53 protein-coding genes and 3 pseudogenes (1 of these 56 running past the window's edge) are annotated in these 57,671 nt (G+C 49.9%); 13 read left to right on the top strand and 43 right to left on the bottom strand.

Annotated elements, in window-relative coordinates:
• A pseudogene (mgrA, locus tag ACFQNG_RS01240) lies at positions 1-897 on the bottom strand (L-glyceraldehyde 3-phosphate reductase); it reaches 63 nt to the left of the window's first position.
• A gap of 405 nt (positions 898-1,302) precedes the next feature.
• Here mgrA and ACFQNG_RS01235 point away from each other — a divergent pair.
• Entirely contained in the window at positions 1,303-2,505 is a 1,203-nt protein-coding gene (locus ACFQNG_RS01235; RefSeq protein ID WP_379862974.1) for an aminotransferase-like domain-containing protein, read from the top strand.
• A gap of 70 nt (positions 2,506-2,575) precedes the next feature.
• On the opposite strand, the gene ACFQNG_RS01230 is transcribed toward ACFQNG_RS01235, so the two are convergent.
• Together ACFQNG_RS01230 and ACFQNG_RS01225 are read right to left on the bottom strand one after the other, a co-directional pair.
• Complete coding sequence (locus tag ACFQNG_RS01230; RefSeq protein WP_379862973.1) at positions 2,576-3,274, bottom strand: response regulator transcription factor; 699 nt, start codon at positions 3,272-3,274, stop codon at positions 2,576-2,578.
• Positions 3,243-4,736 carry a sensor histidine kinase gene (locus ACFQNG_RS01225; RefSeq protein ID WP_379862972.1) on the bottom strand — a complete coding sequence of 498 codons (1,494 nt, stop codon included), beginning with the start codon at positions 4,734-4,736 and terminating at the stop codon, positions 3,243-3,245. The genes ACFQNG_RS01230 and ACFQNG_RS01225 overlap by 32 nt, the downstream gene beginning before the upstream one ends.
• A gap of 159 nt (positions 4,737-4,895) precedes the next feature.
• On the opposite strand from ACFQNG_RS01225, the gene ACFQNG_RS01220 reads away from it, so the two are divergent.
• Positions 4,896-5,423 carry a DUF420 domain-containing protein gene (locus ACFQNG_RS01220; RefSeq protein ID WP_379862971.1) on the top strand — a complete coding sequence of 176 codons (528 nt, stop codon included), beginning with the start codon at positions 4,896-4,898 and terminating at the stop codon, positions 5,421-5,423.
• 96 nt (positions 5,424-5,519) lie between these two features.
• Here ACFQNG_RS01220 and ACFQNG_RS01215 read toward each other — a convergent pair whose 3' ends face one another.
• A complete protein-coding gene (locus ACFQNG_RS01215) occupies positions 5,520-6,002 on the bottom strand; it encodes a hypothetical protein (protein ID WP_379862970.1) in 483 nt (160 codons plus the stop codon).
• 126 nt (positions 6,003-6,128) lie between these two features.
• On the bottom strand, positions 6,129-7,211 hold the full coding sequence (locus tag ACFQNG_RS01210; RefSeq protein ID WP_379862969.1) for a substrate-binding domain-containing protein: 1,083 nt from the start codon (positions 7,209-7,211) through the stop codon (positions 6,129-6,131).
• A 203-nt stretch (positions 7,212-7,414) separates the two neighbouring features.
• Here ACFQNG_RS01210 and modA point away from each other — a divergent pair, with 203 nt between their 5' ends.
• A complete protein-coding gene (gene modA / locus ACFQNG_RS01205) occupies positions 7,415-8,200 on the top strand; it encodes a molybdate ABC transporter substrate-binding protein (protein ID WP_379862968.1) in 786 nt (261 codons plus the stop codon).
• Complete coding sequence (modB, locus tag ACFQNG_RS01200) at positions 8,197-8,868, top strand: molybdate ABC transporter permease subunit (protein ID WP_379862967.1); 672 nt, start codon at positions 8,197-8,199, stop codon at positions 8,866-8,868. The genes modA and modB overlap by 4 nt, the downstream gene beginning before the upstream one ends.
• A gap of 180 nt (positions 8,869-9,048) precedes the next feature.
• On the opposite strand, the gene ACFQNG_RS01195 is transcribed toward modB, so the two are convergent.
• Positions 9,049-11,403, bottom strand: coding sequence for a PEP/pyruvate-binding domain-containing protein (locus ACFQNG_RS01195; protein WP_379862966.1), 2,355 nt, complete (start codon positions 11,401-11,403; stop codon positions 9,049-9,051).
• A gap of 420 nt (positions 11,404-11,823) precedes the next feature.
• Here ACFQNG_RS01195 and ACFQNG_RS01190 point away from each other — a divergent pair, with 420 nt between their 5' ends.
• The 3 genes from ACFQNG_RS01190 (at position 11,824) to ACFQNG_RS01180 (ending at position 13,401) form a co-directional block, all read left to right on the top strand.
• On the top strand, positions 11,824-12,426 hold the full coding sequence (locus ACFQNG_RS01190; RefSeq protein ID WP_379862965.1) for an ArsR/SmtB family transcription factor: 603 nt from the start codon (positions 11,824-11,826) through the stop codon (positions 12,424-12,426).
• Positions 12,419-12,673, top strand: coding sequence for a hypothetical protein (locus ACFQNG_RS01185; protein ID WP_379862964.1), 255 nt, complete (start codon positions 12,419-12,421; stop codon positions 12,671-12,673). The genes ACFQNG_RS01190 and ACFQNG_RS01185 overlap by 8 nt, the downstream gene beginning before the upstream one ends.
• A 131-nt stretch (positions 12,674-12,804) precedes the next feature.
• Positions 12,805-13,401, top strand: coding sequence for an ATP-dependent Clp protease proteolytic subunit (locus ACFQNG_RS01180; RefSeq protein ID WP_379862963.1), 597 nt, complete (start codon positions 12,805-12,807; stop codon positions 13,399-13,401).
• A gap of 156 nt (positions 13,402-13,557) precedes the next feature.
• On the opposite strand, the gene ACFQNG_RS01175 is transcribed toward ACFQNG_RS01180, so the two are convergent.
• The 16 genes from ACFQNG_RS01175 to ACFQNG_RS01100 form a co-directional block, all read right to left on the bottom strand.
• Positions 13,558-14,427 (bottom strand): ParB N-terminal domain-containing protein, encoded by an 870-nt coding sequence (locus ACFQNG_RS01175; RefSeq protein WP_379862962.1) that lies wholly within the window; start codon positions 14,425-14,427, stop codon positions 13,558-13,560.
• Positions 14,415-15,659, bottom strand: coding sequence for a type III PLP-dependent enzyme (locus ACFQNG_RS01170; RefSeq protein WP_379862961.1), 1,245 nt, complete (start codon positions 15,657-15,659; stop codon positions 14,415-14,417). The genes ACFQNG_RS01175 and ACFQNG_RS01170 overlap by 13 nt, the downstream gene beginning before the upstream one ends.
• Complete coding sequence (locus ACFQNG_RS01165; protein ID WP_379862960.1) at positions 15,652-16,440, bottom strand: HpcH/HpaI aldolase family protein; 789 nt, start codon at positions 16,438-16,440, stop codon at positions 15,652-15,654. The genes ACFQNG_RS01170 and ACFQNG_RS01165 overlap by 8 nt, the downstream gene beginning before the upstream one ends.
• Entirely contained in the window at positions 16,427-18,262 is a 1,836-nt protein-coding gene (locus tag ACFQNG_RS01160; protein WP_379862959.1) for an IucA/IucC family protein, read from the bottom strand. The genes ACFQNG_RS01165 and ACFQNG_RS01160 overlap by 14 nt, the downstream gene beginning before the upstream one ends.
• Positions 18,259-20,043, bottom strand: coding sequence for an IucA/IucC family protein (locus ACFQNG_RS01155; RefSeq protein ID WP_379862958.1), 1,785 nt, complete (start codon positions 20,041-20,043; stop codon positions 18,259-18,261). Before ACFQNG_RS01155 ends, ACFQNG_RS01160 begins: the two co-directional genes overlap by 4 nt.
• A gap of 25 nt (positions 20,044-20,068) precedes the next feature.
• Positions 20,069-21,313: an MFS transporter gene (locus ACFQNG_RS01150; protein WP_379862957.1), complete on the bottom strand. Its 1,245-nt coding sequence runs from the start codon at positions 21,311-21,313 to the stop codon at positions 20,069-20,071.
• A gap of 3 nt (positions 21,314-21,316) precedes the next feature.
• The gene (locus ACFQNG_RS01145; protein ID WP_379862956.1) at positions 21,317-23,128 is read right to left on the bottom strand and encodes an IucA/IucC family protein; all 1,812 of its coding nucleotides are present in this window, start codon (positions 23,126-23,128) and stop codon (positions 21,317-21,319) included.
• 25 nt (positions 23,129-23,153) lie between these two features.
• Positions 23,154-24,173, bottom strand: a complete 1,020-nt coding sequence (sbnB, locus tag ACFQNG_RS01140) for a 2,3-diaminopropionate biosynthesis protein SbnB (protein WP_379862955.1) — start codon at positions 24,171-24,173, stop codon at positions 23,154-23,156.
• Between the two features lie 19 nt (positions 24,174-24,192).
• Positions 24,193-25,176 (bottom strand): 2,3-diaminopropionate biosynthesis protein SbnA, encoded by a 984-nt coding sequence (gene sbnA, locus ACFQNG_RS01135; RefSeq protein ID WP_379862954.1) that lies wholly within the window; start codon positions 25,174-25,176, stop codon positions 24,193-24,195.
• Positions 25,177-25,246: 70 nt separating this feature from the next.
• The gene (locus ACFQNG_RS01130) at positions 25,247-25,489 is read right to left on the bottom strand and encodes a hypothetical protein (RefSeq protein WP_379862953.1); all 243 of its coding nucleotides are present in this window, start codon (positions 25,487-25,489) and stop codon (positions 25,247-25,249) included.
• Positions 25,490-25,586: 97 nt separating this feature from the next.
• Entirely contained in the window at positions 25,587-25,754 is a 168-nt protein-coding gene (locus ACFQNG_RS01125) for a hypothetical protein (protein ID WP_379862952.1), read from the bottom strand.
• A gap of 17 nt (positions 25,755-25,771) precedes the next feature.
• A complete protein-coding gene (locus ACFQNG_RS01120) occupies positions 25,772-26,290 on the bottom strand; it encodes a hypothetical protein (RefSeq protein ID WP_379862951.1) in 519 nt (172 codons plus the stop codon).
• Positions 26,291-26,309: 19 nt separating this feature from the next.
• The gene (locus tag ACFQNG_RS01115) at positions 26,310-27,143 is read right to left on the bottom strand and encodes a hypothetical protein (protein WP_379862950.1); all 834 of its coding nucleotides are present in this window, start codon (positions 27,141-27,143) and stop codon (positions 26,310-26,312) included.
• A 2-nt stretch (positions 27,144-27,145) separates the two neighbouring features.
• On the bottom strand, positions 27,146-27,670 hold the full coding sequence (locus ACFQNG_RS01110) for a hypothetical protein (protein WP_379862949.1): 525 nt from the start codon (positions 27,668-27,670) through the stop codon (positions 27,146-27,148).
• Positions 27,667-28,185, bottom strand: a complete 519-nt coding sequence (locus tag ACFQNG_RS01105) for a hypothetical protein (RefSeq protein WP_379862948.1) — start codon at positions 28,183-28,185, stop codon at positions 27,667-27,669. Before ACFQNG_RS01105 ends, ACFQNG_RS01110 begins: the two co-directional genes overlap by 4 nt.
• 14 nt (positions 28,186-28,199) lie before the next feature.
• Complete coding sequence (locus ACFQNG_RS01100; protein ID WP_379862947.1) at positions 28,200-28,754, bottom strand: hypothetical protein; 555 nt, start codon at positions 28,752-28,754, stop codon at positions 28,200-28,202.
• A 432-nt stretch (positions 28,755-29,186) separates the two neighbouring features.
• Here ACFQNG_RS01100 and ACFQNG_RS01095 point away from each other — a divergent pair, with 432 nt between their 5' ends.
• Entirely contained in the window at positions 29,187-29,375 is a 189-nt protein-coding gene (locus tag ACFQNG_RS01095) for a hypothetical protein (protein WP_379862946.1), read from the top strand.
• Positions 29,376-29,642: 267 nt separating this feature from the next.
• Here the strand turns inward: ACFQNG_RS01095 and ACFQNG_RS01090 are convergent, their stop codons facing one another.
• The 5 genes from ACFQNG_RS01090 to ACFQNG_RS01070 form a co-directional block, all read right to left on the bottom strand.
• Positions 29,643-32,804, bottom strand: coding sequence for an efflux RND transporter permease subunit (locus ACFQNG_RS01090; protein WP_379862945.1), 3,162 nt, complete (start codon positions 32,802-32,804; stop codon positions 29,643-29,645).
• Between the two features lie 136 nt (positions 32,805-32,940).
• Positions 32,941-34,308, bottom strand: coding sequence for a sensor histidine kinase (locus ACFQNG_RS01085; RefSeq protein ID WP_379862944.1), 1,368 nt, complete (start codon positions 34,306-34,308; stop codon positions 32,941-32,943).
• Positions 34,305-34,979: a response regulator transcription factor gene (locus tag ACFQNG_RS01080; RefSeq protein WP_379862999.1), complete on the bottom strand. Its 675-nt coding sequence runs from the start codon at positions 34,977-34,979 to the stop codon at positions 34,305-34,307. The genes ACFQNG_RS01085 and ACFQNG_RS01080 overlap by 4 nt, the downstream gene beginning before the upstream one ends.
• 204 nt (positions 34,980-35,183) lie before the next feature.
• Positions 35,184-35,603: an MFS transporter gene (locus ACFQNG_RS01075; RefSeq protein WP_379862943.1), complete on the bottom strand. Its 420-nt coding sequence runs from the start codon at positions 35,601-35,603 to the stop codon at positions 35,184-35,186.
• A gap of 278 nt (positions 35,604-35,881) precedes the next feature.
• Positions 35,882-36,349 (bottom strand): MFS transporter, encoded by a 468-nt coding sequence (locus ACFQNG_RS01070; protein ID WP_379862942.1) that lies wholly within the window; start codon positions 36,347-36,349, stop codon positions 35,882-35,884.
• Positions 36,350-37,174: 825 nt separating this feature from the next.
• Here ACFQNG_RS01070 and ACFQNG_RS01065 point away from each other — a divergent pair.
• Positions 37,175-38,485, top strand: a complete 1,311-nt coding sequence (locus ACFQNG_RS01065) for a serine hydrolase domain-containing protein (RefSeq protein WP_379862941.1) — start codon at positions 37,175-37,177, stop codon at positions 38,483-38,485.
• Positions 38,486-38,764: 279 nt separating this feature from the next.
• On the opposite strand, the gene ACFQNG_RS01060 is transcribed toward ACFQNG_RS01065, so the two are convergent.
• The 6 genes and pseudogenes from ACFQNG_RS01060 to ACFQNG_RS01035 all read right to left on the bottom strand — a co-directional run bounded on the left by ACFQNG_RS01060 (position 38,765) and on the right by ACFQNG_RS01035 (position 44,854).
• On the bottom strand, positions 38,765-39,139 hold the full coding sequence (locus tag ACFQNG_RS01060; RefSeq protein ID WP_379862940.1) for an erythromycin esterase family protein: 375 nt from the start codon (positions 39,137-39,139) through the stop codon (positions 38,765-38,767).
• Positions 39,140-39,188: 49 nt separating this feature from the next.
• Positions 39,189-39,479: a hypothetical protein gene (locus tag ACFQNG_RS01055; RefSeq protein WP_379862939.1), complete on the bottom strand. Its 291-nt coding sequence runs from the start codon at positions 39,477-39,479 to the stop codon at positions 39,189-39,191.
• Positions 39,480-39,871: 392 nt separating this feature from the next.
• On the bottom strand, positions 39,872-40,060 hold the full coding sequence (locus ACFQNG_RS01050; RefSeq protein WP_379862938.1) for a hypothetical protein: 189 nt from the start codon (positions 40,058-40,060) through the stop codon (positions 39,872-39,874).
• Between the two features lie 630 nt (positions 40,061-40,690).
• A pseudogene (locus ACFQNG_RS01045) lies at positions 40,691-42,501 on the bottom strand (ABC transporter ATP-binding protein).
• Between the two features lie 12 nt (positions 42,502-42,513).
• Positions 42,514-44,267: pseudogene (locus ACFQNG_RS01040) on the bottom strand (ABC transporter ATP-binding protein).
• Between the two features lie 242 nt (positions 44,268-44,509).
• Positions 44,510-44,854, bottom strand: coding sequence for a hypothetical protein (locus ACFQNG_RS01035; RefSeq protein ID WP_379862937.1), 345 nt, complete (start codon positions 44,852-44,854; stop codon positions 44,510-44,512).
• Positions 44,855-44,934: 80 nt separating this feature from the next.
• On the opposite strand from ACFQNG_RS01035, the gene ACFQNG_RS01030 reads away from it, so the two are divergent.
• Positions 44,935-45,381, top strand: coding sequence for a carboxymuconolactone decarboxylase family protein (locus ACFQNG_RS01030; protein ID WP_379862936.1), 447 nt, complete (start codon positions 44,935-44,937; stop codon positions 45,379-45,381).
• A 183-nt stretch (positions 45,382-45,564) separates the two neighbouring features.
• On the opposite strand, the gene ACFQNG_RS01025 is transcribed toward ACFQNG_RS01030, so the two are convergent.
• The 7 genes from ACFQNG_RS01025 to ACFQNG_RS00995 form a co-directional block, all read right to left on the bottom strand.
• On the bottom strand, positions 45,565-45,780 hold the full coding sequence (locus ACFQNG_RS01025; RefSeq protein ID WP_379862935.1) for a hypothetical protein: 216 nt from the start codon (positions 45,778-45,780) through the stop codon (positions 45,565-45,567).
• 178 nt (positions 45,781-45,958) lie between these two features.
• Positions 45,959-46,144, bottom strand: a complete 186-nt coding sequence (locus tag ACFQNG_RS01020; RefSeq protein WP_379862934.1) for a hypothetical protein — start codon at positions 46,142-46,144, stop codon at positions 45,959-45,961.
• Between the two features lie 81 nt (positions 46,145-46,225).
• A complete protein-coding gene (locus tag ACFQNG_RS01015; RefSeq protein ID WP_379862933.1) occupies positions 46,226-46,879 on the bottom strand; it encodes an erythromycin esterase family protein in 654 nt (217 codons plus the stop codon).
• The gene (locus ACFQNG_RS01010; protein ID WP_379862932.1) at positions 46,842-47,249 is read right to left on the bottom strand and encodes an HAD family hydrolase; all 408 of its coding nucleotides are present in this window, start codon (positions 47,247-47,249) and stop codon (positions 46,842-46,844) included. The genes ACFQNG_RS01015 and ACFQNG_RS01010 overlap by 38 nt, the downstream gene beginning before the upstream one ends.
• A gap of 29 nt (positions 47,250-47,278) precedes the next feature.
• A complete protein-coding gene (locus tag ACFQNG_RS01005; protein WP_379862998.1) occupies positions 47,279-47,509 on the bottom strand; it encodes an HAD hydrolase-like protein in 231 nt (76 codons plus the stop codon).
• A 170-nt stretch (positions 47,510-47,679) separates the two neighbouring features.
• The gene (locus tag ACFQNG_RS01000) at positions 47,680-48,981 is read right to left on the bottom strand and encodes a homoserine dehydrogenase (protein WP_379862931.1); all 1,302 of its coding nucleotides are present in this window, start codon (positions 48,979-48,981) and stop codon (positions 47,680-47,682) included.
• Between the two features lie 250 nt (positions 48,982-49,231).
• Positions 49,232-50,827, bottom strand: coding sequence for a bifunctional metallophosphatase/5'-nucleotidase (locus tag ACFQNG_RS00995; protein ID WP_379862930.1), 1,596 nt, complete (start codon positions 50,825-50,827; stop codon positions 49,232-49,234).
• A gap of 519 nt (positions 50,828-51,346) precedes the next feature.
• On the opposite strand from ACFQNG_RS00995, the gene ACFQNG_RS00990 reads away from it, so the two are divergent.
• Positions 51,347-52,639 carry a CitMHS family transporter gene (locus ACFQNG_RS00990; protein ID WP_379862929.1) on the top strand — a complete coding sequence of 431 codons (1,293 nt, stop codon included), beginning with the start codon at positions 51,347-51,349 and terminating at the stop codon, positions 52,637-52,639.
• Positions 52,640-52,693: 54 nt separating this feature from the next.
• Here ACFQNG_RS00990 and ACFQNG_RS00985 read toward each other — a convergent pair whose 3' ends face one another.
• On the bottom strand, positions 52,694-53,929 hold the full coding sequence (locus tag ACFQNG_RS00985; protein ID WP_379862928.1) for a glycoside hydrolase family 16 protein: 1,236 nt from the start codon (positions 53,927-53,929) through the stop codon (positions 52,694-52,696).
• 370 nt (positions 53,930-54,299) lie between these two features.
• Between ACFQNG_RS00985 and ACFQNG_RS00980 the strand changes: the two genes are divergently transcribed.
• A complete protein-coding gene (locus ACFQNG_RS00980; protein ID WP_379862927.1) occupies positions 54,300-55,835 on the top strand; it encodes a class I adenylate-forming enzyme family protein in 1,536 nt (511 codons plus the stop codon).
• A 208-nt stretch (positions 55,836-56,043) separates the two neighbouring features.
• On the opposite strand, the gene ACFQNG_RS00975 is transcribed toward ACFQNG_RS00980, so the two are convergent.
• Positions 56,044-56,469, bottom strand: a complete 426-nt coding sequence (locus ACFQNG_RS00975) for a ferredoxin reductase domain-containing protein (protein WP_379862926.1) — start codon at positions 56,467-56,469, stop codon at positions 56,044-56,046.
• Between the two features lie 122 nt (positions 56,470-56,591).
• Positions 56,592-57,224 (bottom strand): lysoplasmalogenase, encoded by a 633-nt coding sequence (locus ACFQNG_RS00970; protein ID WP_379862925.1) that lies wholly within the window; start codon positions 57,222-57,224, stop codon positions 56,592-56,594.
• Between the two features lie 253 nt (positions 57,225-57,477).
• Here ACFQNG_RS00970 and ACFQNG_RS00965 point away from each other — a divergent pair, with 253 nt between their 5' ends.
• Positions 57,478-57,627: an IS110 family transposase gene (locus ACFQNG_RS00965; RefSeq protein ID WP_379862924.1), complete on the top strand. Its 150-nt coding sequence runs from the start codon at positions 57,478-57,480 to the stop codon at positions 57,625-57,627.
• The last annotated feature ends 44 nt before the right edge of the window (positions 57,628-57,671 follow it).

Genomic DNA, 57,671 nt, shown 5'->3' with positions numbered 1-57,671 from the left:
CAGCGCCGCCACATTTTCTTCAATCTGGCTCACACGGCTCGCCCCGATCAAGGCGGAAGTGACGCGCCCTTTGCGCAATACCCATGCCAAAGACATCTGCGCCAGCGTTTGTCCCCGCTCCTGGGCCACCCCGTTCAGCCGGCGCAATTTGGACACCAGCCGTTCCGAAATCTGCTCTGAGGACAAGAAAGGGGATTGGCCAGCCGCCCGTGAATCTTCGGGAACGCCCTTCAGATATTTGTTGGTCAATAATCCTTGCGCCAATGGGCAAAACGCAATCGACCCGGCGCCATGTTCGTTCAACACATCCTGCAACCCGTCTTCAATCCAGCGGTTTAACATGGAATAGATTGGTTGATGGATCAGTAACGGCGTGCCCAACTCCTTCAGGATGCGAATCGCTTCCGCCGTCTGTTCGGCATCATAATTGGAGATGCCCACATACAATGCCTTTCCTTGCCGGACAACCAAGTCCAACGCTGCCATTGTCTCTTCCAGCGGGGTGTTGGGGTCGGGACGGTGGGAATAGAAAATGTCCACATAGTCCAAGCCCATCCGCTTTAAGCTCTGATCGAGACTCGCGACGATATATTTCTTGGAACCCCACTCCCCATATGGCCCGTCCCACATCCGATAACCGGCTTTGGTGGAAATGATCATTTCATCACGTTAAGGGGCAAAATCGGTTTTCAACATCTTCCCGAACATCTCTTCCGCGGAACCCGGCGGCGGACCGTAATTGTTCGCCAAGTCGAAATGGGTGATCCCCAAATCAAAGGCCTTCCGCAGCATGGCCCGACCATTTTCAAAACGGTCCACCCCGCCAAAGTTATGCCATAGCCCAAGCGAAATCGCCGACAACAACAAGCCGGAACGTCCGCAGCGGTTGTACTTCATCAAATCATATCGGGTTTGGCTCGCTTGATAATCCAATAAACTCTCCCCTTTGCCAAATTCATGGAAACGGATACAATTCCATTTTACATTATTGTGGCAATCATTAAATATCTTAAAAAAGAAAATGCTATTTCGCGCAAAACTCCGTTCTGATTTCAAAGATGAAACACACACATGATCAAATCGGCAAATAAATCGAATAAATCATGGTTGACCATAACAGAAAAATTCATTATACTCATTACAATATTTTCTTTAGTGAGCAGAAATAATCTCTCCAACACATAATCATATCATGGAATATTTAGATTTTTGTGATGTTTGTGACTAAATCGACGATGTTTAAACAGCCAATCTCTCTTCATCTCCATTTCACTCAAATATCCGCAAACAGGGGGCATCAGCATGGAATATTCATTCGCAAGCACAAGTCAAACAGGGGGCCAAGCTTCCGCCGTCCGGGAAATTCTCAAACTCACCCAAGGTAATTCCATCATTTCTCTTGCTGGTGGGCTTCCTGCGGAAGAATTATTTCCGGTCGAAGCACTGCAACAAGCATTTGCTCGCGTGTTCGCCAGTGGGGGGAAAGCGTTGCAGTATGGGTTGACCGAAGGTTATACCCCTTTGCGGGAACAAATCGGCCACCGTTTGGCGCAAAAAGGCATGGCCGCCAACTTGGAAAACATCCTTCTCACCACCGGTTCCCAACAGGCAATTGATCTCTTGGCGCGCGTGTTCATCGACCCGGGCGATGTCATCCTGGTGGAAAACCCAACGTATCTGGCCGCATTGCAAATCTTCCAATACTACAAAGCCCAAGTCGTCGCCGTAAACAGCGATTCGCTGGGGATGGACATGGATGATCTCTTGACCAAAATCAAACGGCATCGGCCCAAGTTGGTCTATATCACCCCCACTTTTTCCAATCCCACCGGCAAAGTGTGGAGCGTCGAGCGACGCCAAGCGCTCCTCAACCTTTGCCGTAAGCATAACGTCGTCATCGTGGAAGATGACCCTTATGGTGAACTCTCCTTCCACCCTGATGAACATGTTCCCAGCATTTACTCCATGGATCAGCATCCCGATGGATCGATCGTCGTTTATACAAGCACCGTTTCCAAGACCGTCGTTCCCGCACTGAGGAGCGGTTGGGTCATCGGTGACCGGCGGATCATCAGCGCCTTGGTGCGGGCCAAACAGGCGGCTGATTTGCATTCCAGCTCACTGGACCAACAAGCGCTCTATCAGTTGTTTACCCACTTCGACATCGATGCCCACATCGAAAAAATCCGACGGGAGTACAAAGGGCGGATGCAACTTATGACCGGGCTGTTGGCGAAGCAGCAGTGGGACGACATTCATTGGAATCAACCCAAAGGCGGGATGTTTTTGTGGGTTGAGCTTCCTGTTTCCATAAATGCGGAGATGTTGTTTCAAGAAGCCGTCCGCGAGGGAGTCTCCTTCGTGCCGGGAACGGAGTTTTATGTGGGAGCTCCGCGGTTGAACACCCTGCGCCTCAACTTCTCCCATCCTTCACCGGAAGAACTCACGATCGGGATCGAACGGTTGGCCCGAGCCGTCAACAATTGTTTGCAGACGGTGAGCTAACCTCCATTCGATAACAAAAAGAAAAAACCACTTTTCATTCCGGCCTAAGTGGTTTTTTCTCGGGCTTCCTTTACATATTGAAACGGTATCCGGCTCCCCACACCGTTTCGACCACCTGTGGACGGGAGGGATTGGCCTCGATCTTTTCACGCAACTTACGGACGTGAACCGTCACCGTGGACAGATCCGCCGTCGCCTCCACTCCCCACAGTCTCTCAAACAGGTCCTCTTTGCTAAACACCTGGTTGGGATGATTGGCGAAAAAACATAAGAGTTCAAACTCCTTGGTGGTCAAAAAGGCTTCCTTTCCCCTCACATATACGCGATGCGAAGATTGATTGATGACCAAGTCGCGAACGTGTATCTCCGTCTGTTGTTCTTCCCGCTTTGACAAGAGCCGCTCGTAACGGGCGAGATGAGCCTTCACTCTGGCGACAAATTCACTGGGGCTAAATGGTTTGGTAAGGTAATCGTCCGCCCCCACACTAAACCCTTTGATCTTGTCTATATCCTCATTCTTGGCCGTCACCAGCAAAATGCACACTTCTTTCTCCGTCCGAATTCGTCGGCACACTTCAAACCCATCGATATTGGGCAACATCAGGTCAAGCACAATCAAATCATAGTCGTTGCCCAAAGCGGCCTGCAATCCCTTATATCCGGAGTGCTCCATGTCCACTTGAAAGCCATTCACCTCCAGATAATCTTTTTGCAATTGCGCAATGCTGGTATCATCTTCAATGATCAACACTTTTTTCACGTTGTTCACCTGCCACAGAAAGGGTGAAGAAAATACTGGTCCCTTGCCCTTTTTCGCTTGTCGCCCAAATCCGTCCCCCATGCCCCTCGACAATTTGCTTGGCAATGGCCAATCCCAACCCGCTCCCACCCGTTCGCGAACTGCGGGAAGGCTCGGCACGGTAAAATCGCTCAAACACGCGGGAGATGCTTGGGAAATCGATTCCCGCACCATTATCCTCTATTTGAATGGTCGCTTTGTCATCACCGCCAGAAACGATGACCGCCAGCCGTTTCTCTTCTTTGTCTCCGTATTTTACGCTGTTGTCCAACACATTCTCCAACACCCGCGCCAATTTTTCCGGATCGGCCCAGACCCAGATCGGCGTCCCGGGCCATTCATGACGCACATGGAACCCCGCTTTGGCCAAGTCCACCGTTCTCTCTTCCAGATAATCCCGCAAGTAAGCTTGCAAGTGAATCTTCTTGAACGTGAACGGGGCCTGTTTTAGATCCAATTTGGAAAACAAGGCCAGTTCGTCAATCAAATGGTCCATATATCGGGCTTTAGCGGAAATGGTCATCAGATATTGGTTGATTTTATCAGGGGTGTTGGCCACCCCGTCGCGAATCCCTTCCACATAACCGATGATGGAGGTGATGGGGGTTTTTAAATCATGGGAGATGGAAGAGATCATCTCCTTGCGGCTTTGTTCGATCTGCCCTTGTTGTTCCACCGAATCTTTCAACTTGGACCTCATCTCTTCAAAAGCGCAAGCCACTTTTCCGATTTCATCATGGGAAACGGGGCGGACATGAAAGTCCAATTCCCCTTCCTTTATCCGATTGGCCGCCTGTTCCAGCCGGAGAAGGGGCCGAATCACGCTTCGGGAGACCAGATAGTAAATATAACCATTGCTGCCGACAAACAGGATCAACAGCACAATCAAGAATAAAGGCAGGGATTTGCGGACCAATTCGGTGAATGGATTCACTTTTTTCAACAGATACAGGCTGCCCTCCGCCTGGTCGGGGCAGTCATAATCAAATTTGACAAACGAATAGTATTGCCCATTGATCTCAAGCGTGTCCCGCACCTTGAGATTGGCCGGCTCGTACGGCGGCAAAGCCTGGGCGAGTTGTTTGTCCTTCAGGGAAGGCGATTGATACAACACGCGATTCTCTTTCCGCACAACCAAACCCATCTTCAAGGAGGCCAGCCGCTTCTTCTCCAAATTCATCCAGACCTGTTGTTGCTCCAATAGAAGGGGCTGCTTCTTCGCCATATATTTCAAATCGAGGTAGAGATTTTCTTCCTGTGCGCTGAGTGGTTTTTGCGCAAAGTAATGAGTGTAAAATTGACTGGCGCTGGTGACATCCCCGGCAATCGCCACCATGCTGACCAGTACGCCAAAAACCAACAAGATCAGGGAGATAATGAATATGGCCGTAAAGGAAACCAGAAAACGAACACGAATCGATGCGATTTTCATCTCCTCCTCTCCCATCGTCTGTTTCCATTAAACCCATTTGCCCCCGAGGCGGTCAACCTCACAATTGACTATCCGCCGCGGAATCTCTAAAATAGCCAATGAGATGATCCGCATCATAGAGGAGATGTTTCCAGTTCAAATAGATTGGTGGGAAGTGAAGTGAAGCTTAAAACGGATAACTACACGCCTTGGATTGTAGGGATTACCATCCTGCTTAATTCCGTCATTGTATTGATTTTCTTTTTGCCCAAATACAAAGGCCTCTCCCATTTGGACTTAACGTTTTTGCCCGCCCTCAATGCGGTCTTTAACAGTTTCACCACCTTGTTTCTCTTAGTCGCTCTCTTCTTCATCAAACAGAAAAACATTACCATGCACCGCCGGTTTATCTTCGCGGCGTTCACCAGCACATTCCTGTTCCTGATCACCTACGTGTTTTACCACATGAATGCCGAGTCCACGCATTTTGGCGGGGAAGGGTTCATCAAGGTGATCTACTATATTGTGTTGATCAGCCATATCGTGCTTGCTGCGCCCACCGTTTTCTTGGCTTTGTACACAGCCGTCTTCGGATACAAGATGCAGGTGGAAAAACATCGCAAGATCGCCCGGTTCACCATGCCGATTTGGTTATATGTCAGCATCACGGGTGTGCTCGTCTATATCTTGATTTCTCCATATTATTGAGCGGATAACAGCTTAAAGCCCGCCATCTCTTCAACGTTAGAGATGGCGGGCTGTTTTATTGACGGAAAAAACGGCCAAAGACGGGTTGGTCGCCGTTCATTTCACCTCAAGCATGAAATAGTATGACGCCCTACCTTGCGCGGGCCATTTCATGTCAAGCGAATAGATGGTTTTTCCCTTTTCAGCCGGCACTCGGTAGGGGTCAACCTTCCCCTCTTGGGTCTCATTCATCAGGTCAAATTGAACAATACCTTCGGGGGGTTCCGCTTCAATCATGGCTCCGGCTTTAACCGATACCGACTGATCCGGATGAAGCCGAAAATACTCAATCGGGCCGATGGAATCCGCGATTACCGCCTTGCCCGAGTCCCAGAATGGAAGCAAAGAAGGTCTTTCCCTCCACGAATAAGAACCACGAACCAATCCGACCTTCTTCCCGTCCACGGTAATGGTCGGTTTCGGTGGCTCCGCCGCATCTAACCAATCGCCAAATCTGCCATTCCAATAGCCAACCCAATATGCTGAGATCACCACGATCAACAAAATGATCAATAATGAAATCTTTGCTCCCCATTTCATCCGCATCATCCTTATTCCTTTTTATCCCTATTTTACCTGTTTCAACGCCGATATGACAGAGGATTCCCGCAATTCAACCGCCGTTTGTTCATAGAAACCGAGTCCCCCTTTGGCTACCTTTCCCGTTCACATGATATACGGGCCAAACGATTGCAAATCCTTGCGGAATACACCCGAATTCAGAGTATGAAGCAGATTTTGCACCGCTTCCTCTCCAAGGTAGGAGGCGGGAATGATCAAATCACAGCACTCTTGACGCAATGGGATAAAATCAAGTCCATACAGCCGGGCCGCACTCGCCAATCCCACCCCCACATCCGCCAAGCCTTTTTGCACCGCATCCGCTACGGCCGCATGGCTGCTCACTTCCCTGTCGTATCCATTCACCAACTCCACCGGCACCCCTTCTTTGGCCAGCTCCGCATCCAACAAATGCCTCGCCCCTGCCCCCCGTTCACGGTTGACCAAGTGGATGTCCGGTCTCACCAAATCAGCCCCGCCGACAAACCGTTTGGGATTCCCTTTCCGCACCATCCATCCCTGTTCCCACAACGCAAACCGAATCGTCTTCGTGGCGAAGGGAAACTCCCCGCACAAAGCCGTTTCTTCCCCCGGTTGATAATGGATCGCGGCGATATGCGCCTGTCCCTTTTTTAACTGTGTGACTGCTTCGAGATTATTGGCGTGAAACCAAAACACGCTTTGGCTTGGATGACTCCGCTCCGCATGGCGGGACAACAAACCCAAGCCGATATCGCAACCGGCCAAAAAAAGGTGAGCGGCGAGGGCTTGCCGGTCATCCAGCAGTTCCACCTGGACGGCTTCCGCGTCCGACCGCTGGACTATGCCATTCGCCGGGGTGAGCGGCAATAGGCCCGCATCGACGCCATCTAATGGCCGCGCGATGATGCGGTTGTCAATCCGCGCCACAGCGACCCGATGTTCCCCCTGCCCCTGATCGGGGGAAGAAGCAAAATATTCCGCTTGAATCAATGAGTGGGATGGATCATCGACATAAAAGAGGTCTTCCATGCGACATGCAAACAGCTCACTTAATTTCAACGCCACCAGCACAGTGGGATTGCTGTTCCCGGCTTCAATGGAACTGATCAGCTGGCGCGTCACCCCAATGCGCTTCGCCACTTCTTCTTGTGTCATGCCCAAGGCTACCCGTTTTTCTTTCAGGCGATTTTGCAGTTGGTTGATCACGTTTTCACCATCCCCCTATTCATCCGCAGTCATCTCGCAAACAAAAATAACATGATGCAAATATATTAAACAAACCGCATTGCCTCTGTCACGGCTCTTCGTTAAAATGAGGTTGACTTATTATCCAGTGCAAAATGAACTTCTTCATCATTGTAAAACATGTTCACTCATTTAGCGATCGAATATCCGTGAGGAGGCAGCTTATGAAATCAACCCACCGTTGGATCATGATCCTCACCCTCGTCTTATCCATGTGGTCAATCACCGCTTGCGGCACTCCCAGGGGGGCTTCACCCACCGAAATCACCGTTCTTACAGCGGCCAGTTTATCGGATGTGATGAAGGAGCTTGAGCGGAAATATGAATCGGCTCATCCCCAAGTCGATCTCGTTCCCAGCTTTGCCTCATCCGGCAAGCTGAAACAGCAGATTGAACAGGGAGCCCCGGCTGACTTGTTTCTCTCTGCCAGCTCCAAGGAGATGGACGACTTGTTGCGAAAGGGCTTGATCGACTCCAAATTTCATGCAGATCTCGTGAGCAATGAACTGGTGCTGATCATACCCAAGGATTCCCCATGTCCCATCAAAGGGTGGTCCGACTTGACCTCCGCCGCCGTCAACAAACTTTCGATCGGTCAACCGGAGACCGTGCCGGCGGGTAGATACGCCAAACAAACGCTGGAACATTTGCACCTGTGGAAGCAGCTTCAGCCCAAAATGATTTTCGCCGGGGATGTGCGGCAAGTGCTGGCGCATGTGAAATCCGGCAACGCCGATGCGGGCATTGTGTATCTTACGGATGCGGCCACCACAGACGGCATCACCGTCGCGGGCGTCGCCAATCCCCAAACCCACCCACCCATCGTTTATCCGATCGGTGTCATCAAAGCGACGAAACAGCCTAAACAAACACAAGATTTTTACCACTGGTTACAAGGCCCTGAGGCCTCATTCCTCTTTTCAAAATATGGTTTTAAAAAGGCGCCATGACCACGGGGACTCAATTTCTCTCACCGATTCTGTTATCGCTTCAAGTCTCCAGTGTCGCCAGTCTCTTTGTGTTTGTCTTGGCCCTCTTTGCCGCGTGGATGATGAAACGGTGCCGGTTCGCCGGGAAGGGCCTTCTGGAAACCCTGTTCATCCTGCCCCTGGTCCTGCCGCCGACGGTCGTCGGATTTGGCCTGTTGCTCCTCTTGGGCAGACGAAGCTGGCTGGGGCGGTTCATGGAGTGGCTCTTCTCCCAACCGCTCGTCTTCACCTGGTGGGCCGCGGTCATCGCCGCCGTGGTAGTCGCCTTCCCCTTGGTTTACCAAACAATAAAAACCGGGTTTGCCTCCATTGATGCCGATTTGGAAGATGCCGCCCGTTCGATGGGGGCGAGTGAGCGGCAAGTGTTTCGTTATGTCACCTTGCCCTTGGCTCGGAAATCGCTGATCACAGGTTACCTGCTCGGCTTTGCCAGAGCGCTGGGTGAATTTGGGGCAACCATGATGGTGGCGGGCAACATTCCCGGCAAAACGCAAACCATTCCCACCGCCATCTACATCGCCGTTGAAGCGGGAGACATGGAGTTGGCCGCTTATTGGGTTCTCGCCATTGTTTTCCTCTCATTTGGCTTTGTGGCGGTGACCCTCCGTTTGAACGGGCGAAATCCATGACGACCACAACCAAGCCAGCCCGGCTCTTTTCCCATCAACACGGGAAAGGGCGGGGCTTTTTCGGTGTCCGATTGTCTGTGCCGCAATCTGCACGAGAGACAAGCATGTGAGCGGTTTTATCTGATCGAAAAAAGGAACCCCCTCTAAGAAAAAGGCGTTCCTTCAGGAAGGTAAGCGTATTTAATTCAAAATGTGGACAACTCCCTGTCCGCCGTCAACGATCACCCTGTCTCCCGTCTTTAGCCTTGTGGTGGCGTTGCCACATCCCACCACAGCGGGAATGCCCAGCTCCCTGGCCACGATGGCGGCATGGGACAGCGGCGCTCCGATGTCCGTGATGATGGCAGCGGCTTTTGGAAAAAGAGGGGTCCATCCGACATTGGTGGTTGAGGCAACCAAAATTTCACCGGGCTGAAGCTGTTCCCCTTCTTCCGGACCGACTAGGACACGCACCGTCCCTTCCACCCTGCCCGCCGCTCCGGGAAAGCCTTTGAGTGTATCCGAATCAGGAACAACAACAGGCATCGTGGCATCATAGTAATCAGCTCTTCGATTCGGATCCTCCGCCCATTTGAACGGATCGAACCGGCCTCGGATAATGGAGGGAAAGGGCGGCAACGATTTGTATTTATTGTAGGTTTCTTTTCTGGCGGGAATATGCTTCACGGCCGAATCGTCTCCAGAAAGCAAATTCAGCACTTCATCAATATAGAGGAAAAACACATCGTCCCCGATTTCCGTGAGCTCTCCCGCTCTGAGCGCAAAAGCGCGATTCAACCTGAATACCCTTGTCCACTCTGAACGGACTGCTTCTCTGAGACGGGCCGCTTCGCCTACTTTTGCAAGTTTCTTCCCAATCCGTCTTGCCTTTTCCGGATAACGCGCCTCGAATCGCTTCCAGGCTTCTTCATATTGCGCGTGATTCTTTTTTAAAAGCCCTTCCACATCCACATCTGACTTTTTAAATTCCTCGATCTGTTTCTCCAGCCAGTCCGCGTCCTCCCCAGGATGGGGGACGGACAACTCAAACTCATGCGGTCCCCGATGGCCATATCGCATCAGGTATTCCCCCCGGCTCATTTCCCCCTTGATAATCTTTGCTATGCCGACAACCGGCCCCAGGCTTTCCAAAGCGGCGTTTCCCCTGAAGTTGGACAGCAGCGTATTGGTGTCTTCCGTTCCCACCAGCTTGAAAAGCTCCTCTTTCAGTTTATAAAGAATCGTGATTTTGCGGGCACCCGCCAGCGCAACCCACAAAGCCTTGAAATTATAAGGAAGGAGTTCATTTTTCCATAACGACAGCAGTTCTTCTTTGCTGTTTACATTTCTTATGTGCGCCGTCATCTTTCTGCACCATTCCGGCGTCTCCTTCACATGTTGCGGCAATACCTTAAAAGCTTCTAGTAGCCTCTTCAAGCGATGTCTCATATGCGGCGCCATGGCCTTGATTAAACCCAAACGCGAAAAGGGGTAAATGGGAACGCTCATGTCCGTGGGGATTTGTCCAAACACTTCACTCACCGCTTTGAAACCTCGTTTGATATCCAGACCAAACGCCGGATATAAAGACAGCGCAAAGCTAAGATTTGTGTACGCTCTTCCGCAGATGTTGCCTGAAAACAAATAATATCCGGGAATGATTTTTTGTTCTTCGTCGAGCGCTCTAATCACGGACCAGCTGAGCGGAGTGAAAACGTCGGAAAACGCCTCGCCCACATTGGTATTGGTCCAAAGGAAATCCCCGGTCAAAGAATCATTCCATTCATAGGTATCCGGATTGCCCGGTTGCAAGGTTGTAATGGGCCGTGCCTGAAGGATATACAACTTCCCCTTCGCGACAGCCCATTCAATATCTTGAGGGCCGCCCAATTCCGTCTCAAGCCTATCAGCCAATCGGTACAGTTTGGATGCGTATTTCTTAAGCTCTTCCGGACCGTCATATTTTCCTTTGGGCCTCATGAAGGTAAAAGGATAGGCATTGGCCTCCCCGGACACGAGTTGCTCTCCCAATCCATGGACAAAATTGCCCGTCATGCTGGTGTTGCTGCCTGTGATGGGATCGGCGGTAAACAATACTCCCGATATCTCAGACGGCACCATCAGCTGAATCACCACCGCGATCTGGTGAGACGGTTCCATCCCTTGAACAGAGCTGTAGACTTTTACTCTCTCTGCCTGTCTTGATCTGTGAACCGTATAGATGGCTTCCAGAATCTCTTTGTCCGTTTTTGCATTCAGGACCGTTTCAAACTCCCCCGCAAAGGAGGCCTGCGCTGAGTCCTCGCTTAAAGCGGAGGATCTTACCGCAAACAGCGCCCCCTCATGGTTCTTTCTGATGGCATGCAAAGATGCTTGTGTCTCATTCCAAGCTTCAGGATTCAGCTTTTCCCCTTGAAAAGCCGACGGTAAAATGACAAACCCTTCTGGCACGGGGTACCCATCCTGAAACATTCTGGCAAGCATGCCGCCTTTTCCACCCGCAAATGCCCAAAGCTCAGGAGTTAATTCTTTAAAGCTCTTCACCGCGTTTCCCATCTGAAATGACTCCTTTCTCTCATTTAACATCGGCCACGCCTTAGGCAAATTCTCATTAAAGCAATCCTTCTATTCATTACATCATGTTGGCCCTCTCTCTCAGCAACTAGGGCGTGTCTTGGAAATCAAGTTGACCATTGGGAGAAGGCGGAAAAACCTTTTCCGAGCCGCCGACATAGTTACCAGACACGACCTAGTCGACAAACTGATTGACCATATGGTCAACATCATCGTTATAACACCATTGATCACATAGTCAATATCGTTGCATCAACAAGTTAATTGGAAGTCATCTTCGATATGGCCAAAAACAATATTTTCGAAACAGAATGACAAATTTGTTTCTGAAGTTATTGACAAAATCGCAATTACGTAATAAAGTATTTTTACGTAATACAAATATTTTGAGTTGGTGATCATTTGAAACAACAAATACAGGAAACTTATTTGGTTGAATTGCCTGAACAAGCATCTGCCCTGATGAACCCTTTACGAGCGGAAATCCTAGCTCATTTAAAAGAACCAGCCTCGGCAACAGAGGTTGCCAAGCAACTTCACGAAACACCTCAACGCATTAACTATCATTTAAAGACGTTGGAAAAAGTCGGATTGGTTCAAAGAGCGGGAACCCGACAAGTGCGTAACTTGGTAGAAGTGCTCTATCAAAGTGTGGCTCGCACCTTTTTATTGGCGGAGTCCTTATCTATCGGAGAAAAAACCATTCAAAAAATCAAAGATCAAGGATCGCTTCTTCATTTAATCCATACATCGGAACGCATCAAAAAAGACGCCTTGCTCTTAATGGAACGTTCTGATCAAGATGAAATCATCCCCAGTGCCTCTCTACAAATGAAAGTGAATTTACAAGACGAAGAACAACGTCAACAGTTTGTGCAAGATTATGTGGAGCTGGTCAAACAATTGATCGGCAAATACCAATCCAAAGCGTCAGGGACCCATCCGTATCAAGTATTGTTAGCTGTGTACCCGGACCTTGTCTCAAGGAGTGATGAAGATGGTTAAAGCGCAGGATAAAAAAACTTCGCAACAGGCGGAGGAAAAAATCGAAGCGACTGTGATTTGGGAAAGTCCTGCATCGACTGATTCGCGGGAACCAAATGTCATCCCCTTTCCAGTGCAAAAAGAAGCCACTTACCAAGAGAGAACCATCCAGCAAGAGGAATCTGTTGTCAACATACGTATCGTTTCTTCCGGATTTGGAGGCGTGAAAGGTTCCGTGTCTTTCAATACGATGCAAGCAGCCGCATAGAAGCCATTGCAAAAACACAGTCGTTACCCGCCTTCCATTTGTAAAGACGGCAAGAAACAAGCTGGTGTTTTTCTTGATGTGAACCTTTTGTATCACACAAAACCATCCCCTCCAGAAAGTGAGGAAAAGACATGCAAATCCCCTATGTTGTTGAACAAACGCGGTTGGGTGAGCGATCTTATGATATTTACTCACGGATGTTAAAAGATCGGATTATTTTTATAGGTTCTGCCATCGATGATCAAGTAGCCAATTCCGTGATTGCCCAGTTGTTGTTTCTCTCTGCTGAGGATCCGGAAAAAGACATTCATATGTACATCAATTCCCCCGGTGGATCTGTCACAGCCGGACTCGCCATCTTTGATACCATGCAGCATATCAAACCGGATGTATCCACCATCGCCATTGGATTGGCCGCATCGATGGGAGCCACTTTATTAATCGGTGGCAGCCCTGGAAAACGCATGGCTTTACCCCACACGGAGATTTTGATTCACCAACCTTGGGCGCAACAGATTCAAGGGCAAGCAACCGATATTGAAATACGGGCCAAAAACATATTACGGCTTCGCCGTGTATTAAATGGAATCTATGCGGAACGCTGTGGTAAGTCAATCGAGGAAATCGAACGGGATACAGACCGGGATAACTACATGACAGCAGAGGAAGCATTGCGGTATGGAATCATTGACAAAGTGATTCAGCCAGGCGATTTGAAACAAACCTAAGGAGAAAAAGCGGGACATGCAAATCGAGGCTAAAATGACAAGTTAACAGAAAAATAAGGCTCCTACTTTGTATGAGAATACATAGTAGGAGCTTTTTTTAGCGAGTTGGTTTGTCAACATTCTCAGCCGTTCCATCCTCGGTAGAACGGCTTTTCTTCATTTGGCGGAGAGGATGGGATGGGAACCCGTGGACGTCTCCCGATATCGATGGTTGTCAAGCCCTTTTTCCATCCTCTTCATCAGTGCATCCGATGAAGCTTCACAGAGATAAACCTTTTCCGTATAGGAACGCAAATGCGACCGCCAATGAGCCAGGGACCGTTGCCACTCCCTCTCCGCTAACGGATGATCAACCAGGAGCTGCAGCGGGATGCATAAGTTTAACAAGCGGCCTTCAACCAAGAAGCGGGTGACTCCGGCAGGAAGAACCTCTCCTCGCTTCACTGTTTCCATCACTTCATCCAAGTCGCAGATCACATGTTGGATGCACACCCTGTTCACATCGTCATGCATCCCGGTCGGCTGGGATAGCCGGATCACCTTGAACCGACGGCTGTAGGTTTCGACCAGTTGCCGCCACAGGGATAAACGTTTCCCTTTCAAGTCCCCTTCCTCTTTTAACAAGATGGCATAGGGCTGGTTATGGCGAATCAGGGTGACCAGAACCTCTCCATTGAGAGATCCTCCCTCTGTAAGCGGGACACAATTCACCGCGGCCTCCGTTATCCACTCATCCAGCCAGTCTCCATCCGGAACCAGATGATCCCAGGCGGAAAGGGCCAGTTGATCGCGCCCAATCATTTGGACAGGTGCATAATCGCATCCCAAATTGCGCAAGGACTCTAAGCGGTGCGCCCCATCCAAAACCAAATATCCCTCATCCATCGGGGTGGCCAGAATGGGATGGCGCAACATGTTCTCTCTAAGGATGCTATCGCATGTTTTCCGCAATCGGCCCGGTTCATGTGCCTCGTGCAAGCGCAAATCGTGAACGGGGATGCGACGCAATGCGGCTAATACGTCCATTCTTTCTCCACCTTTCCCGTCAGGCTCCACTTGTTTGTGGCCGAACGCAACCAAATGTGGTCGGGATGGGGATGACTGAGAAAATCATGATGGGAAATCGACCAACTATAGGCCCCGGTATATTGGAAAATGATCAGATCCCCAATGCGAATCCGATCCACCGGCACTTGTCTGGCCATCACATCTTTCGGCGTGCACAGTTGGCCAACGACCGTCACGGCCACTCCTTCCCATGTCGTTCTGGCAAAAGGGTACTTCCACTCATCCAGAGGCATGATCTCAAACGGATGGTTATGTTGCCAAGATGACGGAAGGCGGAAGTGATGGGTTCCCCCGCGAACAACAGCATAGCGTTCCCCATGGTTTTCTTTCAAGTCCAGCACTTCGGTCACATAATAGCCGCAAGAAGCCGTCAGATAACGTCCGCATTCAAACATCAACTTCCAATTTTCCGGCACTTCACCTTCCATGAAGTCCCTTAGCAATGAGACGAACACCGGCCAGTCAAATTGCTCCTGAAGCGCTTGATAGTTCACCCCAATGCCTCCACCCACGTTCAGTCTCGATATCTCTAACTGATACTCTTCCACCCACTGTTTCGCCTTTTGCACATACATTCTCAAGAGCGCAATGTGATTGGGCGCATGCAAGTGATTGGAGAGGGAGTGGAAGTGAAATCCCTCCAGCCGGACATACCGGCACAGTGCCAATTGGGCCATCACGACCGCCAATTCACGCTCATTGATGCCGAATTGGGTGGGGCGTCCAGCCATATGCAACGTGGCGGCTTCCGGAAAGGGCCCCGCCAGGTTGATCCTGAGCAAAACGGGCACGATCGCCTTCACTTGGCTCGCCAGATATTCCAAGCGCCGAAGTTCATGGATGCTCTCCACATGGATCAGCTCCACTTGGGACCGGATCGCCTCCATCAGCTCCTCATCCGTTTTTCCCGGACCGCCGAATATCACCGGAATCCGTCGGTCCACTTCCCGCGCCTTTTTCACTTCCCCCACCGAAGCCACTTCAAACCCTTGGACCAGAGGGGCCAATTCCTCCAAAATGGGCCGTTCGGAATTGGCTTTCATGGCATAATACATCTCACACCGTTCCGGAAGCTGTGACACCACCCCGCTCACGTGCGCATGCAAATGGTCCAAATCGTAAACATAGGCGCATAGGGGTTGGTCGCTTGCTTGTTTTAACTGCATAAGGATCTCTTCAACCTTACTCATGGTTTTCCACCTGCACTTGATTGACATATTCACCCAGATGCGATTTCATTGCCCGATAACAAATTCCGCGGTCATCACCCACGACAAAGATGCGCACACCCTTATCCCACCAAGCTTGCATCGCCTCTTTGTTTCGCGGGATCGCCCCATATGGGACGCCATGGGAGACGGCCTGTTCATGCAAGGTCAACAGCGCTTGTCTGACCCGCGGATGCTGGGTTTGCCAAGGCACCCCGTAGGAACCTGACAGGTCGGCGGCCCCCTCCAACACAAAGTCAATGCCCTCGGTTGCCAAGATTTCGTCCAACTTCTCCATCGCTTCCTTGTCTTCGATCATGGGGATGCACATCACTTCCCGATTGGCCCGCTCCATGACCTGAAGAAGATCGTCCGCGCCAAAGCGGGCGTTTCTTCCTCCATTTAAACTGCGTTTGCCTTTGGGCGCATAGAAACAAGCGTTTAAAGCCTGCTCCAACTCCGCTTTGCTTCTGACATGGGGAATAACCACCCCCTGGGCACCCGCATCAAGCACTTGCAAGATGGTGCCGGGCGAATGTTCGGGAACACGCACCAGGGGAGTGAGCTGAAACACCTCCGCCGCGCGGATCATATGTTGTATGGTCTCCGGATTGGTCATGGTGTGCTCCATATCGATAATCACAAAATCATACCCAGCCGATGCGATCATCTCCACCGTCAGCGGAGAAGGATTGGAACAGAACAAGCCGTACACCGGCTCTCCTCGCTCGATCTTCCGTTTGGTGCGATTAATGGACAACATGGTTTTCCTCCTGTTGGCGAATGCGGGCCAGCGGGTTGGGCACCGCATGAACGCGCAGTTCGGTATCGGGGTAGAGCCTTCTTTTGGTCAACTGCTCCACTTCGATCTCTTTCGTATAAAGGTCAAACAAACGGTATCGTTCCTCCTGATCAGGGAATTGGGCCATATAGGCTTGAATGGCCTCGTGAATCCATCCCCAGAAAGTCTCCTCCTTCACCGCATAATGCTTGGCCAGGAAGAGGGCCAGTTCACCCAAGTTGATAAAGAAAAAGGCATCCAGCATGAAATCGCGGACCTGAAGCACATCATCCGTTTCAATGAAGGAGTTGCGGTTGACCCGCGCATGGTATTCCGGCGTTCCCTTAAGGGCGGGACAAAGCTCGGGCTTCGTCAAATGCTGGCGCGAAAAACGAAGGCCATCATGAAAATCCTTCAACGCCAACCGTTCGGGAAGGTTGTCCCGCAAAACCAACACCATGTTCTGGGCATGGGACTCCATGGCAATCCCATGGGCATACAAAAGATGGATCAGCGGCAACACACTGGTGCGGAGCAACTTGCGCACCCAGTTTTCCAGCCCCGCCTGCTGAATGAAAGCGTCGATAAACGGTTTTCCATCCACATCCACCGCCGTCAAGGCATTGAATGGAATCGCCTGCTCATCTTGAAGAAGCTTGGTTTCCAAGCTCTCCCGCCAAATGCAACCAATCACGCCATAGGTATCCGCCTGCAGCAACTCCGGCCCCTGCGGGTGATACGCGAGGCCCGCCACTTCTTTCAGCAGGATCAAGCGGTGGTCATCCCGCAAATACGCATCCTCCCGGACGAGCGTTTCCAGCCAGTCGGAGATTGGGGCGGCGTTCTGAACCGTATGGGGGGCCAAAATGCGCCCGGTTGAAGTGTTCACAATACTAAGCGCCAGTTTGACATAGGGCTTCTCCGGATGGGTCCGGTTGGCCAAGGTGCGGATGGATTGTTGCGCTCCGTATTCATCTGCCGATTCGCCAAGATAAAGGATGGAACCCCGCGCCACATGATCCTGGAGATGCGGCAGGATGTGCTTCTTCCATTGCCATGGATGCACCGGCACCATGACAACCTCTTCAGGCTTCTTGCCTTGAGAGCGAATCCGCGCCGCAAACTCAGCCCAACGCTCTTCCCCCAATTGCTCTTTGATGAACTGATCCGGGTCTTTTCGCCCAAACGAAAGCACAGAGGCTTGGCGGCTCACGCCCAACCAGACCAAACGAATACTCTGCGCGAACTCAGGACCGTACCGATAGTTTTCATCGAGGTCAAAGCCCACTCTTGACTTGTAAGACGGATGATAAGGATGCCCATCCATGACGCGGTGTTCCAATTGGTTATAATCCGCCCCTTTCAATTCCCGCTTGTCCTGATGCCTCACAAATTGGGCCACACTGTCTTTCAACCAGGTTTGTTCCAATTCGCGGATGAACTGAACCAGTTTGTGAGCATCCACATTCAAGACCGCGCGCGCATCAAGCAGGAATTGGCGCAAAGAATCCGCTTCTTCCTCCACGCCGCCGCACTCGCGCATCACCGTTTCGGATGTCATGCGGAGGCGCCCGAACGTTTTCGTTTGTTCTCCCCGAAAACGATAGGTCACCGCCTGTCCGTCTTCTTGTTTCGTCTCAATCACATATAAGCGCTCATGTCCCTGCACCGGTTCGCTCCGGCAAGGAATCACTTTCTCGTAGATTAACGACTCCACCAACTGCCGAAAAATGCGGCGACGAACCTGGGTGGCATGAGCGGATTGCAAAGCTTCATTCAACCATGGCAATGACATGTTCTTCATTCTGCTTTCACCTCGCCTTTCATCGGATTGGGAAGATCCAGATAGATCGCTGAATCGCCTCTGTTTTGAAAGCGGCTGATGAGATTGGCTTTGGCCCGGAGGGCGGACGCCCCCAACAGTTGGTCGATCACCCGGCTCAGTTGCACGGAACCGACCGCTTTCTGCTTGTCCAATTGACCACGCACAACCGCCCAAGCCTCTTGCTCGCTCCATTCCCCGTAATAAGCGAGGACATGAAGGAGATGACCCAAGTGATTGGTGATGAGGTAATACTGCAATCGCTCCCATGCTTTCTCCTCGGAGTAAAGGACAGGACTGTCAGGGGAAATTGCGCCATGATAATACCCTTTCGCTTTGGCCAATTCCCGGTTGATGCTCACCCCTTCCATATCCCGCACATAGAAGTGGGCAGGCCATCCCTGTTCCAAATGGATCAGCGAATTCTGCACATGAGCTTCCAAACTGACCCCCTCATCGGCAAAAAGAGCGAGCGCCGGAATGAACACGACCTCCACATACTTACGCAACCAATCCGCCAGCTTCCGGGCGGGGATTGGGCCATGCGGAAGCTGAACCGCTTGCCGAATTGCCTGAAAGAGCGGCGGTTCACTCTGGTTGGGCCAACATTCCAATAAAGAGGCCACCACCAAAGGCACTTGCCCCCCGGTCAGATCGGGATTCTCCCGCAACAACACATTGGAACTGGCCAATGGGTAGGCGTCATCGATTCCTGCCGGCGGATGGAACCGGAGCGCGCCCACCTCCGCCAAAATGGACATGGAAGGATACGGCCACGCTTTTCGCAATTCCCTCACAACGCGGCTGGCATCGATCGACCGTTTCACTTGCTCTGTTGTATTTTCCCTGACAAAATGGGTGATCCGGACATGGAGCGGGAGCTTAAACGAATACGGGTAACGGGCGCCCCACACAGTCCGCACCGAAGAAGTGGGAAACACGTCCGGGCCCATCTGGTTCAAATCGATGATTTTGCCTTGTTCCATTCCTGCTTGCCAAGCCTGGAAACGCCGTACGTATGCCGCCTGCCACGGATGCATGGGCAACAGCCGATACCCCTTCGGAATGGCCCCATGGGACGCTGCCGCCACTTCGGCGGAAACCACCCGTTCATTAGGCAGAGCCACATCCCCCGTCCAATCTTCTTCCATCCAATCCGGATGAACGGCAAAAAAATGCAGCGGGAAGGCCGCTTGCAACTCAGGCGCAAACCGCCGCAAATCCTCGGTGCTGAATCCTTCCGAGCTCTTGGGGGTGGGATGAAACGGATGTCCGTACAACAGGCGCTGTTCCATCCATCTCAATCTGGCTTCTGGGTTCAAATCCAAACCATCCCTCACGCCTTGCGTCAAGGCACGCTCCAGGTAGAGGGCCGTTTTTTCGATACTGTTTTGGATTTGACTCAGCAATGCCTCTACGGGCCCTGACTCTTCCCCCTCAGCCAGTTCCTCCAGAATCCACCTGATCACTTGGGTGGCCGTTACAGGGGTCACTCGCTGGTCGGCTCCGGCAACCCAAAATCGCTCCCCATAATGATGATGGTCAAACACCGATCGGTATGTCATCTTCCCCAGTAGCTTCACCTGCCGTTTGGGGAGGGACAAGCTCATCCATCTGGCTTGCGGGTCTTGTGCGTTCGCCCAGCGGATCAAGGTTTCATCGCTCTCGGCAAAAGTGAGCCGACTGCCCCTTTCCCGAATGAAAGCATTCAAAATGCGTTCTACTGTTTGATGTTCTGCTATACGAAACAGATTTGGTTCCATCGCTGTCACCTTTCTATTAGTTCGATCAGCTTACTTGATCGTTGCGCGAAAAAAAGGGAAGGTGGAAGGAACCGCCAGAGCCTGTCGGCTTGTTGATCACAACCACACACGCTCCCAACACAAACAAGCTTCCCATGCAAAAGAGCACGGTCGGCAACGGAAGAACACTCGTCAGTCCCGCTCCAAACAAGGAGCCCAATATTTGTCCTCCGACCAAGCAACTGTTCGTCAATCCAATATTCGTCCCCCGATCCTGATGACGGGATGAACGGCTCACTTGAAAATATACGGAAGGAAGCAATGCCGCAAAGCAGAGACCCTGCACCATTCTAAGCGGAATCAACCACACTGCGGAAGGGGACAGCATTTGTAGCCAAATGCTGACCCCACAGCCCAATGCGGCGACAAAGAAGTTCATCCGAACCGGTTTGTGATCATTCTGCTTGCCCCACCACGGCGATGCCACCATGGTCGACAACCAGGTGACAGCCTGCAAAATCCCCACCCACGTCGCCGCATGGTTCGCGTCTCCGGTCATGCTTTGCACATAGGGGGCGAAGATGACGGTCAAGCCATAGATCCCGGACTGGACGCAAATCCCCGCCAAGATAAAGACCAGGGTTTCTTTCGTTTGCACAAGGGACAAAAAAGCGGTGAAGATGGAATCGCATCGGGCCTCCTGGGCGGAAGATGGGGCGCCCTTGCTCTCTCTCAGCAAGCATGCCGCCAAACAAGAGCTAAGTCCTGTCAATATCGCCATCGCCATAAACAGGGTGCGATAACCGTAGAAATCGGCCAATATCCCCCCCATCAGAGGCCCCACAAAGGAACCGGCCGCGGTTGCGCTATGCAAACTTCCCAACGTCTTCCCATTTTTCCCTTGCGGCGCTTCCGAACTGGCAAAAGCGGCCGACGCGTCCACTACGCCTCCAAAAGCCCCCTGCAACAACCGGCATAAGAAAAGTTGCCAAGGCGTTTGCGCGAAACCCATGAGCAAGAGACTGAAAGCCAATCCCAACAATGCCCGGACCACCATCATTTTGCGACCGATGCGATCGCCGATCCGACCCCAGATCGGGGAAAAAATAAACATGGTGATCGCCGGGGCCGCCAGGCACAACCCCATCCATCCATGCTGAAAGTGGGCTTGTCCCCCCAATTCGCCCAGATAAAACGGAAGCAGGGGCACCATCACCGTCAAGCCGGCGGTTGAGATGAACTGCCCGGACCATAACGTGACAAAGTTGCGTTTCCACATGTGCCCGTCCATCACTCAGCCCTCCCAACGCAAGGGGTTGGCAATCTTGCCCAGTCCCGACGGCATGCTTCCGCCGCCAGACCCTTGTCGCCGCAAGAGCGGGGCAATGATCTCCTTGACCGGCCAATGCTCCTGCGCCAACAGCACTTGATTCATCTCCCCCATCACCTCGGCCGGACCCGGCTGGGCGAGGGCCCGCACAATCGCCTGGCGGATCACGCGCCATCCCTCATCCTCAGTCAAAACTCCGCAAGTCACAAACGCCTCCAAAATCGAAGCCAAATTCACTTGAATGCCCAATGTTTGAAAATAAGATAAAAAGTCCGCAGGGGTTTCCAAAATCAACGTATTTCTCGTGTTTGGCTTAACCGTATACGGTACGGGCGGAAGTTCGGCCCGTTCCATCCAACTCGGATGCAGGCGCACCGTGTCATGATCCCTCAACAACAATTGTTGCAATTGCCCCTGTTTAAACAGCAAGACGACATTTTGTCCATGCAACTCAGGCAACACACCCACCTTGGCAAACCAGATCGCCCGCTCGATGAAGGCGTGACAGATGTCGCGGAACAAAGCGCGGCCATCCGTCTCTTGTCTCTGCTTCAGCATGTGGGCGATCAAAGGGGATTCGCCTTGTTTTGTGACAACGGCGAAAGCGGACATCGGACTGACCACGTCTGCTTCCAGGATTTCTTGGGGATACCGCCGCACCAAACAACCCAGATGGCCTGGTTTGTCCGCAAAAGGATCATCGTTGGGATCGGTGAAGGCCATCCACTTCTCTTCATTGCATACAGCCAAAGATGGCGCCAATTGGGGATCACGCGCACAGAGAAACTCCACGAGTTTCTGCCCTTTCACCCCATTTTCCAAGTATCTCGGCGGCATGATCCTGAGCGCGCCCAAGGCATAGACGCCGATCGGCACTTTCACGTTTACAGTTGGATTATGTACGGGAATTAAGCTGCGCACAGAAGAGCTTGGAATGAACTTTCCCATACCTGACTCTACCGGGATGATGATGCGCTCCGCCAGTTCCCTTGCAAAAACATGGGGAATCACGTGTTTCATCTGCCATGGATGAACGGGGATAAGGCAGTGATCCGCTGGCGACACGCCTTGTTCTTTGAGCGAATGGTGCAAGCTTTCTTGTTCACTTGCCGTCAATAGCTCGGAATAGACTTGTTCCCCTGGCCCGCATCCCATGCGCACCCACTCCGCCTTGACGGCGACCCAATCCAATCCAAAAGCGTGTCCAAACTCGGAGCCGTAGGTGGAATAATCGTCGGCATCCCACCCATTTTTCACACGCGAAGTGGGGTGGAAGGGACGATCCCTTAAAGCGGCGTACCGTTCAGACTGGATCAAGTCCACCGCGCCCTGCCTGGTGTCCAACTGGAACGGCGCTTGCAATGAAAGGGCGGTCTGTTCCACTGCCAACCGCAATTCTTCACAAAACCCCTCCAGATTGGGAAACGTCCCCTCCGCCACACCCATCGCCAGAAACCGCATCAACTCATCCGCTCCAAGCCGGCGCACGGCCTTCCCGGCCTCTCCTTCCGTGACCAGCAGGAGGGGTGGTCCGCTCAAACGATAAGATTGAAAGCGGTCATCCTGTTTGACGCGAAAACATAAGGTTTGACCTGCGCCAGCCGCATAACTGAGCAAACCCTCCCCCTCAGCTAAAGGCAGGCCTGTCCGCTCCATCACCGCCTGTTGATCCCGGATCAATACGCTACGCTCCCGCAGGCCCATAAAATCCTCATAGATGAGGGCATTCACCAAATCAGTCAACACTTGTTCTTCGGGGTTAACTGAAAGCTTCATCCACCTTTTCGTCCTTTCCCTCCAATTAGTAAAGGCTCAACTTGGTTCCGACCTGTTTGCGAACCGCCTCACGATAAATTTTCTCCGCACAGGCAATATCTTCGATCGCCATCCCCATCGGATTGAGCAAAATGATTTCATCGTCACGTTCCCGGCCCGGTTTGGCCCCAACCACAATCTCGCCAAGCTCCGCATGCAGTTGATCACGGGAGAATCGCCCCTCCAGCACGAGCTGGTTGATCACCTTTTTCTCCCGGTTGCTCTGCTCCCAATCATCAACAATCACTTTATCCGCTTTTAAGTAGACTTCCTTGTGCACATCCATGATGGAGACATTGCTGATAAACGCCCCCTTTTGAATCCACGCAAACGGGATATAAGGTTGATCGGCCACCGTACAGGTGATCACCACTTCCCCTTGCTTGACGGCCTCTTCCACCGATTGGCAACATTCCACTCGAATCCGCGGGGCTTTTTGCCGGATGGCATCAGACAATTTGGCCGCCGCTTCAGGGAAAACATCATACAGGTGGATCGCTTCGATTTGCGGGAACTGCTCAATCATTGAAAATAATTGCATTTTCGCGATCACGCCGCATCCGATGCTCGTCACATGGGTGAACCCGGGTTTGGCCAGATGCTTCGAAGCCACGACGGTAACGGCCGCTGTTCTCATCCCGCTGATCAAGCTCCCCTCCATGACGGCAATGGGGTAGTTGGTTTCCGGATCATTTAAGATCACCAATGCGCTCGCCCGCTCCAAGCCGCGTTTCTTGGGATTGTCATGCTTGCTTCCGACCCATTTCAAGCCGGAAATGCCCGGTTGCCCGATATGGGCTGGCATCGCAATAATGCGATCGGCAATATGTCCGCCGGCGCCTTGGGAGCGCAAATAAGGTTTGAGCGGCTGAACATAGTTTCCTTCCGCATGAAGCGTGAGCGCCCGCTCAATCGACTCAACATACAGGTCGGAATGGTCTCCGCCCAACTCCACGATATCTTGCTTAGACAGATACAGAAGCTCCGGATTCTGTGCATTCGTCATGTTGAACCACCTCTTTGTTTTATTTTGGCAATCGGTCAACCCAAGCTTCGTCATAGACCATGTCGAGATAACGGTCTCCCCGGTCAGGGAAAATGGTGCAGATGCGATACGGTCTGGGCAAGCGGGGTATCAATTTTTGAATCGCGGCCACCACCGAGCCCGATGACCCCCCCGCAAAAATGCCCTCATGGTACAACAGGTCGCGGCAGCCTTGGACGGATTCCCGGTCGTTGACATGGATCACTTCATCGATCTCGTCCCTCACCAATATTTCAGGAACCCGGCTCGACCCGATTCCCGGCAGTTCGCGCCGCTGGGGCGGAGATCCAAAGATAACGGAACCGACCGCATCAACGGCGATCACTTTGACATGGGGATAGGTTTCTTTGAGCCGTCTGGCACACCCCAATATGCTCCCGCTCGTGCTCACAGCCGCAATCAGGCAATCTGGCGCTTGGGGAAGTTGTTCCACCATCTCGCGTCCCGTTCCATGATAGTGGGCCTGCCAATTTCGCTCATTCACATATTGATTCATCCATACAGCATGTGGAATGTTATGTAACAACTCTTGCACGCGTTTGATCCGCGTTTTGAGATAACCGCCTTGGTCATCCGCCTCCGTCACCATCTCTATCCGGGCACCCAATTGGCTTAAGATTTTGAGGTTGCTCGGGGCCGTTTTGGGATCGACGACACAAGTGAACGCTAAGCCATACACACGGGCAACCATCGCGATCGCCACACCCAGATTGCCTGAGCTGCTTTCGATGATGTGGGAATCGGAAGTAATCGACCCATCGCGCAACCCTTGCTCAATCATATAGCGGGCGGGACGGTCCTTCATGCTTCCTCCCGGGTTCATATACTCCAACTTGGCAAATACCTCTACCCCTGTTCCTTTAAATAACCGCTGCAAAGAGACCAGAGGCGTATTCCCCACACATTCGATGACTGACGAAGGGAGGGCCCTGTTCTCATCTTGCTTATGTATTAAGGCCGGCATGTGTCTCACCCTTTCTATATTGATAATCATTTTCGATTACAATAGTAAATGATAATCACTCTCAAATCAATCAGATTTTGCAAATTTTATGTTCTAATTTTCCATTCCGTTTTGTTATGGGCCAATCAGTCCGTGCCGTCCCATAAAGCAAACGAAACCGGAGTCCGGCATGATGCCGGACTCCGGTTGTCGGTCCTTGGCACGATTCATCAATCAACTCCACGATCCCGTTCACGTTGAGATAAATCGCCTCTTGGGCAAACTCTTTGCGCACCTGCCGCATCAAGGCAAGCAAAGGCGGAATTTTCGTCAACGAACGGAGCGTCACCGTGTATTTCTATCTTCATTTTGCGTTATATTTCAAACACTATATATCAGAGCCAATAATCTGTAAATTGGTTTGTTGAAACCTAAACCCACACACTGACGGCAACCAACAGGAAATAAACCAAGGCACTGCCCACCATATAGAACAGCCAACGCTGGTACCTGCGATCTTTGATGATGGACCTAATCGTCAGGCCGGTGAATAAGAGAACAGCCAAGATCGTCAATAGGTATAATAAGCTAAACAACAATGGGATCGCCTCTTTTTTCAATGTGGTAAGTAGCTCAGCCATTTGAATTTGCGGTTCAATTCGGATAACTCGGCGATGGAAGTGTTTGTCAATCCGGACAAACTTTGAATGTAGCGGTTTTCTTCCGCTGTTTGCGAAGAGACTCCGGCCGCTGTCGGAACCAACCGCTCATTCTGGCGCGCGAGCGTCTCCAGTTGTCCCACGACGGTTCGGGTTGATCCGTTCAAGCGATCCAAGCCGTCAATGATCTTTTGTTCACTGGCGATGACGCGATCCACACTGCGGTTCATGTTTTGCAGTTTGCCCTCTGTGCCCGCCAGTTTGGCATTCATCGCCTCGATCGTCGCCGACGTTTCTCTGAGCGGCGCCAGTTGCCGGTTCGTCTCTTCTGTCAATTGTTTCGTCAACTCCACATTGTGCGCAACTTCCCGCATCACCTGGTTGGTTGCCTGTTGGTTCTTGATTTGTTGCACCGTTCCCCAACCGAACAAGGCGAGCAACAGGAGATTGACCATCAGCAAGACACCTTTTAACAATTGAATCACCCCATGTTTCTTATGGTAGGAGAAGATCAAGCAACCCCGACCCTTGGTTGGACCGCTCTTTCTCTTTGTTCAAGCCGAGACTCTCCTCAATTGGGGACAGCACTTCCTTTTCCACGGTTTCCACCCCTTCTTTCAGCGGTCCTTTCGGCAACACTTTCGATACCGCGGAAAGCGGGGCCGAAAGCGACGGTTGCCGCAAAATGCGGAGCGCCTCGGTGATGTTGGCGACGAATTTGAAATTGTCAATCGACTCGTCCAACTCGACCAACAGGGAATCCATCTGCCCATTTAATTTCGCCGTATTGCTCCCCACCTGTCCGGTTTGGACGGCAACCCGCTCCAAATGGTCAATCGTTGTCCCCATTTGCGCGGAAATGTCGCCCGCCTTGATCGCCGCTTCCTTTGTCAACCCGTACGTTTGCTCCTGGCGGGAAAGAATCGCTTCCATCCGTTTGCGCGCTTCCTGATTGCCCGCCAACTGTTTGCCCAGTTCCCGTTGGATGCTTCGGTTCGTTTCCGCTTGCCCTGTCAACTTTTCCTCTTGCTCGGATAACGCATCCAAAGAATGGGACGCGTTGTCCACTTCTTGCTTCAGCTGATCCGTCGATACAATCATGCCGTCCGTCATGGCGGATAGCTCTCTCGTCAATTGAAAAATGTTTAGGGAAGCCAGGTTGGGCAACAGAACCCGGTCACTCCATCGGGCCATAGCCGGCGTAACGCATGCCAAGGCCAAACACAGCATCACCAGGAAGAGTGCCCGCATATTCACTCCGGCTATCCCTGTCCGGCTTTTCACTTGCGACCACAACGACTGGAAGAATCGTTTCCATCTGTCCATCATGGTCAGCGCCCTCCCTTCTGGGGAATCCATTTCGTTTTCCTGTTCATCTCTTGCATGTTGCGATTGATGTCTCCCTGGATTTTTTTCATCTCGGCCAGGGCGTGAACCACTTGCCCATTGGTGGATTGCATGGAATTTAGCCGGGCCATGCTCGCATCAAGCGAAGTGTGAATCGCTTTAAGATCGGCTGAGGTGAGACCTGTATTTTTGCCGATCGTATCCACGCGCAGGGCAATCGACGCCACCACCTTGTCCAACGCTTTCAATTCACTTTCCAAACCGGCCGTATTTCCGTCAATGCGCACCACTTGACGTTGGAGTTCCTGTGTTTTCTTATTAATCTGATTTAAGAGTGCCAACTGCTCATTCATCTTTGCCGATTTGGCCGCCGATTGCGTAAGGTGCGATTTCAACTTGGCCGAATTTTGTTTGATATCATCTTGCAGGGACAACTGCAACCACGTATTGGCAACGAGCGCCAACAAAATCAACATAATCAACCCGCTTAAACCAAATAAAGGCTTCATGGAAGGTTCACCTCTGGAATCTTGGTGTTCATCTGCCGGGTGGCTCGGTTAATTCGCTCCAAGTGCCGCTGGTCCCGCTCAGCCGTCTGGGCCAATTGGCGCAGTATTTGATCAAGCTGCTTAAGATAAGGCTCCACTTCCGCCAAAGAAAAGCGGACAGACTTGATATTCGTGCCGGAATGCTGGGAAAATCGAACCATGTGGTCATTCAGCCGCAAACTGTCCGCATTGTAATCCACCACAGAAGAAAGGTAAGCAAGGGTTTGTCCCGTTTTATTAATTGTGCCGCCAAGACCTTGATCCAAGGAGTCCAGTGTGTCAACCATCCGCTCCAACTCTTCGTTTTTGCTGATAATCGCCGCTTGCACCTCATTTAATTCCGCCAACGCATCAATGTTGTCTTCCAAGCTGGCGTGAATTTTTTTCAATTGCTGTGTCATGGTGATTCCATTGATCAATAACCCACTCAATAGGAGGACCGCCAGGATACTCACTGTTTTTCTGAAGATGTTCATCTCATCGCTCCTCGTTAGGGTAAGGATTGTGAGGCTTGCTCGCTCTTGGAGGCGGCCTGCTTCAATTTTTCTTCCAAACGCTGGTTTTGCTTAACTGCTTCCTTTAACTTCTCCAACGTCTCCACTGTGACCGACTCCAACTCTTGCCCTTGTGACGCTTGCACTTTCCCCGTATTTGCGATCAGGTTCATCTGCCGAGTCAAATCGCCGCTCAAGCGATTGAGGCTTTGGCTTAACAGTACCTGCCGCGCCGTCACTGAGCGAATGTCTGTTAAGGTTTCGCTTTGCTTCCCGGCGATCCCATTTACTTGTTTCAACTTTTGGCTCACCTGTTCCGTCTTCGCCGACTTTTCCTCAATCGATTGCAAGCCTTGAAGAATCTTCTTATTTAACGAGCCCAGCGCTTTGGTTTTGGCCTCAATCTCGGCCAGTGTGCCATTCAAGTCAAAGGGTTTCAAAAAATGAAGTCGCTTCTGCAAAGAGGGAGCCTGGTGCACGCCAACCGCCACGGCGGGCACCGTAATCACAACCGCCATAACCAGCCAGAGCATTCTCTTCGATCGCCTCATCTGATCACCTCTCGCCTTTCTCTCGCTGAATGGATCCTCATTCATTTGAAAGCGCTTTCTCGTTTACGCTTTGTTCTTTCATTATATTTCATATGCGTTAAAATATAAATATTCATATTTGGCAGTCAAATCTTGTTGTCCAAGGATGTTACCCTTATCTAGCATGTACATCTATGATGGCAAGATGTCGGCCAATCGCCTCCCATCCGGGGACGCATGCGTTCTCACCGCTTTTTTAAAAGCGGATAAAAAGGCTGATTCCCATCGAATCAGCCTTTTTCCTGCTATACTTCCCAGTCATCCCAAGAAGGCTTTTTCTCCCGCGCTTATCGGCACAGGCTTAGGCGCGCGTTCATCATCGCGAACTGGACTGAATCCGAGTTACCCTCACCGACATGTAGGATGCCAAGGGTTTTGTCGGCAGAATCGGCGATGGTCGCGGTCCCGGTCGAAATCATGTCGACACCGCCAATGCCAGGGGTTGCGGCGGCAGAATCCGAAATCGCGGTCAAAATGATCGCGACGACACCGCCAATGCCAAGGATTGCGACGGCAGAACCCGTCACGATATTGGTCTACATTCGCTTCCTCCATCATTTCTTCCATTTCTTCGTCAGTTAAATATTCAGGATAAAATTCCATAACAATCCCTCACTTTGTGTTATTGTCATTGACATTAAAAAATATATGTGTCAATACCCCGCCTCGCCTTAGGTGAATGAATCATTTTCCCAATAGTCGGGCTCATATCCATATAAAGGAACCTTCGGTCTACCCCTGCCCATGGGATGAAAAAACAAACGTGGCCACTGTACAAACAGTAGCCACGTTCAGCGGGTTTGATGCCGTTTTCTTTAGCAAATGCCTTTATCATGCTTTGGTTGGTTTTCAGACCGTTCCTTCCTGTCTTGAAGGCCACTTGATCAGCTTGTTGTCATTTCCAGCCGATTCTCCGATCAAATCGGTTTGTTTCAATCTGCGCACCTTTCCTACGAGCGCGTACAGCACTGGGACAAAAATGAGCGTAAGCAGTGTCGATGTAGTCAAGCCACCGATCACGGTAATGGCCAAGCCTTGCGAGATCAACTCGGCGGAGGCTCCAGATAAAGCCAAGGGGATCAAAGCCAGGATCGTCGCGATCGCGGTCATCAAGATGGGGCGCAAACGCGTTTTGGCCGCTTCCACCAACGATTCCACCAGTTCTATTCCGGCTTTGCGGTTGGCTTCGACGCGATCCAGCAGAACCACCGCGTTGGTCACCACAATTCCCACCAGCATGAGGAAACCGATCATCGCACTCATGGATAAACTTTGTCCGGCAATCAGCAGTCCCGTCAATGCCCCGACCGGAACGAAGATCAGCGAGGACAGGATGACCAACGGCGTTAGCAGCCCCCCATAGGTCATGCTGAGAATCAGGAAGACCAACCCAATCGCGATGGCGATGGCGATGCCCAAATCCTTGAATCCCGTCTGAATATCTTCCAGTCCGCCACCGATGGAGACCTCAATCCCTTTTGGAAGCGACAGAGATTGAATGTCTTGTTCTACCTCCCGCGTCACAAGGGATATATCTTTCCCTTTGCTTTGCGCACTGACTTGGGCATAAGTGTTTCCATTCTCATGGCGAATCGATTTGAGCACTTCTTTCGTTTTGACATCGGCAATCTCGCCCAATGATTTCGGACCTGCGGGGGTATTTATTCGAATCTCTTCCAATTGCGAAAGGGAGGTGATTTTTTCATCATACACCAAGGCAATCGATTGCTCTTTTCCATCCAACTCGTACGTTCCCACATCGGTCGGTTGCAAGTGTTGGTTCACTGCCGCCGCCACTTGGTTCGGGCTTAATCCCAGCTCTTCCCCTTCATCATTTAGGGTGATTTCCCAAGTGGTGCGGGTCTCGCCCATGTTATTGGAAATATTCTTAAGGTCTGCGTTTTGTTTGAGCAAGGCTTCAATTTGCCCGGCCGCTTTTTGCAGATCGGCTTGATTCTCTCCGTACAATTGCACATCTATATTATTTCCCGATGGCGGACCCGCTTCTTGCGCTTCTCTGGCGGTTACGGTCGCCTCAGGATATCCATCTTTGACAAGATCCTCCGTCTCTTGTTGGACTCGTTCCAGGGTGTCGCCCATGGACACGCCCTGTTTGGTTTCAAGGGTAAAGGTGATTTTTTGCTCTCCCGCTCCACCGCCCCCAAAGGCGCCTCGCCTTGAATCTTCCGATCCCACCGTCATTTGGCGTTTGACAAACAAATTCATGTCCGCCAGCTTGTCATCCACTTGTTTGGCCAGCTGATCGGTTGCCGCCAGTGTCGTGCCGGCAGGCAAACTGATCTCTGTTTGGATCGTTGTCGCCTCTTCTCCAGGCAAGAAGGCAAAACCCAAGAAAGGAATGGTGCCGAGAGAAGCGATTAACAAGAGCAGGGAAGCGGCCATCACCCAACCTTTTTTCTTCAACGCGCCGCGCAGCAACTTTTCATATCCACGAACGAGCGCGGTTTCCTCCGCGTGTTGCTTAACCTGTTTGAAGAAAGAAGCTCCCAAGAGCGGAATCAACATCATGGCCACCAATAAGGAAACCAAGATCGAGATCGTGACCGCGATGGCAAAGGGTCGGAACATTTCCCCAAGGATTCCCGTCACAAAAGCAAGTGGCAAAAACACCACCACGGTGACAAAGGTGGATGAAGCAACCGCGCTCAAAATTTCTTTGGTCGCTCGATAAGCCACTTCTTTTCCGGATAATTGATTTCCCCCCTGTTGCCGCCAGCGGTAAATATTTTCGATGACCACAATACTGTCGTCCACAATCCGCCCAATCGCGACCGCCATTCCGCCAAGCGTCATGATGTTCAGCGTATAGCCCATCATTTCCAAGAGGGAGATGGTGGCCAAAATGGAGAGGGGGAGGGAGATTAAGGCGATCAAGGTGGCACGCACATTGCGCAAGAATAACGCAATGACGACAATGACGAACAAAGCTCCGAACAACCCTTCTCTGACCAAGCTCGAAACAGACTTCTCCACTTCTTCTCCTTGGTCCATGATCGGGTTGACATCCCATCCTTCTTGCTTCTCATATTTGGATAAGATATCCCGGATGGATCCTGCGACATCGGCCGTATTGGCTTCTTGATCTTTGGTCACTTCAATCAAGTAAGCTTCTTTCCCGTTGACACGGGTAAGCTCTGTTTGCTCGGAAACGGTTTTCACTTCCGCAATCTCTGATAATTTCACCGCTTGCGACTGGCCGCTTCCTTTTGCCGGCATGGGGCTGGACGGCTGTCCCCCATTCATCCCCGCTCCGGTGTTCACGGGAGAAATGTTGACTTCTTTCAACTGATCGACTTGGTCGATTCCCCCCACCATGCGAACGGGAATGGTGCTTCCGTCTTTTTCAGCGGAACCGGCCGGCATGGCATACTCTTGATTTTGCAGCGCTTGTTTAATGGTTTGCAGATCCAATCCTTTCGCTTCCGCTTTGTCCAAGTTGACGCGGATTTCAACCTCCACTGCTTTCTTCCCCTTCAATTGCACTGAATAAACGCCTTCCGTTTGCTCTATCGCAGGGACCACTTGATCTTCCAATACCGCTTGCAGATCTTTTCCATCTTCTGCGGAAACGGCTGCTTGATAGATGGGGATCACATCTGTGGAGATTTTGTTGATTTGCACATGGGCATCTTCAGGCAAAGCCAGTTTGGAAATCTCACTTTCCACGGTGCGTTCCTTTTCATCTATATCCGTGCCAAAGGGATAAGTGATCGAGATGGATGCGCTGTTTTCACTTGATGTGCTGACCAGCGATTCGTAGTCCTTCAGCTTGATCAAACTCTCTTCGATCGGTTCTGTCGCATCTTTCTCAATATCTTCCGCGGCTGACCCAGGTAGCGTAATCTGAACGCTCAATACAGGAAAGCTTACATCCGGAAAGGATTCCAGCTGGATTTTCCCGATGGACGTCACACCGCCGAACAAGACGATAAGCATTAACAGGATCAACGAAGTGCCGTTGTTTAAACTCCATTTAATGATGCGGTTCATTTCTAATAACCTCCTTTATTGCTTCGTTGGACCAAGGATAACTGCGCAATATGAACACAATATAAACAAACCGGAGAGGCTTATTGCGAAATGATGAACAAAAAAAAAACAGCCTTTTACCATGAAAGGCTGTTTTCTACCATGATTGCCGGCGGGGCAACCGCACCGTAAACATCGTCCCTTGTCCGACCTCACTTTGCGCTTGAATGTTTCCATGATGTAAATCCACGACCTTTTTGGCAATGGACAAACCGAGACCGTTTCCGTTTTTCCGGCGTTCCCGTGCCGGATCACCAGTATAAAAGCGTTCAAAAACGTGAGGCAGCGCCTCGGGCGAAATGCCAACTCCCGTATCGGCCACTTGAACTGCCACCTGTTGCTCGTCTTTGGTAAGCTGAATGCGGATGCGCCCGCCCGCCGGGGTGAATTTGATGCTGTTTCCCAACAGATTGAGCCACACCTGCTTCAGTTGATCTTGATCCGCCGTGATCTCCACCCGCTCCAGTGACAAATCGAGTTCCAGTTGTTTTTTCGACCATTGCGGCTCCATGAACACAACCACCCTGCGCAATTGCTCATCCAATGAATACGTTTCAGGATGAAAGGGGTGGCGGTTCGACTCGAGTGAAGCCAATTTTAACAAGTTCTCGCTCAGACGGGATAAGCGTTCGATTTCCTGCTGAATGATGTCAATATATTCCTTGCGCTCCGCCGCTGAAAGCTCTTCTTCCTTTAATATTTGCGAATAGCCGCGAATCGAGGTCAAAGGCGTCTGCAATTCATGGGAGACATTGGAGACGAAGTCCTGGCGCATTTGTTCCAACTCGCTCAGTGCTTTGGCCATTTGGTTGAAACTGGCGGCCAACGTGCCCAGTTCATCTTTTTGCTTGACGTCCACATGGACATCAAAGTCACCCTGCGCCAATTTCCGGGTGGCCAAGGTCATCGTGCGCAATGGCTTGACCAGATACCGCGCCGCAATAAGAATGAGGATGCTTCCCACGATGAAAACAACAAACAGGACAATCCTGGAAACCCTATCCATGATGGTGAGAATCTTGTCTTCGCGGAGTTGGACGAATAGCGCATACCGCCGGCCCCCCATTTCAAACGGCAACCCGACAACGCGCAGGAATCCGGGGCGGTGCCGTTCAACGGAACGATATATGCCGCCCTGGATCACGCGCTTCACCTCTTGCTCCGAAAAAACATGTTTGGTTTTTTGCGGAGAAGGGCTGTAATATTTCACTTCCCCCGTCTCCTTATATAACCAGATGTTGTAATTGAGGCGCGAAACGCTGCTTAAATAAGCGTCAATGTCTTTGTTTGGACTTTGTCGATACAAGGCGATGATTTCTTTACCCTGGCGAATGACGAACTGATCTATCTGGTTATCCACTTCCGGTTTGTTCAGCTTGGCGGCAATGAAAAAGGAAACGATCAAACTTACCAACACCACGCCAATAAACGTGACGACCATCCGAACATACAATGAACGGATCATGTCCTCACATCCAATCGGTAACCGAGACCGCGGACTGTGGAGATTTGAAAAGCGTCCGTCACATCGGCAAAACGTTGGCGCAATCGGTTGATATGGACATCAACCGTTCGCTCCTCTCCCTCATAGTCGATGCTCCATATGCGTTCAATCAACTGGTTGCGCGTAAAGATCTGACCGGGATGGCTGGCCAATTGAAACAAAAGCTCAAACTCTTTCGGCGGCAGTTTCAATGTTCGGTCGCCGACACTGACAGTATAACTGTTGGCATCAATTGCGGTATCCCCTATTTGCACCAACTTGCTGGTTGCCATGCGAGCCCGCCTTAAAAGCGCTTTGACCCTTGCCACCAGTTCCAGCGGATCAAACGGCTTGACGATGTAATCATCCGCTCCCAAGCCGAGCCCTTTTATTTTTTGATTCGTTTCGCCCTTCGCCGTCACCATCAAAATGGGGGTGTCATAGTTTTTCCGAATCTCTTGGCAAACCTCCCATCCGCTCTTTTCAGGCAACATGACATCCAACACAACCAGCTCAATTGGTTGCGAATGGATCATCCTAAGCGCTTCGTCGCCGGTGACCGCCTCCAGGACATCGAATCTCTCTTTTTTCAAATAGAATGAAATGATGTTTCTAATATTCAAATCATCTTCGACAATCAAAACATTCACCATCACCGTCTTTCCCTCTCACACAGATTATGGATCGTTCCATCTGTTGATCATTTCCCACGATACGTTGTGAACAAAGTTAGATTATCTTGTCCAAGAAGGCAAGTCAATGCAATCCGCGCAAAGGCGATCAGATCATAGTGGTTGATTACAAGTGATTTCAAAATGCTAGCTGTTCCCACGCTTTGTTTAATCCGTTTTCATGCGTTATTTCCTAATTAACCCGCAAATTTGCCGATTTTTTCTCCAAGGTTCCCACCACCGCAAAGAAAGCAATAATAATATGAAAGCTGCTCCCCAGTACATTCCCTCTACTCCAAAACGTGAATCGGCAAAATACAAAAGCAATGGACCCAGTGCAGCCCCCAAATCAGTTGCTATAGAATGCAAGGTCATAATGACATTTTTTTTCGACAATTGCGTTGCTATGTCTGAAGCTAATGCATCCATAACCGTGGTTAATACAGTAGCAGTAAGCTGTATCCCCAAAAGTATAAGTAGCCATATACCGAAAGAAATATTGAAAGGAATTAATGCAAAGAGAAAGGAAGCAATAACCAAAGTCGAAACAAAAATTGAGCGACGTCCCTTAAAACCATCTGACCTTTTCCCAAACCATGGGGCCAACCAAGGTTACCAAGCCCATCGCAAGGCTTGCAATATTCCCGCCAAAGAGGCAGCACCCATACTAACGCCCCATATCAGGGTAGTGTTATGTCGGCTATCAATCAGGTAGCTTAATGTTGACGTAAATAACCCTTGATATAACATGGCAATGAAAAGTCCAGTCACAAGTGTCCAAAATACACTTTTGTTTCTCCATAATGGTGTGGTAACGTGATTAACTGTGTTTACATGTATAGATTTAGAAGACTGGTTAACATATAGAATAACTAAAACGACTGCTAAAAATGAAAGGATAGCAAAAAAAATGAAACCATAGTAACCCCATAGAAATCAGCTAAAAACCCTCCTAAAAGCATTCCCACCAAACTGCCCAATCGATATAATCCGTTATAAACTCCCATGTAGTAACCACGGTTGTCTTGACTAGATACATCAAGAATCACAAAGTAAGCACCTAACCGCAAAAATGTCCAAGCTATTCCCCATATACACCTCATAATGAATAATAGCCAAAACCCGGTAGGACTTGGTGAGGTTTGAAGAACCTTTGCATCATGAGCGATATCTTTTCGGTTCCAAATTGCAAGCCTTAAGCCTGCTTGTAAGTCAAAAAAGGCAACAGCGCCATGCTCAAATTCTTTACCAACTATACCTTGTGTCGGTAGCCCCAGTCCGTTACGATAGAATTCCAACGATCTTTCCAAATCATCTACACCTAATGTAATTACTGTAATTCGTGGTTTCATAAAATGATGATACCTCCGTATCATGGCCCGAATGTGATACAATGGAACCGCCGAAAGGTAAATTTCGGACGTATGATTGCCTTGCCTCAGGAATGCGACCCCTAGGGCTTTAATTTTGCCCATAAGAAAATGCCATGACTCATATCACATTAAAAAACATAGGGCTGAGAGCCTTTGTGAGGCGTCCGAAATCGCTCCGAGTACTCTGGGTATCCCCGCTATCTCATTTTCGAGTTTTTGTATACAAAAAAGAGTATGCCTGCCCCTGCGCCTCTGCACCCCTGCCGTCCTCAGTCATTATCTCTTGCATGCGGTCACGGTGATCTCAGCGCTTCAGCTCATGCTCTGTCGATTTCATTTATTGCCACTATTTGAACGGTTTATCAAGAAAATTTTTGAAAACACATTAATTCACCGTATAATCTTTCATGGAGGTATTAGGGCGTGTCTGGCAAATCAAGTTGACCATTGGGAGAAGGCGGAAAACCTTTTCCCGATGAGCGCCGATGGACAAGTGAAGCGCATGGGAAAACGGTTTTGGAGTCGCTGACATATTTATCAGACACGCCCTAGAAAGAGGAATTTATACTTTATGCCAACTAGCCTGTAATGGTTCATTAATCAAATGGTTCCTAATTCTATTATCAATCAAGGAATTAGTGTGCCTATTTTTAACCGTTACGAGAAAAGCAGGGAATAAGTAGTTATAAACAAAACCATGCGGAAACCATAAGGTTAGGTTATTCCAGATTTTTTATTGGATAAAAATATTATCTCCTTTAACAAACATTACAGTTGCGTTTTTTGATAGGGGGCTAATAAAACATGAAAAAAATCGTGGGGCAATTGGAAGAATATTTGAATGCCTTAGATCAAAATGGATACTTTAGTGGATCGATTTTAGTGGGTTATAAGGGTGAAGTTTTAATATGTCAGGGATATGGCTTAGCAAATGTGGAACATAATGTTCCTAATACCCCGCAAACAAAATATCGAGTCGGCTCAATCACTAAAGGGTTTACAGCAACGGCCATTTTGCAATTACAAGAACAGGGAGCTCTTTCCGTACAGGATACTATTGATCGTTATCTTCCTGACTTCCTCAATGGTAAACAAATTACCATTCATCATTTATTAACTCATACTTCTGGTATTCCTAATTTCACTAGTTTTCCAGATTACTGGACACGTATTATGCGAATACCATCTACTTTGGATCAAACCATAGAGTTGTTTAAGAACCTTTCACTAGAATTTACACCGGGAGAGCGTTTTTCGTATTGTACTTCATCCTATCTTCTCCTGACAAAGATTATTGAACAACTTTCAGGTCACTCCTATGAAGAGTATCTGAGACAATTTATTTTTCAACCCCTTCATATGAACAATTCAGGTGTAGACAATGGTCGTACCATTTTGAAACATATGGCTACTGGATATTCCATCTGGAAGGAGAAGATCCATTCTGAATTTGTAGACATGTCTATTCCGCTTGGAGGCTACGGACTATATTCTACAGTAGAGGATTTATACCGATGGGACCAAGCTTTATATACCAATCAACTTATATCATATGAGTCTCTTCGTTCCATGTTTTCTCCTTATCAGCAAAATTATGGTTATGGATGGGCCATTCAACAGATGGAGATCGGTGGTAAGAAGCGGACTTGTATAAGTCATTATGGAGATGTTAATGGCTTCTGCGGAGACATTCTTCGATTTGTAGATGATGACTTAACAGTTATTGTGCTAAGTAATCTTAGTTTTACTCCAGTGACTTGGATAGGTAAAAATTTAGCCAAAGTGTTTTTCGGTGTTCCTATCAAGATTCCAGAGGCAATTCGATCGGTAGATTTAAATAAAGCAGCGATTCATAATTTGCTTGGAACCTATCAAACAGAGAACTCAAATCGAGAGTTACAGATTACCTACGAAAAAGGGCAGCTATATCTTACTACAACCAAAGTGCATGGCGCTCCTTGTCAATATCCTATACATCCTATATCTATTACTGAGAAACAAATAGAATTTGTTACTGAGTACATGGATGAAAGCTTAATTTTTGATCTAACACCAACTACTCCACGATTATGGTATAGAGAAATGGATAATATAAACCATTACCAAAGAACTTAGAAAACTGAGGGGTATCAGGAGCAAAGGAACAGAAAACTGGAATAAGCCTATCGGACATTAAAGAACTCATGAGAGAAAATCATGAATCCTTTACTTGGGTAGATTATATCATCATTACACACATATAAATGTTCGAGTATGCTAGTAATAGAGGTACCGCAAGAATTACTTCTTTTTTGAGACACTTATAAAAGGCTTGTCGGGTAACAAGGGCATGTTACCTTACAGGTCTAATAGGCTTAGCTTATGGGCATATGCTATTACTCCTATTTAAATATTTTATGGGGGATTTTTGATATAATTACTATACCAACCGACAGGCAGGTGTAATCTCCTGTATATGAATGATGATGTCGAACCAATCAGAGAGTAACCCATTGGATTTTTCTTGGGATCGTAGTAAGGGCCAATCGCACGCATCTTTGTTGGAGTTCTGAGCCATGATTGGACTGATTTAGGTTTTTCAGCGTGCAAATCCAATAGAAATGTATCCAGATTGGCCTTGCTCAAAACAGCTTCAGCAAACTCTGACGATGGTGGAGAAATAGGCTCCAAACCTAAGCCGTGATGAAAAGTTAGACAGATAGATGAATAACCCGATTCAAAGAATTTCCTTAGGTAGCTTCCCACGCTATACCCTCTATTCGGAAGCATGCAAATAGTTCGGATTAGATCTTTTTTGGACGCAATAAAAAAAGGACGACTACTCGTCCCCCATCCGCCTCTTCAATTCTTGGACTTCCTTCTCAATCAGATTTCCCTTATATATCCATGCGCGGGTGATATCCGTTAAACCCGATACACTTTCTTCCAATCTGAAAACACTGTCTTTTAATTCGGATACATCTTCCTTGAGTCCAGAAACATTCTCATCCAGTCTGGTTAGCCGCTCATCTTGTTTTTGGTTGAGTACCGCAACCATCTCCAAGACTTTTCCCATTTGTTCCATTTGATTCATCATCCGTTGTTCGGACTCTTGGATCATGGCTGCCACTCTATTTTCCATCCCCTTAAACAACGATTCCAGGACAACACACCCACTCTCGGACTTATCATCTACTTGATGGGTGTTCTCCTGAAGGGAGCGGCCGCTACCTCTTGAACATGGATCACCGCGTCCAATTCCTCTTTCGTTGGGATATGCTCCGCTTGAGCCTTTCTTCCCAATGGTTTTCATTCATCCGCTTCTCACTCCTCACTAACCAACATATCGAATTTTTCAGTCAAAAGCAAGGAGGAAAGTTCCTGAAAATAGGAAAAGACCCGCCGCTGCCACGACAAGTCTTCCGGGGGAATGCTTGCACCATTGGTTAAAAAGCATACGAAAGTTAATGATAATCATAATAAACGTTCTTTTCATCCGTCGACAACAAATCAATTTCTCCTCTAGCCCTCCTCGTGTTGTTTGCGCTCTTGATTTTTTTCCAAACGAATGGTCGCACCTTGGAGGACAAAACTGATTAGGTAAATAACGATGATAGCAACCAGGCGAATGGAGCTATTCGATACAGAGGCGGCCACAACTCCCAACGCCAACAGGGTGAACAACAAAATGAAAACACTTTTCAAATTCATAAGATATTGCCCCCCTCTAACGTATCCCTTCTATTCCATTTTATTGGAAACGAAGACGCCGCACCCGAAAATCCGCCAGACTCGTGGTGATAAAGGCATGGAAATTTGTTTTGTGGGATTAGCCATGGTTCACCCTCTCAAAAACACTCGTTTTTGAGAAGCAACAATCCGCCCAAATTAACCACCAGCCCAACTTTAACTCCAAATTCGCAGTTGCTTCACCCCCCCATTAGAGTTAACGGAGCGGACCAAACCCGTGGTTTACTGCCATTCCGTAGTTATCGATTTCGATAACTACGGAATACGGTCCGGATGGGATCCTAGGAGCCCTTAAATTTCGTTATCTTTATGACTGGAATAGAATATAATGAAAGAACATAACGTCCACTGTCATCATTCGACTATGCGCCTAAACAAGAGGCCATCTGTTACTGGGTGGCCTCTTCTGTTTTTTATGGGTGTTATCGGAACAACATTCCTATATGATTGGGGCATGTTATCGGAACTATTCGTGTGTTTTTGCATCAATCCGGACCGAGAATACCTATTCTCAGTACTATTATTAGGGCAAAAGATAGCGCCTTTTTATCTGGAATGAAGGACATCGCCGTCAAGTCAAGCAACCCGAGCTCAACAGACGTCGATCATCCGGTATTGCGCCTTCACCAGCTCATAGTAAACCCCTTGACTGTTCATCAACGTTTCGTGATTGCCCTGCTCCACAATTCGGCCATGGTCCAAGACGATGATATGGTCCGCTTCCCTGATGGTGGAGAGGCGATGCGCGATGATGATCGCGGTTCTGCCATGCAATAACTCTTTCAACGCCTGTTGGATTTTGACTTCCGTCTCCGTGTCGATGCTGGCGGTCGCTTCATCAAGAATCAGGATCTTGGGGTCGGCCAGCAAAGCCCGGGCAAACGACAACAGTTGGCGTTCCCCCACAGACAGCACATTGCCCCGCTCTTCCACTTCCGTCTGGTAACCTTGAGCCAGTTGTGAGATGAAAGAATGCGCCCCCACCGCTTTGGCCGCCGCGATGACTTGCTCATCACTCGCATCCGGATTGCCGAAACGGATATTTTCCATGATGGTGCCCGAGAAAATAAAGGTATCCTGCAACACCACACTGATTTGCGAGCGCAAGGGGGTAATGGCCAACTCTTTGATGTCATGACCATCGAGTTTGACAACACCTCCGGTGGCATCATAGAAGCGGCAGATGAGATTGGCGACCGTCGACTTTCCCGATCCCGTGTGCCCCACCAAGGCCACCGTTTGCCCCGCTTTGACGGATAAGGAAACGCCGTCCAAGGCTTTCCGTTTGTCATCATAGGAAAACTCCACCCGGTCAAATGCAATATCCCCTTTGATCCGATCAAGCATTAAGGCATTTTCCGAATCCGCCACGATCGGTTTTTCATCCAGAAACTCAAAAATCCGCTCCGAGGAAGCCATTCCCATCAACAATTGGTTGTAAACCTGACCCAAGCGGGAAATCGGCTCCCAAAACATTCCCAAATAAAAGGCGAACGACACGAATTCCCCGATGGTGCACTCTTGGCGAACCACGAGCGTGGCGCCGTACCAGATGAGAATCGCGGTGCCGATGGCGTTGGTCATTTCTACAAATGGGCCAAACTGCGCGTTTTTCCGGACCGTTTCTTTCCATGTTTCGAAGTTTTCGGCATTCAGTCCATTAAAAAATTGGCTGTTTTCTTGCTCTTGCGTAAACGCTTGGGTAACCCGAATCCCTTGAATGCTTTCGCTCAAATGCGAATTGAGCTTCGATTGTTTCAAACGCACCCGTTGCCAGGACAAGCGTATCTTTTTGCGCAAGTTGGTCGAGATGAAAAACATGAGCGGCAACACGACCATGATGGCAATGGTGAGCTTGAGGTTCAACGAGAAGAGAATGACCAAAATTCCCATCAACAGCAGAATATCCGTTAAGGAGTTGATCACGCCGTTGGTGAACAGCTCTTGCAACGAGTTGATGTCATTCATGATCCGCACCAGAATGGATCCCGCCGACCGCGAATCGAAAAAGCGGTGGGACAGAAACTGCACATGCGTGAATAAATGTTTTCGAATGTCATAGATCACATTTTGCCCCAACTGATTCATCCAACGAATGCGAAAAGTGTTGGCCAGATACAGGATCAAGTACAAGCCCAAGATGATGAGCACCAGCTTGATCAATAAGACTTGGTATTTTCCACGATCGCCCGATCCAAGGTGTACACCCCGATTAAAATCGGGATCGTTAAGCGAACACCCATGGCGATGATGACCATGAGCACGGACAGCGGCAGCCAATTTTTCACATAGGGTTTCATATATTGGAGCAGGCGCCACATCTGTTGCCAGTTGAATGGCTTGTCAATCACTTGATCCTGTGCATAGTGAAACCGCTCCAGGATGTGTTTTCGTCCTTCCATTCTTTCACCTACCTAGCAGCGTTGGTTCTGCGCGACCGACTGGTGATCTCGATACTGGATCTGATAGATGCGTTGGTACAAACCTTGGTTTTCCAACAACTCCTCATGCGTGCCGCGTTCCACTATTCGCCCTTGATCCAACACCAAAATCTCATCGGCATGTTTTAAGGATGAAATGCGGTGGGCGATGATGAAAGTGGTTCTTCCCTTCATCACTTCCCTGAGCGCATGCTGGATTTGCAATTCCGTCTCCATGTCGACCGCACTGGTCGCATCGTCCAATATCAAGATGCTCGGATTGATGCAGATGGCCCGGGCGATGGCGATCCGTTGTTTCTGTCCCCCGGATAAGCCCATGCCCCTTTCCCCCAGCACCGTGTCATACCCGTCCGGCAATTCCATGATGAAATCATGGGCTTGGGCCCGTTTGGCGGCATCGACAATCTCCTCCATCGTCGCATCCGGTCTGCCGTAAGCGATATTGGCTTGGATCGTCGACGAAAAGAGGAACGACTCCTGCAAGACACATCCGATGTGGGATCGCAACGATTTTAATCCATAAGCTTGAATGGGGCGGCCATCAATCAGAATCTCTCCTTCAGTCGGCTCATAAAAGCGTGAGATCAAGTGAGTGATGCTGGTTTTTCCCGATCCTGTCGCGCCGATCAGGCCGATCGTTTTGCCCGGTGGCGCATCAAACTGGATCTGTTTGAGCGCGGCGCCTTCCTCATTGCCATAGTGAAAGGTGACGTTGTCAAAGACCACATGCCCCGCGATTTTTTCAGTCTGGATCCCCGTTTCCCCATCGCGGATGGTTTCTTCCGCTTCCAGGATTTCCAGCAAACGCTCGCCGGACGCTTTCGCCTGCGAAAACATGTTGATGGTGAACCCCAAATTGACGATGGGCCAGATGATATACCAGATCAAACTGTAAAACGCAACCAGCTCACCGGGTTGCAAGTTGCCGCCGATGACCATATGGCCTCCGTAAGCCAACAGCCCCACCACACAAAGGTTGCCGATCAATTCCATCAAGGGGAAGTAGCGCGCCCAGATGGATGCGGTGTTCAGATGGGTCATTTTGTAATTATCATTCTTTTCGTTAAACAACGAAATTTCTACCTCTTCTTTGGAGAGGGATTTCACGGTGCGGATGCCACTGATGTTCTCCTGCACCTTGGTGTTTAATTGCCCAAAGGATACGCGGATTTTGCGGAAAGCCGGATGGACGTTTTTGTCAAAGCGGTAAATGGCGATGCTCAATAAAGGCAATGCCGCAATCGTCACCAATGTAAGCGGTACTGAATAAAAAACATCACGCAAAGGCTCGTTCCCACAACGATGATGAAACGCAGCACTTCACTGAACCCAAAGGACAGAAAGAAGCGAAATCCTTCCACATCCGCCGTGAGGCGCGACATCAAGTCACCCGTTTTCGCGTTGTCATAATAACTGAACGAAAGGCGTTGCAGTTCATCATATAACGCATTGCGCAGGCGATAGACGGATTGGATCCCAAACAAATCAGCCAAATAATGTTGTATAAACGTGGATATGCTCTTGACGGCCATCATCGCGATAAACCCCAAAGCGATCCACGGCACCAAGTGGTACTGCTTCGCAAGCACCACTTTATCGATCGTCAGTTGCAACATGATCGGATATACAACCGTTATCGCAGTCACGATGAGCAGAAACAGCATCGACCAATAAAAATCCCTTCGGTAAGGAAGATAAAAGGACTGCAATTTTTTAAAGACAGACATGTTCCCCTTCCTTTCTCCATCATCTATCCTTACAGATGAAACCGTCTTTCACATCGTTTAGACCCCCGAAAATTTCTTAATGGAAAACGGAAGCAAATTGCCGCAAGCTCTACAGCCGGGCCAGAAACAAATTACCCAAGGCCGAGCCCCTTTTCTCCGCCGATCCCGCACAGACCGAACCGCTTGTCCAAGCGTTTATTAAAGCGGCCAACACCGGTCAATTCGGTGGTTTTATCGAACTGTTAACCGAACAAGCCGTCCTGCTGTCCGATGGGGGCGGAAAAGTCCGCGCAGCCATCCGTCCCATTATGGGGCGCGCCCGCATCCGGGCCTTTTTGGAAGGGATCGCCAAAAAGGGGTCCCTTGAAGGCACCTTGCTTCCCGTTGCCATCAATGGCCAGGCGGGGCTCCTGTTCATCAAAAACGGCCATGTCGCCATGGCGCTCTGCTTTGCGCAAGACACGGCGCAAAAACGGGCCACGCACATTTACATCGTGTCCAATCCCGACAAGTTGCGGCACATCGCGGAACGTTGAAACGGTGCCTTTGATGCCGTCATCCGACGCTTGTCCCCGTTTTCGCCACATTCGGATTTCATGTCACAATTCTCCGTTGTTTCTTGTCTACTTCATGCAACACTAAATTCCTGAACAACGGAGGAGATCCCATGCAATTGCGAATGAAACATGCTGAAGCCAACCCCGGCGCCTTTCAAACCATGCTCCAACTTGAGAAGTTCATCAAAACATCCGGCCTTGATCCCAAGCTGTACGAACTAATCAAATTGCGCGCCTCGCAACTGAACGGATGCGCGTTTTGTGTGGATATGCATGCGAAGGAGATGCGGAAAATGGGCGAATCGGAACAACGCATCATCCTGCTTTCCGTCTGGCGCGACACCCCGCTTTACACGGAGGAGGAAAGAGCGGTGCTTGAATTGACCGAAGCCGTCACACGCATAGCCGATGCTGGAGTGCCCGACCACCTGTATGAAAAGGTGAGAGCTCACTTCGATGAGGCCCAGTTCGTGACTCTCATCATGGCGATCAACACCATTAACTGCTGGAACCGGCTCGGCATCGCCACCGGCATGTTCCCCGAATGCAATCATTAACAACTGAATGGATTGGGTACAATACGGTACTCAATCCATTTTCCGTTCCGTTATGCCATCTTCAGGAAGTGGTTTCTCCGCTCTATTTAAGGAATCCGTTCGGAATGGAAGCAAGCTGGATGACCTTATCCAGCTTCTTTTTTTGTGGGGAGTGAGGAAGTTCATGAAATGAGTAAGTTTTTATCATGCAAAAAGATAACCAACCATTACCATCGCGACCTCTATAAGCACACCCACCATCATCAGGATAAGCAATTCCCAGTCTCTGTGCATAGCGGTCACCCTCTCTTTCCCAATCTTCCCCACGAAAGGGATACCGAGTGGCCTATCAATTCGGCTACCGTCGGCAATTTCAATCCCAGTGGGTCTAATAGATTTGCCAGACACGCTTTTGTTCACGATAACCTCCATTTTCCGCCAATTACCAATTATTTTCATTATAATATATAATATAATGAATTTCAAATTTTTCTAGTATAATTTTATTTATTTCACAATTGTATCACTTGCAGTCTGTAAGAAAAAAACGCCGGTTTAGATGGCGGTGATTTCATCATAATATTTTTTTGCTAGTTCGCTATTGTTTTCCGCAGCATATTTGTTCCCGTATTGCTTTTTCCAGAAAAATGCTGACGGTTTGGATGCGACCTTGCAAAACATGCGCCGTGACTTGGATCAGCTTCGGATCTTTGGGATAGATGGCGGCCAATGCCTGTTCATTGGCTTCCACAAACTGAATCAACTCTTGATAACCAGCGATCATTTGGACTTTTTCCTTTTGGTACCGATCTATATCATTGCTTTGGAAACTGTTTGCAAGTTGAAGCTCCAATAGCTCCGCTTTCTACGCCATGGCCGGATTCACTTGTTTAAACCAATTCCGCAAAAAAGCGTGGTAAGTGCCTGTGGGTTGCAAGTCAAAGCCGGATAATCTTAACGGAACGTCACTTTTTTTATGCTTTTTCACGTATTCGAACAAGGGTATCATTTCTTGCGTATGCCAGACGCTGATAATGGCATTTAGCATGGTATGAAGTGGTATACTTTTGTCGGCATAAAGATCAGCGAAATGGGTTTCGCCCAAGCCCGATTCAAAAGCAATCACATCAAATGCGAGCTCTTCATGCAGATATTGAATCAGTCGCACTTTGGAAGAAATGAATTCAGCTGCACCATGCGAGCTCTCACCTAGCATAACGATTCGTTTCCTTTTTAATACTCTTTTCAAAAAAACTAGATCCCGATAGGCATCTTCTTCACTCGGCTCTAATTTTTCCACCGGGTTCGCATGATTTCCCAACCATTTTTCCCAACTATGATCATGTAACCCTTGTTTATATTTACTCATCTCCTTAACCCCTTTATTATAGGTTTCTCCCAAAAAATGCGGTGATGTGGCAACGGGGCTGACGGCAAAAATCACCTCGCCCACCGCCATGCAGGGGAGGTGATTTTTCCCATCATGTATGGGATTGCCGCAACCAATGGAACGTTTCATCGGCTGAAAAACCATCCATGCCATCTTCACACAGGAAATCGGCTTGCAGAAAAGGCTCCGCCAAGGGCCTGTCCGTCAGATAAGGGATAGCCACGCAACCCATGCCCGCCGCTTTGGCCGCTTCCACCCCATACTGCGAATCCTCCATCACCACACAATGCTCCGGCGCCACGCCCAAGCGCTTGGCGGCTTCCAGGAAAACGTCGGGAGCCGGTTTCCCTCTTGGCACTTCTTCAGAGGACAACACCACATCAAAGTAGGTTTGCAACCCCGTCTGCTTGAGCACGGACCCAATGATGGCCGCAGACGAACCGGACGCAACCGCGAGAGGATAACCCGCCCCTTTCAACAAATCCAAAAATTTCCTCATCTCCGGAAAGACAGTCGTATTCGTTGCCGCTATTTCCAAGTAATAGCGATTTTTTTCTCCACCAAGGCCTCAATGGAGTCTTGAAAAAGATATTCGGGGTAGTTCTTGCGGATATCTTCAAGCATCTCTTTGGTGCTGATGCCAACGTAGCGCTGATTCATCGCTTCATCAAACACCCATCCATGTTCGGCAAATAGCTTTTGGCTTGCTGCGAAATAGTTGGGCTCACTATCAACCAACGTTCCATCCAAATCAAAAATGACTGCTTTGAACCCCGTTAGGCCGGTTTCCGTCGTGTGGACCTCCCCTTTGCAACATTAACTTTTCGCTACCCGTACTATTACTTTATCAGATCGCCACCCGCTCAAGAACCCGTCCATGACAAGCAAAAACAGAAAGCGGGTTTCCCCGCTTTCCGTCCAACCGTTCGTCACTCTTCGCCATCCTCCACACGGTACCAGCTTTTGATCTCTTTGATGACCTGCATGTCCGCCAAAGCGAGCAGGGCTTGCTGCAGATCACTCTTGGCGATCTGATGGGTCACCAGAACGATCTCCGCTTCATGCCCTTCATGGTACGGCTGTTGGATGACTTGTCCCAGAGAGATGCGGTTATCAGCGAACAACTGGGTGATTTGGGCGAGCACGCCCCGTTGATCCGCCACGACCATGCGCAAAAAATACTTGGAGTGCTTTTCCCCATCCGCCTTTAAGCGTTTTTCTTTGTACGGGGCCACCATTCCCTGTCCATTGACGCCCAGCTTCATGTTTTTCACCACCGTCACCAGATCGGACACGACCGAGGTGGCCGTCGGCAATTCCCCCGCACCCGGCCCGTAGAACATCGTTTCACCCACCGCTTCACCATAAACGTAAACCGCGTTAAACACGCCATTCACGGAGGCCAACGGATGTGAACGGTGAACCATCGTCGGCTCGACACTCACTTCGATTTTGTCATCATCGCGCTGTGCCAGACCCAATAACTTGATTTCAAAGCCCAGCTTTTTGCCGAACGCGATATCCTCTTTGGACACCTCGCGAATCCCTTTCACATCGACCTCTTCCAGATTCACCGCCACGCGAAACCCCAGGGTGGAGAGGATCGTCATTTTGCGGGCGGCGTCAATCCCATCCACATCGGACGTGGGGTCCGCCTCGGCATATCCCAGCGCTTGCGCTTCTTTCAATACCGCCTCGTAGGCGGCGCCATCTTGGCTCATCTTGCTCAAGATATAATTGGTTGTCCCATTCACAATCCCCATCATTTTGGTGATCCGATCAGAGGAGAAGCTCTCTTCCAGCGCCCTCAAGATCGGAATGCCCCCCGCCACGCTCGCCTCATAAAACACATCACAGCCCCGCTCCTTGGCAAGGGTCAATATCTCGGCCCCATGCAGCGCCATCAAGTCTTTGTTGGCCGTAACCACATGCTTTCCCTGTTCCAAGGCGGCACAAATATATTCCTTGGCCGGATGGATGCCTCCCATCACCTCAACCACCACATCGATGGCGGGGTCATACAAGACCTCTTCCGCCCGGTCGGTGAGCAGATGCTCCGTTCCAGCCACATTCCGCTTTTTTCCCCGATCGCGCACCAGAATTTTATGAATTTCTATGCTGAGTCCTGTTTGTTTAAACAAATCTTCTTGATGTGCCGCTATAATCCGCACCACGCCTGTCCCCACTGTCCCAAACCCCAATAGTCCCACTTTGACTGATGTCCGCTCCATCTGGTACCTCCTCGCATAAAAGTAGGGAATTCTTTTTTTGATCTTCGTGTCTTTATATAAAGGACAAATGTTTTCTGGTTGCAGATAGTATAGCTAACGACACAACTGATGACAATACCCAAAAAATAATTTATTTTAAAAATATGATTAAGATCCATTGAATTCAATTTATGTGAAAGCGGTGCCATTCATCAGCCATGGGTACGGACGACAAAAAAGAAGAGAGCGGCGTCCCACACCGCTCTCCTCCCTATGAACCTTTTTGCAACATGATCCTCCCTTCGATTTGGGCGGAAAAAGGCTGGGGCTTTTGCTTGATATAATCAATCAACACATCCAGTTCGTTATCCCCAATCATGCGCTGGGTGCCTTCTTCAAAAGCGGTGAAGCCCCCGCCCCCCTCAGCCAAGTAGCTATTCACCACCACCGAGTACGTTTCACGAGGGTCAATTGGTGTCCCATCGGCTCTCCTTAAAGCCAAAATGCGCTTACCGCCTGGGCGATTGGGGTTCCAAGTGAATGTCAAGCCCGACACCTGCAAAATCCGGGTCCGTGATGGGCCTTGAAACTGTTGATCGAGAACTTTCTTGATCTGGTTCCCGGTCAGTTCCATCTTCACCAGTTCATTTCCGAAAGGTTGAGCGGCATACGCATCCCCCCACGTCACTTTTCCTGCGGGCAGGTCCGCTTGGATCCCCCGATGGTTGGTAAAAGCAAAATCGGCGTTCATCGATTTGCGCTGGGCATCTGCGATCATATTTCCCAAGGCCGATTCGCCCGCTTCATTTGGCTCACGGGTGATCGGGCCTGCCGTTTCCCCAATCACTTCCTTCATCAACGGCTCGATTCTCTTTTTCGCCGCATCGACAATCCGTTTCACATCCGGATCCGGCTGAACCCCATCTGTGTATGTGGGGATGATTTCAGCCTGCTTGTCCACCACGTCTCCGCTGACACGGTCAATCACCAGGTCCACATCCGCCAAGGCCAACCCATGGCTTAACGCCTGAACCACCAACTTGTCATCGATCGTGGTCTGGATCTGAGTGTGGGTATGACCGGAGAAAACCACATCCACCGCGGGGTCCAACTTTTTGGTTATGTCCGCGATCTCCCCGGTGACTTCCCCTTTTTCCCCGCGAACCCAACCGCCTTCGTGCGCCAAGACGATAATCGTTTCCACCCCTTTATCCCTGAGCGCTTTGACCTCCCGGTTCACCGCGGCCGCTTCGTCAGTGAATTCGACGTCTTTGAGGTAGCTTTTCTTTACGACCATCGCGGTACTTTTGGTCACCACTCCGATAAAACCGATTGGCACACCATCCACAACTTTCACATAATGCGGCGGCAAAATCGGGCGGCCCGTGTTTTTATCCATCACATTGGCCACGATATAGGGAAACTCCGCTCCCGTATAATAGCCCGTCCTCTCATGATATCCGCCATCGATCAGTCGTTTCATCTCCGGAATGCCTTCGTCAAACTCGTGATTGCCCACGGTTCCGATATCAAATCCCAAAGAATTCAACACATCTATCGTCGGTTCATCCTGCAAAAGGGAGGACTCCGGCGCACTTGCCCCGACCATATCCCCTATTTGCAGGAGCAAGGTATGCGGGTTTAATGCCGCCCTTTCCCGCAGATAGGCGGCCAAGACGGGAGCCGATCCCGCCGTCCGATTGTTCACGCTTCGCGGTTGATCCAATTGACCATGCAAATCGTTAATGCCCAACAATTGAACATTCACAGAGCCCGGTTGCTCGTCGGCCATCGTGAACCCGGGCAAAACCGGGGCCCCCACCAACAGCAACACCGGCAAGAACATGCGGTAAAATGGCTTGTACAAACCCTCTTCCCCTCCCAATTCATTCCCTGCACAGGAACGAAACATCGCATTCGCTTTTTTACGTATACGACGCCCTGTATTAATTTCCTTTATTCCCCAATTTGAGGTGAAAAAACAGCGAACACCCCTACCCCAACCATGAAACGCCTCTCTCTCCTGAAGGGCACGACATTGAGCAAACCAAGTCCTCAGGTGTAGGCATTCCATTGCGCGCGCTCATCCGCCGTGTCGCTTGCCAGCTTGTTGACGAGGATCTGGATCAAGTCTTTCAGGCAGCAACCCTTTTGCCGTGAACTTTATGAACAAAAGTTGGCTAATGAAATGAATGCAGATTATTTTCATATAGGATACAGCAGTGAAAATGTTTTCTATAATACCTGAAAAGACCTGATCCATAGAATAAAAGAAAAGCAATGCATTCTTCTAAGCATGCCCCGTCCGTATCTCGGCCGCTCTTTTTTCGCTCTTATTTGTAAGCGCATTCATATGGACCCATTCTTATTTTAAAGGAGGTAGCTTATGTTAGCGTTTTTGGGTTTCTCCATGGTGGTCGTGTTCATGTATTTGATCATGACCCATCGCATGTCCGCTTTGATCGCCTTGATGGTGATTCCGATTCTCTTTGGCCTGATTGGCGGTTTCGGCACGTCGATGGGCGACATGATGCTGGAAGGATTGAAAAGTGTCGCCCCAACGGGCGTGATGTTGATATTCGCCATCCTGTATTTTGGCATCATGATCGATGCCGGCTTATTCGACCCCCTCATCGGCGCCATCTTGAAAGTCGTCAAGGGGGACCCATTGAAAATCGTCATCGGAACGGCCGTTCTCGCCATGTTGGTGGCGCTGGATGGAGATGGCACCACTACCTACATCATCACGGTATCGGCCATGCTTCCCCTGTATGTGCGGCTTGGCATGAACCCGCTTATTTTATCGAGCGTCGCCATGCTTGCCTTCGGGATCATGAATATGATGCCATGGGGCGGACCCACGGCAAGAGCCATCAGCGCGCTGCATCTCGACGCAACTGAAGTGTTCCCGCCTCTGATTCCCATCATGGCCGCCGGTTTGATCTGGGTGTGTTTCTCCGCTTATCTCTTTGGCAAAAAAGAACGAAAACGTTTGGGCATTGTCCAAATCAACCATGCGCACATCCCAATGGAGACAGCGGCGGCCCTTGAAGAGCAAACCGACATCAAACGGCCCCGGTTGTTATGGTTTAATTTCCTGTTAACCGCCGCTCTTTTGGTGGGGCTTATCAGGGGAATCATGCCCCTGCCCATTTTGTTCATGATCGCTTTTGCGGTCGCCGCCATGGTCAACTATCCATCATTGGATGAACAAAAGAAACGGATTTCCGCCCATGCCGGCAACGTCCTGATGGTCGTGTCATTGGTGTTCGCCTCCGGCATTTTCACCGGCATCTTGTCCGGCACCAAAATGGTGGATGCCATGGCCGCCAGTTTGGTCTCGATCATTCCCGAATCATTGGGGCCCTATTTTTCGATCATTACGGCGATTACCAGTCTGCCGTTCACTTACTTCATGGCGAATGACCCATACTATTTCGGTGTGCTCCCGATCATCGCCAAAACGGCGGCCGCCTACTCCGTCGACCCTGTCGCCATCGCCCGGGCCTCTGTGCTGGGCCAGCCCATCCATGCCATGAGTCCGCTGATGGCTTCCGCCTATTTATTGGTGGGCATGGTGGGTGTGGAGTTTGGGGAGCATCAACGGTTTATCCTCAAATGGGCCTTGGGCACCTCCGCCGTCATGATCATGGCGGCCGTGCTGCTCGGCGCCATCTGATCGCAAGCGCGCAAAAACCCACCTCCGATGCGAAAGGGGTGGGTTTTCCTCATATTACGGTTTGGTGTAAGAATACCAAGCGGTGTCGTATTGAACGCCACCGATATTGTAGGTGAATTGATACTGCAACACTTGACCTGAACTTAATCCGCTCACCGTGTATTCCCAGCGGGCCGCGCCGCTGTTATAAGTCATGTTGACATTCTGCTGCGACAAGCCCGGTTGGACATAGTGCAAAATCACATAGCTGGCGGTGGAAGGAGGCTTAAACCAGACCTTGGCTTGCGTTGACCCCACATTCTCCACCCCGTAATTGGAGCCGCCCGGATCTCCCGGATTGCCTGAACCACCCTGTTTCGTCCAGACCGCCACGTAATCCACGTTCATCGATGCGCCGGAAGCGGTGGAAGGTGTCGGATTCCCGGGCCAACCGCCACCCATGGCCAGGTTGAGGATAATGAAAAACCCATGGTTGGTCGCATTGGCCCACGTCGTGGCGTCCACTTGGTTGGCGCTGACGGTATGAAACAGCGAACCATCGACATACCAGCGGATTTGCTCCGGTGAGACACTTCTGTCCCATTCAACCGCATACGTATGGTAAGCCGTCTGAAGAGATGGGGAGAAGCCGGAGCGATTGCCACCGATCCCGCTTGTCTCGTTGCAAGGGCCACCCGGGTTCACCCCACAGTGGAGGGTTCCCCACACAGTATTGGCGCCGTTGACATTTTCCATGATATCGATTTCCCCAATGCTCGGCCAATTCCAGTAGTTACCCCGGAAAGGGGCACCCAGCATCCAGAATGCCGGCCAGTACCCTTGTGCGGCGGCGCCCGTCACATTTGGCAATTGAATGGAGGCCTCCACGCGCATCACGCCACCCGCAGGCGGCTGAAAATCCGTCCGTTGCGTTTCGATGCGTCCGGAAGTCCACCCGCCGCCGGCATCCCGTATCGCTTTGATCACGAGATGTCCGCTCCCGTCTTGATAGACATTGTTGGTGCTATCCGTCATATACTCAATCTCACCGGTGCCCCAGTTGGCAGCTCCCCCCGGGTAGCTATGCCCGATGTCATAAATCCATTTCGTTCGGTCCACTCCACTCCCTTGCGCTCCATTGAAGTCGTCACTGAATGCCAGACTCCATCCTGGCGGTGTCGGGGGAACAGAGGCATTGGCCCCGGCAGGATAGGTGTATACAGAACCAAACACCGTGAGGATCAGCATAACCACAATGAAAGTGCGCGAAGCGATGGAACCTTTCCGCCGTAATCTCCCAAAAGTGTACATGCCATCACACCCTTTCCAACAAAATGTCCCTTTTTAGAAACCGATTTCCATATTGAGCAAAAGAATTCGACTAAAATTTACCTGGACTTTGGTTTGCAAGGCAATAAAAACAAGTACATATATACCCTTATAAACCCAATTTTTATGGAAACCGTTTTCTTCATTAGAATAGCAAAAGAGAGCACGCAAATCCTATAGGTAAAAAGTCCAATCTTTTTATAATTAGCAATATTATTGTTTATTGTAAAATTATTTCTATGAACTGATTAAAATCCACAGATTAATGTAAAGCTGTCTTTTTATATATAATTCTATCAGTTATGATTAAATAGAATTGTTTGCGAAATATTTTCTAACTGAGGTGATCCACATGACGAAAAATGGTTTTACACTTGGGGAACTGCTCAAACGAAGAGCCCGCTTCAGCCCCTGTCATGAAGCATTGGTCGGGCCTCGCCGCCGTCTTAATTTTGAAGAATTTAATCATATTTCCAATCAAATCGGACACTACCTGCTCGAACAAGGCATTCAACCTGGAGACCGGGTTGCCCTTCTCGCTTGCACCAATTTTCACTTCTCCTTGTTGTACTTCGCCGCCGCGAAAGTTGGCGCGATTACCGTCGGGCTGAATTGGCGCTTGACTCCTGCAGAGCTGAACCGGATATTGGACGATTGCCAACCACGCATCATCTTTTATGATGACCTGTATGCCGATCTGGTGGACAACCTCACTCTCCATCCCTCCACGCAAACAGTCAGGGCGCTCTATCATTATGATTTGGATCCCGCTTTCACCAAAGCTTATGCCATCCATCCCACAACGGAGCCTGAGGTGGAAGTGGACCCGGATGAACCAGTTGTATTGACTTACACCTCCGGCACAACAGGTGCGCCAAAAGGGGTGATGATCACTCATCGAAATCTGTATGAAGCGGGGGTGATGAACAGTTGCACTCTGCAGCAGCAGATGGGAGACCGCATGTTGTATATCACCCCGCTTTGCCATATCACCGGCACGGGGATGTTGGCCTATCAGCCCATGATCGGACTAACGTATGTATTTATGCCCCAATTTGACCCGGCCAAGTATATGGATCTGCTTGACAAGGAAAGGATTACGCATTCCCTGCTCGTTCCGGGATTGTTGCGTCTGCTCTTTCCGCTTTTTCTGGAATCGGATAAAGAATTTGGCTCATTTAAAGAATTCATATCCGGAGGTTCCTCCGTTCCCAGTGATGTGATCCGGCAGTATGAAGCGCTCGGATTTAACATCACGCAATGCTACGCATCAACAGAGGCCTTGTTTATCTCGCTTTGGAATGTTTCGATGGGAATGGAACATTGCCATACGGTGGGGAAGTCATTTTTGGGCGAGCTGAAAGTGGTGGATCCTGTCACGAGAGAGGAATTGCCCCAAGGGGAGATTGGGGAAATCGCCGTCAGCAGTCCCATGCTCTTCAAAGGCTATTGGAATCAACCGGAGGAGACCGCCAAAGTGCTCGTGGATGGGTGGCTGTATACGGGAGACGCTGGCAGGTTCGATAAAGACAATTATTTGGAGATTGTCGACCGCTATAAAGATGTGATCCACTGCAGCGGAGGTGAAAAGATCTATCCGGCTGAAGTGGAACAGGTGATTCTGGGAGTGGATGATGTGGTGGAAGTCGCGCTGATTGGTGTCAAACACGAGGTGTGGAACGAAATCCCCAGGGCTTATGTCGTCAAGAAACCAGACTCCCTACTGACCGAAACAGACGTGTTGGACTATGCCCATGCCAAACTGGCCGAATATAAATTAATGGAAGTCACCTTTGTCGAACAACTGCCACGCAACGCTTTCGGCAAAGTGATGAAAGCGGTCTTGCGGGAACAAGCAAACGCAAACAGAGGTCAAGCCCATACATAGAGATCACAGCCGTTTATGAACGGAAACGCATGGACACCTTGCGCTGAAAAACGCCTGCTGATGCGAGTCGGCAGGCGCTTTGTTTAGAAGATAACAGAAAACCCCTTCTCTGTTGCCAAACATCAACCGATTCTGCGCGCTTCCTCATCGCGCATCCCTGTGGCTCTTTTCAGCAAAAAAGCTTCCCCGTCAAAGGTTAGCTTCCCGATCAGTCACGCAAAGTGGCGGAAATCACATTCATCTCTGGCGCCGAAAGGTTGGTGATTTTCACTGAATAACTGCCTCTGCGCAGGTCTTCAAAATAACACATGCCGGTCGTTTGGAAGTTATAATTGTCCCCTATGCAAGAGTCAACCACTTCACCACGGCGGTTCATCAACTCAATCGTGTAAGAACCTTGCCAAGGGTCTTCCCCATCCCGGCCGGAAGCGATTTGCGTGATCTTCAACACTTTTTCCCCGCTTGGCAGTAACACCTTTCCGGACTCCATCGACTCACCCGGATGCAGGATGCCGGAACCGGACCAATATACGCTTGATGTTCCGGCTGCTCCCGCCAAGGACGGGTAAGCAAAACCGGACAGGAAAGCGCCTAAGACCAAAACGACAGCTAAACCGCGCAACCATTTTTTCATCCTATCCATTCCTTTCAAACAATGATATGTTGAATCTGATTGTATTTTAGAAAAGGAATGTTTCATGAGAATAAATAATTATTTCCAAGTTGTAAAAAATGAACAAAGCCATATCCGTTCTTTCACCCGTGCCACACTTCCAACGCAAACAGCGTTTGTGCCAAAAAATACAGGGCCATCAGCGCCATTTCCGCCATCCTGAACTTCCGCACAAACCGGTCCCAAGCCAAAATGGCATCTGACGCGGCAAAGGCGACGGCCCCCACCACAAGCAGGAGCGAACCGTGCCGCACAGCCATCACCACCATCAGGGTAATCACGCCGATGTAGAAACCAACCGCCATGACTAACCTGTTCCCTCCTTCCCGTTTGGCGCCAGGGCGAAGAAACCGAAAGGCAAAGAGGGCGACTCCAAGCAACAGCACCGCTGTCGCAAGTGAAATCCAAGACAGCTTCCCCACCATCGCAAAAGCCGCGATGTAACAGAGATGCGCAAGAAGAAAAGCGCTTAATCCCCCCACAAACCGTTCCCGCGGCAACATCAAACAAATATCCCCGATTAGCGAGAAAAACAGCCCGCACACAATCAGCCAACCGCTCCAGCCGGCTTGCTCCAGACGCACCGTCGCCATGGCGATGATCAGCAACATCGTGCCGGGTTTGAGAATGTATTTTCCGACCATGCTCCGTTTGGCCAAAACCAACAGATACGCCATGCTGGACAGGAGAATACATCCCAGCCAAATAGTCGGCACTCCCCTCACCTCCTCGTAGGTTAATATGATTTGTAGACAAGCACCGAAAATTGTTAGAAAATGCAAAAAAAGGTGCGTTTCGGGGAGATTCATCACCTCCTTGCGAGATTTCAAAATCATTGCCGTTGAAAGACTAATCCCCTGAAACTACATAATCTACCTATTAGACGATCATTAGGGCGTAGTGTTGAAATACACCGAATCTACGAGGCCATCGCAATGGTAGATGAATCTTAGTAAATAACTGGAGAGGATGTCCATGAACTATTTTGTAGGAATTGATCTTGCTGATCGTAAGCATGATGTCTGCATCCTAGATTCTTCAGGCAATGTCTTAAAAGAATTTGTAGTTCCTCATTTACCAGAGGGGGTAGATCGAGTTCTTCTAGGGCGTGTCTGGTGAATGATTAATTGAGCCACATGATCAAGGAAATCAAGGTAATGGCA

It is taken from the genome of Laceyella putida, assembly GCF_042665195.1.
Lineage (GTDB): Bacteria > Bacillota > Bacilli > Thermoactinomycetales > Thermoactinomycetaceae > Laceyella > Laceyella putida.
The sequence above is the reverse complement of the archived record's forward strand: the minus strand, read 5'-3'. Positions and strand labels throughout refer to the sequence as shown.

Coding starts and splice junctions, on each gene's coding strand:
- ACFQNG_RS01050 (WP_379862938.1), bottom strand. CDS start 40,060: ATGAATTTGAAAAGTGTTTTCATTTTGTTGTTCACCCTGTTGGCGTTG.
- ACFQNG_RS01150 (WP_379862957.1), bottom strand. CDS start 21,313: ATGGACGGGCACATGTGGAAACGCAACTTTGTCACGTTATGGTCCGGG.
- ACFQNG_RS01180 (WP_379862963.1), top strand. CDS start 12,805: ATGCAAATCCCCTATGTTGTTGAACAAACGCGGTTGGGTGAGCGATCT.
- ACFQNG_RS01095 (WP_379862946.1), top strand. CDS start 29,187: ATGGTCGCGGTCCCGGTCGAAATCATGTCGACACCGCCAATGCCAGGG.
- ACFQNG_RS01000 (WP_379862931.1), bottom strand. CDS start 48,981: ATGGAGCGGACATCAGTCAAAGTGGGACTATTGGGGTTTGGGACAGTG.
- ACFQNG_RS01225 (WP_379862972.1), bottom strand. CDS start 4,736: ATGAAAATCGCATCGATTCGTGTTCGTTTTCTGGTTTCCTTTACGGCC.
- sbnB (WP_379862955.1), bottom strand. CDS start 24,173: ATGACGAATGCACAGAATCCGGAGCTTCTGTATCTGTCTAAGCAAGAT.
- ACFQNG_RS00980 (WP_379862927.1), top strand. CDS start 54,300: ATGACGAAAAATGGTTTTACACTTGGGGAACTGCTCAAACGAAGAGCC.
- ACFQNG_RS01010 (WP_379862932.1), bottom strand. CDS start 47,249: ATGAGGAAATTTTTGGATTTGTTGAAAGGGGCGGGTTATCCTCTCGCG.
- ACFQNG_RS01170 (WP_379862961.1), bottom strand. CDS start 15,659: ATGAGTAAGGTTGAAGAGATCCTTATGCAGTTAAAACAAGCAAGCGAC.
- ACFQNG_RS01215 (WP_379862970.1), bottom strand. CDS start 6,002: ATGAAATGGGGAGCAAAGATTTCATTATTGATCATTTTGTTGATCGTG.
- ACFQNG_RS01070 (WP_379862942.1), bottom strand. CDS start 36,349: ATGAAACCACGAATTACAGTAATTACATTAGGTGTAGATGATTTGGAA.
- ACFQNG_RS00990 (WP_379862929.1), top strand. CDS start 51,347: ATGTTAGCGTTTTTGGGTTTCTCCATGGTGGTCGTGTTCATGTATTTG.
- modA (WP_379862968.1), top strand. CDS start 7,415: ATGAAATCAACCCACCGTTGGATCATGATCCTCACCCTCGTCTTATCC.
- ACFQNG_RS01155 (WP_379862958.1), bottom strand. CDS start 20,043: ATGGAACCAAATCTGTTTCGTATAGCAGAACATCAAACAGTAGAACGC.
- ACFQNG_RS01185 (WP_379862964.1), top strand. CDS start 12,419: ATGGTTAAAGCGCAGGATAAAAAAACTTCGCAACAGGCGGAGGAAAAA.
- ACFQNG_RS01085 (WP_379862944.1), bottom strand. CDS start 34,308: ATGATCCGTTCATTGTATGTTCGGATGGTCGTCACGTTTATTGGCGTG.
- ACFQNG_RS01165 (WP_379862960.1), bottom strand. CDS start 16,440: ATGTTGTCCATTAATCGCACCAAACGGAAGATCGAGCGAGGAGAGCCG.
- ACFQNG_RS00965 (WP_379862924.1), top strand. CDS start 57,478: ATGTCCATGAACTATTTTGTAGGAATTGATCTTGCTGATCGTAAGCAT.
- sbnA (WP_379862954.1), bottom strand. CDS start 25,176: ATGCCGGCCTTAATACATAAGCAAGATGAGAACAGGGCCCTCCCTTCG.
- ACFQNG_RS01060 (WP_379862940.1), bottom strand. CDS start 39,139: ATGCTTCCGAATAGAGGGTATAGCGTGGGAAGCTACCTAAGGAAATTC.
- ACFQNG_RS01195 (WP_379862966.1), bottom strand. CDS start 11,403: ATGGGAAACGCGGTGAAGAGCTTTAAAGAATTAACTCCTGAGCTTTGG.
- ACFQNG_RS01080 (WP_379862999.1), bottom strand. CDS start 34,979: ATGGTGAATGTTTTGATTGTCGAAGATGATTTGAATATTAGAAACATC.
- ACFQNG_RS01235 (WP_379862974.1), top strand. CDS start 1,303: ATGGAATATTCATTCGCAAGCACAAGTCAAACAGGGGGCCAAGCTTCC.
- ACFQNG_RS00975 (WP_379862926.1), bottom strand. CDS start 56,469: ATGAAAAAATGGTTGCGCGGTTTAGCTGTCGTTTTGGTCTTAGGCGCT.
- ACFQNG_RS01100 (WP_379862947.1), bottom strand. CDS start 28,754: ATGAGGCGATCGAAGAGAATGCTCTGGCTGGTTATGGCGGTTGTGATT.
- ACFQNG_RS01115 (WP_379862950.1), bottom strand. CDS start 27,143: ATGATGGACAGATGGAAACGATTCTTCCAGTCGTTGTGGTCGCAAGTG.
- ACFQNG_RS01065 (WP_379862941.1), top strand. CDS start 37,175: ATGAAAAAAATCGTGGGGCAATTGGAAGAATATTTGAATGCCTTAGAT.
- ACFQNG_RS01105 (WP_379862948.1), bottom strand. CDS start 28,185: ATGAACATCTTCAGAAAAACAGTGAGTATCCTGGCGGTCCTCCTATTG.
- ACFQNG_RS01110 (WP_379862949.1), bottom strand. CDS start 27,670: ATGAAGCCTTTATTTGGTTTAAGCGGGTTGATTATGTTGATTTTGTTG.
- ACFQNG_RS01160 (WP_379862959.1), bottom strand. CDS start 18,262: ATGAAGAACATGTCATTGCCATGGTTGAATGAAGCTTTGCAATCCGCT.
- ACFQNG_RS01030 (WP_379862936.1), top strand. CDS start 44,935: ATGCAATTGCGAATGAAACATGCTGAAGCCAACCCCGGCGCCTTTCAA.
- ACFQNG_RS00985 (WP_379862928.1), bottom strand. CDS start 53,929: ATGTACACTTTTGGGAGATTACGGCGGAAAGGTTCCATCGCTTCGCGC.
- ACFQNG_RS01145 (WP_379862956.1), bottom strand. CDS start 23,128: ATGAAGCTTTCAGTTAACCCCGAAGAACAAGTGTTGACTGATTTGGTG.
- ACFQNG_RS01175 (WP_379862962.1), bottom strand. CDS start 14,427: ATGGACGTATTAGCCGCATTGCGTCGCATCCCCGTTCACGATTTGCGC.
- modB (WP_379862967.1), top strand. CDS start 8,197: ATGACCACGGGGACTCAATTTCTCTCACCGATTCTGTTATCGCTTCAA.
- ACFQNG_RS01090 (WP_379862945.1), bottom strand. CDS start 32,804: ATGAACCGCATCATTAAATGGAGTTTAAACAACGGCACTTCGTTGATC.
- ACFQNG_RS01015 (WP_379862933.1), bottom strand. CDS start 46,879: ATGAAACGTTCCATTGGTTGCGGCAATCCCATACATGATGGGAAAAAT.
- ACFQNG_RS01020 (WP_379862934.1), bottom strand. CDS start 46,144: ATGATCGCTGGTTATCAAGAGTTGATTCAGTTTGTGGAAGCCAATGAA.
- ACFQNG_RS01035 (WP_379862937.1), bottom strand. CDS start 44,854: ATGTGGCGAAAACGGGGACAAGCGTCGGATGACGGCATCAAAGGCACC.